The sequence below is a fragment of the Adhaeribacter arboris genome, from assembly GCF_003023845.1.
GTDB lineage: Bacteria > Bacteroidota > Bacteroidia > Cytophagales > Hymenobacteraceae > Adhaeribacter > Adhaeribacter arboris.
Window position 1 is genome coordinate 6,968,943 of sequence record NZ_PYFT01000001.1, and the last position, 57,671, is coordinate 7,026,613.

The 57,671-nt window shown below is 42.6% G+C and carries 45 protein-coding genes; 17 read left to right on the plus strand and 28 right to left on the minus strand.

The window, feature by feature from the left end; translation table 11 throughout:
- Positions 1–134: 134 nt before the first annotated feature.
- From AHMF7605_RS28165 to hemF, 3 genes are all read right to left on the minus strand, one after another.
- The gene (locus tag AHMF7605_RS28165) at positions 135–2,324 is read right to left on the minus strand and encodes a TonB-dependent receptor (protein WP_199200323.1); all 2,190 of its coding nucleotides are present in this window, start codon (positions 2,322–2,324) and stop codon (positions 135–137) included.
- Positions 2,325–2,452: 128 nt separating this feature from the next.
- A complete protein-coding gene (locus AHMF7605_RS28170; protein ID WP_106933244.1) occupies positions 2,453–3,028 on the minus strand; it encodes a phosphatase PAP2 family protein in 576 nt (191 codons plus the stop codon).
- 314 nt (positions 3,029–3,342) lie between these two features.
- Positions 3,343–4,242, minus strand: a complete 900-nt coding sequence (gene hemF, locus AHMF7605_RS28175) for an oxygen-dependent coproporphyrinogen oxidase (protein ID WP_106933658.1) — start codon at positions 4,240–4,242, stop codon at positions 3,343–3,345.
- A 358-nt stretch (positions 4,243–4,600) separates the two neighbouring features.
- Between hemF and AHMF7605_RS28180 the strand changes: the two genes are divergently transcribed.
- Positions 4,601–6,652, plus strand: coding sequence for an alpha-ketoacid dehydrogenase subunit alpha/beta (locus AHMF7605_RS28180; RefSeq protein ID WP_233219282.1), 2,052 nt, complete (start codon positions 4,601–4,603; stop codon positions 6,650–6,652).
- Between the two features lie 484 nt (positions 6,653–7,136).
- Here AHMF7605_RS28180 and AHMF7605_RS28185 read toward each other — a convergent pair whose 3' ends face one another.
- Together AHMF7605_RS28185 and tamL are read right to left on the minus strand one after the other, a co-directional pair.
- Positions 7,137–16,460, minus strand: a complete 9,324-nt coding sequence (locus AHMF7605_RS28185; protein ID WP_158267643.1) for a cadherin domain-containing protein — start codon at positions 16,458–16,460, stop codon at positions 7,137–7,139.
- Positions 16,461–17,184: 724 nt separating this feature from the next.
- The gene (gene tamL, locus AHMF7605_RS28195) at positions 17,185–19,638 is read right to left on the minus strand and encodes a translocation and assembly module lipoprotein TamL (protein ID WP_106933247.1); all 2,454 of its coding nucleotides are present in this window, start codon (positions 19,636–19,638) and stop codon (positions 17,185–17,187) included.
- A gap of 15 nt (positions 19,639–19,653) precedes the next feature.
- Between tamL and AHMF7605_RS28200 the strand changes: the two genes are divergently transcribed.
- Positions 19,654–20,397 carry a TrmH family RNA methyltransferase gene (locus AHMF7605_RS28200; RefSeq protein WP_106933248.1) on the plus strand — a complete coding sequence of 248 codons (744 nt, stop codon included), beginning with the start codon at positions 19,654–19,656 and terminating at the stop codon, positions 20,395–20,397.
- 316 nt (positions 20,398–20,713) lie between these two features.
- On the opposite strand, the gene AHMF7605_RS28205 is transcribed toward AHMF7605_RS28200, so the two are convergent.
- The 3 genes from AHMF7605_RS28205 to AHMF7605_RS28215 are packed head-to-tail and all read right to left on the minus strand — an operon-like array spanning position 20,714 to position 23,256.
- Positions 20,714–21,856 (minus strand): outer membrane beta-barrel protein, encoded by a 1,143-nt coding sequence (locus tag AHMF7605_RS28205; RefSeq protein WP_106933249.1) that lies wholly within the window; start codon positions 21,854–21,856, stop codon positions 20,714–20,716.
- Positions 21,857–21,868: 12 nt separating this feature from the next.
- On the minus strand, positions 21,869–22,708 hold the full coding sequence (locus AHMF7605_RS28210; RefSeq protein WP_106933250.1) for a hypothetical protein: 840 nt from the start codon (positions 22,706–22,708) through the stop codon (positions 21,869–21,871).
- A 14-nt stretch (positions 22,709–22,722) separates the two neighbouring features.
- Positions 22,723–23,256 (minus strand): RNA polymerase sigma factor, encoded by a 534-nt coding sequence (locus AHMF7605_RS28215; RefSeq protein WP_106933251.1) that lies wholly within the window; start codon positions 23,254–23,256, stop codon positions 22,723–22,725.
- Between the two features lie 274 nt (positions 23,257–23,530).
- On the opposite strand from AHMF7605_RS28215, the gene AHMF7605_RS28220 reads away from it, so the two are divergent.
- Positions 23,531–24,043, plus strand: a complete 513-nt coding sequence (locus AHMF7605_RS28220) for a hypothetical protein (protein WP_146153692.1) — start codon at positions 23,531–23,533, stop codon at positions 24,041–24,043.
- A gap of 144 nt (positions 24,044–24,187) precedes the next feature.
- Here AHMF7605_RS28220 and AHMF7605_RS28225 read toward each other — a convergent pair whose 3' ends face one another.
- Both AHMF7605_RS28225 and AHMF7605_RS28230 read right to left on the minus strand, forming a co-directional pair.
- Complete coding sequence (locus AHMF7605_RS28225) at positions 24,188–24,547, minus strand: CoA-binding protein (protein WP_106933253.1); 360 nt, start codon at positions 24,545–24,547, stop codon at positions 24,188–24,190.
- 160 nt (positions 24,548–24,707) lie between these two features.
- Positions 24,708–26,285 (minus strand): NAD(P)/FAD-dependent oxidoreductase, encoded by a 1,578-nt coding sequence (locus AHMF7605_RS28230; RefSeq protein WP_106933254.1) that lies wholly within the window; start codon positions 26,283–26,285, stop codon positions 24,708–24,710.
- Positions 26,286–26,505: 220 nt separating this feature from the next.
- On the opposite strand from AHMF7605_RS28230, the gene AHMF7605_RS28235 reads away from it, so the two are divergent.
- The 3 genes from AHMF7605_RS28235 to AHMF7605_RS28245 all read left to right on the plus strand — a co-directional run bounded on the left by AHMF7605_RS28235 (position 26,506) and on the right by AHMF7605_RS28245 (position 28,339).
- Positions 26,506–27,270, plus strand: coding sequence for an oxygenase MpaB family protein (locus tag AHMF7605_RS28235; protein WP_106933255.1), 765 nt, complete (start codon positions 26,506–26,508; stop codon positions 27,268–27,270).
- A 154-nt stretch (positions 27,271–27,424) separates the two neighbouring features.
- Positions 27,425–27,964 (plus strand): peroxiredoxin family protein, encoded by a 540-nt coding sequence (locus tag AHMF7605_RS28240; RefSeq protein ID WP_106933256.1) that lies wholly within the window; start codon positions 27,425–27,427, stop codon positions 27,962–27,964.
- Positions 27,965–28,069: 105 nt separating this feature from the next.
- Positions 28,070–28,339: a UBP-type zinc finger domain-containing protein gene (locus AHMF7605_RS28245; protein WP_106933257.1), complete on the plus strand. Its 270-nt coding sequence runs from the start codon at positions 28,070–28,072 to the stop codon at positions 28,337–28,339.
- 178 nt (positions 28,340–28,517) lie between these two features.
- On the opposite strand, the gene AHMF7605_RS28250 is transcribed toward AHMF7605_RS28245, so the two are convergent.
- Positions 28,518–29,129, minus strand: a complete 612-nt coding sequence (locus AHMF7605_RS28250; protein WP_106933258.1) for a hypothetical protein — start codon at positions 29,127–29,129, stop codon at positions 28,518–28,520.
- Between the two features lie 204 nt (positions 29,130–29,333).
- A complete protein-coding gene (gene serS, locus AHMF7605_RS28255; RefSeq protein ID WP_106933259.1) occupies positions 29,334–30,611 on the minus strand; it encodes a serine--tRNA ligase in 1,278 nt (425 codons plus the stop codon).
- A gap of 280 nt (positions 30,612–30,891) precedes the next feature.
- Between serS and rho the strand changes: the two genes are divergently transcribed.
- Complete coding sequence (rho, locus tag AHMF7605_RS28260; protein ID WP_106933260.1) at positions 30,892–32,904, plus strand: transcription termination factor Rho; 2,013 nt, start codon at positions 30,892–30,894, stop codon at positions 32,902–32,904.
- Between the two features lie 198 nt (positions 32,905–33,102).
- Here rho and AHMF7605_RS28265 read toward each other — a convergent pair whose 3' ends face one another.
- Together AHMF7605_RS28265 and AHMF7605_RS28270 are read right to left on the minus strand one after the other, a co-directional pair.
- The gene (locus tag AHMF7605_RS28265; RefSeq protein WP_106933261.1) at positions 33,103–33,966 is read right to left on the minus strand and encodes a UbiA family prenyltransferase; all 864 of its coding nucleotides are present in this window, start codon (positions 33,964–33,966) and stop codon (positions 33,103–33,105) included.
- A 196-nt stretch (positions 33,967–34,162) separates the two neighbouring features.
- On the minus strand, positions 34,163–34,945 hold the full coding sequence (locus tag AHMF7605_RS28270) for a class I SAM-dependent methyltransferase (protein WP_146153693.1): 783 nt from the start codon (positions 34,943–34,945) through the stop codon (positions 34,163–34,165).
- Between the two features lie 513 nt (positions 34,946–35,458).
- On the opposite strand from AHMF7605_RS28270, the gene AHMF7605_RS28275 reads away from it, so the two are divergent.
- Positions 35,459–35,770 carry a hypothetical protein gene (locus AHMF7605_RS28275; RefSeq protein ID WP_106933263.1) on the plus strand — a complete coding sequence of 104 codons (312 nt, stop codon included), beginning with the start codon at positions 35,459–35,461 and terminating at the stop codon, positions 35,768–35,770.
- Positions 35,771–35,837: 67 nt separating this feature from the next.
- Here AHMF7605_RS28275 and AHMF7605_RS28280 read toward each other — a convergent pair whose 3' ends face one another.
- Both AHMF7605_RS28280 and AHMF7605_RS28285 read right to left on the minus strand, forming a co-directional pair.
- On the minus strand, positions 35,838–36,566 hold the full coding sequence (locus tag AHMF7605_RS28280) for a Dph6-related ATP pyrophosphatase (protein ID WP_106933264.1): 729 nt from the start codon (positions 36,564–36,566) through the stop codon (positions 35,838–35,840).
- A gap of 86 nt (positions 36,567–36,652) precedes the next feature.
- Complete coding sequence (locus AHMF7605_RS28285; RefSeq protein ID WP_106933265.1) at positions 36,653–37,204, minus strand: hypothetical protein; 552 nt, start codon at positions 37,202–37,204, stop codon at positions 36,653–36,655.
- A gap of 252 nt (positions 37,205–37,456) precedes the next feature.
- Between AHMF7605_RS28285 and AHMF7605_RS28290 the strand changes: the two genes are divergently transcribed.
- From AHMF7605_RS28290 to AHMF7605_RS28305, 4 genes are all read left to right on the plus strand, one after another.
- A complete protein-coding gene (locus tag AHMF7605_RS28290; protein ID WP_106933266.1) occupies positions 37,457–37,738 on the plus strand; it encodes an ATP-dependent Clp protease adaptor ClpS in 282 nt (93 codons plus the stop codon).
- 14 nt (positions 37,739–37,752) lie between these two features.
- Positions 37,753–38,361 (plus strand): recombination mediator RecR, encoded by a 609-nt coding sequence (recR, locus tag AHMF7605_RS28295; protein ID WP_106933267.1) that lies wholly within the window; start codon positions 37,753–37,755, stop codon positions 38,359–38,361.
- A 333-nt stretch (positions 38,362–38,694) separates the two neighbouring features.
- Positions 38,695–39,156: a lipocalin-like domain-containing protein gene (locus AHMF7605_RS28300; protein ID WP_106933268.1), complete on the plus strand. Its 462-nt coding sequence runs from the start codon at positions 38,695–38,697 to the stop codon at positions 39,154–39,156.
- A gap of 203 nt (positions 39,157–39,359) precedes the next feature.
- The gene (locus tag AHMF7605_RS28305; RefSeq protein ID WP_199200324.1) at positions 39,360–41,321 is read left to right on the plus strand and encodes a glycosyltransferase family 2 protein; all 1,962 of its coding nucleotides are present in this window, start codon (positions 39,360–39,362) and stop codon (positions 41,319–41,321) included.
- Between the two features lie 102 nt (positions 41,322–41,423).
- Here the strand turns inward: AHMF7605_RS28305 and AHMF7605_RS28310 are convergent, their stop codons facing one another.
- Positions 41,424–41,897 (minus strand): OmpA family protein, encoded by a 474-nt coding sequence (locus tag AHMF7605_RS28310; RefSeq protein ID WP_199200325.1) that lies wholly within the window; start codon positions 41,895–41,897, stop codon positions 41,424–41,426.
- Positions 41,898–42,030: 133 nt separating this feature from the next.
- Entirely contained in the window at positions 42,031–42,747 is a 717-nt protein-coding gene (locus AHMF7605_RS28315; RefSeq protein WP_106925291.1) for an IS1 family transposase, read from the minus strand.
- A 347-nt stretch (positions 42,748–43,094) separates the two neighbouring features.
- Here AHMF7605_RS28315 and AHMF7605_RS28320 point away from each other — a divergent pair, with 347 nt between their 5' ends.
- Both AHMF7605_RS28320 and AHMF7605_RS28325 read left to right on the plus strand, forming a co-directional pair.
- A complete protein-coding gene (locus tag AHMF7605_RS28320) occupies positions 43,095–44,309 on the plus strand; it encodes a pyridoxal phosphate-dependent aminotransferase (RefSeq protein ID WP_394336224.1) in 1,215 nt (404 codons plus the stop codon).
- Entirely contained in the window at positions 44,310–45,338 is a 1,029-nt protein-coding gene (locus tag AHMF7605_RS28325; RefSeq protein WP_106933270.1) for a bifunctional heptose 7-phosphate kinase/heptose 1-phosphate adenyltransferase, read from the plus strand.
- Between the two features lie 12 nt (positions 45,339–45,350).
- On the opposite strand, the gene AHMF7605_RS28330 is transcribed toward AHMF7605_RS28325, so the two are convergent.
- Positions 45,351–45,950: a redoxin domain-containing protein gene (locus AHMF7605_RS28330; protein WP_106933271.1), complete on the minus strand. Its 600-nt coding sequence runs from the start codon at positions 45,948–45,950 to the stop codon at positions 45,351–45,353.
- Positions 45,951–46,099: 149 nt separating this feature from the next.
- Positions 46,100–46,750, minus strand: coding sequence for a 4'-phosphopantetheinyl transferase family protein (locus AHMF7605_RS28335; RefSeq protein WP_106933272.1), 651 nt, complete (start codon positions 46,748–46,750; stop codon positions 46,100–46,102).
- 159 nt (positions 46,751–46,909) lie between these two features.
- On the opposite strand from AHMF7605_RS28335, the gene AHMF7605_RS28340 reads away from it, so the two are divergent.
- The 3 genes from AHMF7605_RS28340 to folB are packed head-to-tail and all read left to right on the plus strand — an operon-like array spanning position 46,910 to position 49,256.
- The gene (locus tag AHMF7605_RS28340; protein WP_106933273.1) at positions 46,910–47,866 is read left to right on the plus strand and encodes a WD40 repeat domain-containing protein; all 957 of its coding nucleotides are present in this window, start codon (positions 46,910–46,912) and stop codon (positions 47,864–47,866) included.
- Positions 47,841–48,881, plus strand: a complete 1,041-nt coding sequence (locus AHMF7605_RS30885) for a DivIVA domain-containing protein (protein ID WP_106933274.1) — start codon at positions 47,841–47,843, stop codon at positions 48,879–48,881. Before AHMF7605_RS28340 ends, AHMF7605_RS30885 begins: the two co-directional genes overlap by 26 nt.
- 15 nt (positions 48,882–48,896) lie before the next feature.
- Positions 48,897–49,256 (plus strand): dihydroneopterin aldolase, encoded by a 360-nt coding sequence (gene folB, locus AHMF7605_RS28350; RefSeq protein ID WP_106933275.1) that lies wholly within the window; start codon positions 48,897–48,899, stop codon positions 49,254–49,256.
- A 550-nt stretch (positions 49,257–49,806) separates the two neighbouring features.
- On the opposite strand, the gene meaB is transcribed toward folB, so the two are convergent.
- The 8 genes from meaB to parS form a co-directional block, all read right to left on the minus strand.
- Entirely contained in the window at positions 49,807–50,793 is a 987-nt protein-coding gene (gene meaB, locus AHMF7605_RS28355; RefSeq protein ID WP_106933276.1) for a methylmalonyl Co-A mutase-associated GTPase MeaB, read from the minus strand.
- A gap of 96 nt (positions 50,794–50,889) precedes the next feature.
- Positions 50,890–52,041, minus strand: coding sequence for a TolB-like translocation protein (locus AHMF7605_RS28360; RefSeq protein ID WP_106933277.1), 1,152 nt, complete (start codon positions 52,039–52,041; stop codon positions 50,890–50,892).
- Positions 52,042–52,483: 442 nt separating this feature from the next.
- A complete protein-coding gene (locus AHMF7605_RS28365; RefSeq protein ID WP_106933278.1) occupies positions 52,484–53,671 on the minus strand; it encodes a glycoside hydrolase family 1 protein in 1,188 nt (395 codons plus the stop codon).
- Between the two features lie 418 nt (positions 53,672–54,089).
- A complete protein-coding gene (locus tag AHMF7605_RS28370; protein ID WP_199200326.1) occupies positions 54,090–54,275 on the minus strand; it encodes a hypothetical protein in 186 nt (61 codons plus the stop codon).
- A 36-nt stretch (positions 54,276–54,311) separates the two neighbouring features.
- Positions 54,312–54,689 (minus strand): PH domain-containing protein, encoded by a 378-nt coding sequence (locus tag AHMF7605_RS28375; RefSeq protein WP_106933279.1) that lies wholly within the window; start codon positions 54,687–54,689, stop codon positions 54,312–54,314.
- 65 nt (positions 54,690–54,754) lie between these two features.
- Entirely contained in the window at positions 54,755–56,182 is a 1,428-nt protein-coding gene (locus AHMF7605_RS28380) for a TlpA family protein disulfide reductase (protein WP_146153694.1), read from the minus strand.
- Positions 56,183–56,694: 512 nt separating this feature from the next.
- A complete protein-coding gene (locus AHMF7605_RS28390; RefSeq protein WP_106933282.1) occupies positions 56,695–57,177 on the minus strand; it encodes an RES family NAD+ phosphorylase in 483 nt (160 codons plus the stop codon).
- Between the two features lie 10 nt (positions 57,178–57,187).
- Complete coding sequence (parS, locus tag AHMF7605_RS28395; protein WP_106933283.1) at positions 57,188–57,604, minus strand: type II RES/Xre toxin-antitoxin system antitoxin; 417 nt, start codon at positions 57,602–57,604, stop codon at positions 57,188–57,190.
- Positions 57,605–57,671 lie beyond the last annotated feature (67 nt).

Sequence of the window (57,671 nt, forward strand, 5' to 3'; positions counted from 1 at the left end):
GAATGGGAAAACGCTTACTTTTTTCGCTTTTACCGATAAGGACCCGTTGTATGGGCTGCCTTCATTATCGATGTAATAGAAAAATGGATTATGCCGGCCGTAAAGGTTGTATACCGCAAAAGTCCAGCTGGATTTTAAACGAGTCTCTTGCTTTTTTGGTAAGTCGCCGATACATCTAAACGGTGGGTGGGCTGCATCCGGAAACCATTTCGGGCGCCGTACTGGTAAATAATGGCGTCTTCTACCACGTAGCGCCGCTCGGGTAAAGTAACTGCTTGGCCGGTTCCCAGAGTAAAGGTACCGCCCCAAGTCCAGGTATCGTTCCATTTGTAAGAAGAAACCAAAGACACATCGTGGCGGCGATCGGAACGAGCCGGAAAAGGACGGCCTTGGTTCAAATCGGGAAAGGTACGGGTAGTTCGGGCGAGCGCATACCCCAACCAACCTTGTAAACGCCCTTGGTTCTTGCGAATAAAAAATTCAACTCCGTAAGACTGACCTTTGCCGGCCACAAATTCATATTCCAGATCTTTATTCATGGGTCCCGGCACGTAGCCCTCGCGGTATTCGAGTTGGTTTTCTAAGGTTTTATAATACACTTCCATGGATGCCTCATACCTATTATTTTTAAAATTGCGGAAGTAACCGGCGGTATATTGCCACGAAAATTGAGGTTTTACCAAAGCGGAACTAGGTACCCAAATATCCACCGGTAAAGCAGTATAAGCGTTGGAAACCAGATGCAGGTATTGCGCGTTACGCGTCACTCCCGCTTTTACCGAAGCAGTAGGAGATACTAGGTACCGGAAGGACAAGCGGGGCTCCAGGGCCAGGTAATCTTTAATTTTCTGACCAGACTTATAAGAAATAGAATCCGTTAATTTACCCTCCTCATCGAAATTGAACTGCGTAAAAGGACCCGTTTGGCGCATGCCGCTGGCGCGAATTCCTATATTTAGCGTAAGTTGATCGGAAAGCACCCAATCGTCGGAGAGGTAAAAGGCTACCTCGTGCGCGTGTTTGCGCTGTACTCGGTCCGTAGAGAAATCCACTCCTTCGTCGGTTTGGGCGGTACCGGTTCGGGGAGTAACCAGGTGTTTGGTGTAGTGTACCCCGTATTGCAAAGTATGGCGCCAACTCGGGTAATAATCAAAATCTACTTTCAAGCCCAAGTCTTCGACGCCCGTATCCAGTTTAGAATCGTAATTATCAAAATGCGAATCAAAAATAAAGCGATAGCGGTTATACATTCCCGATACATTCAGAAACATTTTTTCGGAAAATAAATGATTCCAACGGGCTACGGCTATCTTATTTCCCCAGTCAAAATCAGCTTGAAAGCGGCCATCCGATAAATCAAATGCCCCAACATCCTGACCCAGGTAACCACTTAAATAAAGCCGGTCTTGGCGCGACAGGGTATAATTAACTTTGGCGTTAAGGTCGTAAAAAGAATAAGGTACTCCGCCTTGTGAGCTATTTTTCAGGAATGGATTAGCTAGTACGTCCAGGTAGGTTCGGCGCCCGGAAATCATAAAAGAAGCTTTTTGTTGAGCCAGAGGTCCCTCCACTAAAAAACGGGAGGCAATTAAACCGACACCGCCGGTAGCTTGAATTTTTTCCTGGTTGCCTTCTTTCATGCTGATGTCGAGTACGGAAGCCAAACGCCCGCCGTAACGGGCCGGCATATTGCCTTTTATTACCGTGGTATTCCGGATAGCATCGCCGTTGAAAACCGAGAAAAAATTAAATAAATGGCCCGGGTTGTACACGACAGCCTCATCCAATAAAACTAAATTTTGATCTGCCCCACCGCCTCGTACGTAAAAACCGGTATTTCCTTCGCCGCCCGATTTAATGCCGGGTAATAATTGGATCGTTTTTAAAATATCCGTTTCCCCGAACAACACCGGTAAGGTTTTTACCTGTTCGATGGGCAAAATCACCTGACTCATTTGCGTACTTTTCACCTGCTCATCGGGGCGTTTATCCGTAATAATCACTTCCTGCACCTGCACCGAAGCGGACGAAAGCAGAACATTCTGTTGTAGATTTTGAGTGAGATGAAACGAGATTTCCTGCGCTTGGTAGCCTAAATACTGAGCAATTAAGGTATGATTTCCGGTGGGTAGGGTTAAGGAATAAAACCCGTAATTGTTAGCGGCAACTCCTTGATTTATCTTGTCTTTCACCCGAATTGTGGCCCCGGGCAAACTTTCCCCGGAAACCGCGTCGCGAATGTAACCACTTATTGTAAGTTTTTGCTGCCCGAACAACGGGCCGGCGAGAACAAGAAAAAGGATGAAAAAGAAATATTTATTCAAAGGAAAATTTAAACCATACTTACATCTGATATAAAAACAAATTTAACGGTAGAAAGTTACCGGTTAAAGAGCTAATCTTCTTCCGGCAAGTTTTCACCAAGCATGTTGCTCCCTCAAAAATTAGTACACTAAACTGAAAAATAAGGATAGCGCACCAACAACTTCCGGAATAATAAGCCAAAAATCCAACCTAGTACAATCCCCAAAAAAGCGCCGCCCAAAACATCACCCGGAAAATGTACCCCCAGATAAATGCGGCTATACGATATTAGCGCCGCCCACACAAACACGAAAATCTTAAAATAACGGTAGCGTTCCGGCAGAAGGAAGGCAAAGAGCATAGCAATACCGAAGGAATTAGCCGCATGCGACGATAAAAAACCAAATTTTCCGCCGCATCCCGCTACTAGGTTAATGGTTTCGGATAAGGAAGAATCGTGGCAAGGACGCAATCGGGCAAAATAAGGTTTAATAATCCGGGAAGAAATACCATCGGCAGCAATTAAAGACAAAGCAATAATCATAAACATTAAAATACTTTGTCGGCGAAAACGGAAAATCAAAAAAGCTACCAATAAGGCGTAAAAAGGAATCCAAAATCTCCGGTCGGAAACGGCAATCATAAACGGATCCCAAAACGGGGAATGATACCCATTTATGGCCAAAAACCATTCCCGGTCTAGTTTTTTTAAATTTTCCAGCACGATTAGGTTAGAAAGTTGAAAGGTTAGAAAGTTGTAAAGTTAAAGGTTAGGAAGGTTTGTATAAAATAAATGAGTTTATTGTATTTATGAACAGTCCGATTTGAACCAGTAAAAAGAAATTAAGGCTAGCAAAAGAAGCTTTAATTAAAGCATTTGATATTGGAAGTTTCTTTAATGACACTTTTATCCCGGGTTGAAAACTGTAACCTTTAATGTGAAATTTACTATCCTATATTAACCTGTAACTTTTAAACCTTTCAACCTTCCAACTTTAAAACCTTCCAACTTTTCCACCTTTTCCACCTTCCAACCATCTAACCCACCCGCAGCCAATCCACATTCTTTTTTAAAAATTGCTGCGTTTTTTCTTCTTCGCTGCCTGGTTCCGGTTTAAAGTTGTATTTCCAGGAAGCGTAGGTAGGTAAACTCATCAGAATGGATTCCACCCGGCCACCCGTTTCCAGGCCAAATTTTGTACCCCGGTCGTGCACCAGATTAAATTCGACGTAGCGGCCGCGGCGTAATAATTGCCATTCTTTTTGGCGGTCATTAAAAGGTAAATTTCTGTTTTGATTAACGATGGTGGTATAAGTAGGCGCAAAACTATCGGCCACAGCTTGCACAAAGGCAAATAATTGCTCTAAAGTTAACTCTTCTTCGGAAGGAGTAAGCCGGTCGAAGAAAATACCGCCGATGCCTCTGGTTTCGTGGCGGTGCGGCAAGTAAAAATAATCGTCGGCCCATTGCTTAAACCGGCTGTAATAATTTGGATGGTGTTGGTCACAAACCGCTTTTAATTGTTCGTGAAAATAACGTGCTTGTTTCACGTCCAGGTAAATGGGCGTGAGGTCGATACCGCCCCCGAACCAAGCTTCGCCGGTACCGACTTCCAGGTAACGCACGTTCATGTGGGTAATGGGAATAAGCGGATTTACCGGGTGAAGCACTACCGAAACACCAGTGGCAAAATACCGGGTATCGGGCATTAACAATTTGGCCGCGGCCGTGGCCGGCATATCGCCGGAAACCGCCGAAAAGTTGACGCCGCCTTTTTCGAAAATAGCGCCGTTCTGAATAACCCGGGAGCGGCCGCCGCCACCGGTTTCGTGTTGCCATTCATCTTCCTGAAACGTGGCCCGGCCATCGCATGCTTCTACTGCTGTACACAATCTATCCTGAAAACCGCGAAACCAAGCTTCTATTTCTTTCTTCATATGTAATTTTAAACCAAAGAGATAAAGTAATAACCGTAAATTTTTAAATTCCTCATTCACCTTATTTTAGCGGATGCTGAATTTGTTTATTAAGTAAAGCAAAGAATGAAGTTCCTTGTTTAATGGCTTTAAAAATACTTTATCCATCCGTAAAAATAGATATTATTTGTTTACTTAACGAACCTAATCAGATTTGGTAAACCTTATTTTCCATTTAAGTTCAGCCACAAAAATTTACTACTTGAGGTGTTAGGAAGTAGGATTAGTACCGAAAAATAGGAGGAATAGGAGAGAGGAAGACAGCCACCCGGTGGCTTTTTACGTAAATTTTATTTGCATGTAAAGCACTTACAAATCGTTGGAACCCGATCGCAAAATTCTGCTTCAAGCCTATACCCGGATGCTGACGGCCCGCACTATGGCCGACACTTACGAACAAAACCGGCAAATTTGCCGGTACGTGCATAGTACTTCCCGCGGGCACGAGGCGATTCAGTTAGCTACGGCTTTTCAATTAACTCCCGACGATTACGCTTGTTTGTATTACCGCGACGAGTCAATGTTATTAGGCCTTGGTTTCACGCCCTACGAACTCATGCTGCAGTTACTAGCCAAGGCCGATGATCCTTTTTCGGGGGGACGCATTTACTATGGGCATCCTTCGGTACGCCGGGCAGGGTTTCCTACTATTCCGCACCAAAGTTCGGCCACCGGGATGCAGGCTATTCCGGCAACGGGTATGGCACACGCTATTCGTTTCCTGGAAGCGCAAGGTAAAATTCCGAAGGAGCGCCAAAGTGTGGTATTGTGTTCTTTAGGAGATGGAGCCGTAACCGAAGGGGAAGTATCGGAAGCAATGCAAATAGCTGTGCTCAAGCAATTACCGATTATTTATTTGGTGCAGGATAACGATTGGGGAATATCGGCGAAAGGAACGGAAATGCGGGCCATGGATGCGTATGAATTTGCTTTAGGGTTTAAAGGGTTGGAACGGATGCGCATGGATGGCTCTGATTTTGCGCATGCCTACGCCGGTATGCAACGGGCATTTGGCTATGTACGGCAGGAAAGAAAACCAGTACTAGTGCACGCTAAATGTCCCTTATTGGGCCATCATACCTCGGGGGTGCGGAAAGAATGGTACCGGGGGGAAAGCATGGAACTCGCCCTCAAAGATGACCCGATTCCTAAATTAATGGCCCAGTTACTAGAAGCTGGTGAAAAATTACCGGATCTGGAGCAAATAGAACAAGCAGTATGTCGGCAGGTAGCCGAAGCTTTTGACCAGGCCACTCACGCAGCAGAACCCGACCCAACTACTATTTATCAGCACGATTTTGCTTCAACGCCGGTAACTCAAGAATTAGGGACGCGCCACCCGGTGGGTGCCGTTAAAGTAACCATGGTAGATGCCGCTTTGCACGCCATTGAAGAAATTTTAAAAGATTACCCGGAAGCCTTATTTTACGGCCAAGACGTAGGCAAACAATTAGGCGGCGTTTTTCGGGAGGCGGCATTATTAGCGGCCAAGTACGGCGAAGAGCGCGTTTTTAATACGCCCATTCAGGAGGCTTATATTATTGGTTCCACGGCCGGCATGGCAGCGGTAGGAGCAAAGCCCATCGTTGAAATTCAATTTGCCGATTATATGTGGCCCGGTTTAAACCAACTGGTCGAAGAACTTTCTAAATCCTGTTACCTTACCCAAGGAAAATTTCCGGTACAATGTCTCATTCGAGTTCCCATTGGAGCATATGGGGGAGGAGGACCTTACCATTCGGGCAGCATAGAATCGACCTTGCTTACCATCCGGGGCATAAAGGTAGTATATCCCTCCAACGCGGCCGATATGAAAGGATTAATGAAAGCAGCTTTTCTGGACCCGAATCCGGTAGTATTTCTCGAGCACAAAGGATTGTATTGGTCGAAGCTGCCGGGTACCGAAGAAGCTAAAACCTACGAGCCGGATGCAAATTACGTACTGCCCTTAGGTCAGCCTTGTCAGGTTTTACAAGCCGGCGTAAATAAAATAAAACAGGGCGAAAGTTTGGTTTTGATTACTTATGGTATGGGCGTTTACTGGGCCAAGCAAGCCGCCAAACATTTTAAAGAACAAGTAGAAATCATTGATTTGCGTACTTTATACCCTCTAAACGAAGAATTCTTAGAGACGGTAATTAAACAACACGGAAAGGCTTTACTGCTTACCGAAGAACCTTTACTGAATTCTTTTATAGAATCCTTGGCGGGTCGTTTAGCGCAACGTTGTTTTCGCTATTTAGATGCCCCCCTATTTACCTTAGGCGCGGAGAATGTACCGGCCGTACCTTTAAATGTTAACCTGGAAAATAGAATGTTACCTAATGCAGAGAAGGTAGCCGCAGCCATAAACCGCCTGCTGCATTATTAATCAAGCTTTTTTGTTGATGAATTAACATAAATTTAAATTTTGCACCACCATTTTTTAATTGATTTCCTGGAAAATATCTAACCAAAATAAATATTTGCCTATTTAGCTATCAGGTGAACAGGATAATGAATACCCACTAGTAGGTACGAGTTAGTATAGCAATATCTAATACCAAATTGAAATAAATAAGACGTGTTAACTGGCTTAATTAGAATTGGTTAACTAAGAAAAAACAACACCCGTTTGGCTATGGAAGGCCTTCTAAGGTTCCGGTGTGTAGTATTCCGACGAAGGAGGAAAGGAAGCTTAGATCCGCCCGAAAGAGCCAATCGAGGCCCGCCGGCCAGGAGGCAAACTCAGACTGTTCAAACCGCATCAGCGCCAATGCCTGGAGACGGGCACCGGCTCCCAAAACAAACAGATAATATTACTTTTACTAAAACGTCTCAATTTATTATTACATAATTTGATTTTAGGGCATATATCAATACTTCACCACCCGTTGAACACCATTAATGTGATGGCCTTTTACTTGAATGATGTAAGTTGCGCTCCGCAACTCGGTTAAATCTAAATCGAAAGTATTGTTGCCTACCACCGTAGTTGCGTTTTTAACTTGAATAACCTGCCCGGAAACATTGGTAATAATTAATTGTACTTTCTCCGCTACCAAAGCCGACACTTCTAAAGTTAAATTACCTGCTGTTGGGTTCGGGAAGGTCCGGAATGGCGAATTGTTATTGCCTTCGCGTGTAACCGCAATTACTTGGCTGGTTCGGCTATTACCGTTGGCATCTACCATTTTTAACCGGTAGTAACTAGTGCCGTTTAAAGGATTTTTATCGGGGAAAGCATAGGTGCTTAATTGCTGCGTAGTGCCCGCACCTTTAACTTTACCAATCGCTTCGAAAGTAATGCCGTTGCGGCTTCTTTCTACGATAAAGTATTCATTTTTCACTTCCGAAGCCGTTTCCCAGTTAAGCCGCACTTCGTATTTTTCGGGTCGTGCCGCAAACGCAAGCAATTCTACGGGTAAAGGTACTAAAATAGCGTTTTGGCGGAAGGCGTAATTAACAGTAGGCTCCGTTCCGAAAGTGGTAAAGTCAAATAAATCTACCCAGCCGTCGTTATCCGAATCGTGGTAATAGCTTAAACCGTATTCTAAATAATTTAACCGCCCATCTTCATCATCGTCTTCCAGCCAGTCCGGAATTTTATCATTATCCGCATCAGCTAAATTATTGTAATAACCAGCTGCCGCCGCATTGCCGGCTGCCTGAGCATTAACTTTAAACTGGTCGGCCAGATTCTTTAATTCTGTCAGAGAGTAACCGGCTGTCTGCGCCGGGGTAGAATTATCGTATGCTTCAATGGCATCCCCATAAGCATCATCATCGCTGTTTTGGTCTAAATAATCCGGGTAAGAATCTACATCGGTATTCACGGGGTACAAGGCGGAGCCCGCCGTGGAGCAACCACAGGTTACGTCATAATTATCGTCAATGCCATCTTTATCGGTATCTGTACCTTTCGGAATAATCAAAGGATTACCGGGTGTAGCCTGGGCCTCCAGGTAATCCCGCAATCCATCGTTATCGGAATCAATATCTAAGAAGTTGTATAATCCATCGCCGTCAAAATCGTTCAAACTGCCCGGAGTAGTAGTGGTAGAGCTGCTTGGGATACCATTCGTGCCTACCGGACTAGTTAACCGGCCGGTGTTAGCGCTATAGTTTGTGGTAGGGAATAATCCAAAGGGAGCTTGTTCTACTACATCCGTAATGCCATCTCCGTCCGAATCTAAATCAAAAGCGTTAATAATACCGTCCCCATCTTTATCGAATATTCTGTTAACGCCGGTTACATTATTATAATTGCCACTCGGGTAACTCGGGTCACGATAGTTGGGAATGCTATTGTTATCGTCATCCGCCGAAGGATTTAAGCCGTTGGATTCCAAAGTATCTGGTATACCATCGTTATCATCATCCAGGTCATTGATATCGGCTACACCATCCGCATCCTGGTCTTCCGCTTTAATAGGAATGGTAAATACCGCCGGCGAGGCATCATCCGCATTTTCATTATCTCTTACAATGTATTTAAAAGTAACATTACCCGCATTATTGAAAGCCGGATCAAATTTAATCTGATTTTTATTCGTGGACCAGGTGTAGTTTGTAGTAGTATTTGCCGGCGTATTGTTAACGTACAAAATTCCCTGCGCGGCGCTCGGCAAGGCACTAAACCGGAAGGTATTAATGGAAATATCGTCGGTGCCGTTTAATACATCCAGTAAAGTTACTCCGGCGGTATTAGCTAAAATTACACTGTTGGTTTGATCTATAGCAACTGGTTCGCCGTTTATTGGAATAGTAAAATTTGCCGTATTGCTGGTTGCTCCGGAATTGTCTTTCACAGAATACTGGATAACGATATCCGCCAAATTATTTATCACCGGATCAAAGGTAACAGTTGGGAAAACACTAGCGGTATAGTCTGAATTTGCAATTGCCAAAACACCATTAACCCGAAGAGTGCCCTGGGTAGTAGGATCAGGAACATTATTAAATCGGAAGGAAGTAATTGTACCATCTGCATCCGTAACCGTTGGTATTCCTAATAAGGTAGCATTAGCTGTATTCAATAAGGTAGCATTCGTATAGTTAGCTACTACGGGAGCATCATTTACTGGGGTTACGTTAATAATGAATGTTCTGCCGGTAATAGTACCACCCGCATTATCGGTAACAGAAAAACCAAAGTTCCCGGTAAGGGTTTCTGAACCATTATGCGTATACTTGATAAAACCACTATTAATATCGGCTTGCGTGAAAGTAGTATTTAAGCCTCGGGCTTCTCCGGCATCCACGATGTTATTATTGTTGAAATCGCGGAACAAGGTACCGTTTAAAGCCGCAGTAGTTACGGTATACGTAATCGCCGTTGGGGCTTGCTCGGCATCGGTATATTGTAAGAGCGTATTGGTAATGGTACCTGTAGCGGCCTCGTTAACGGTTAAAGGAGAATTCACAACTTGTACCGGAAGGTCATTAACCGGAGTAACCGTTATATTGTATAACTGATTATTTACTATTCCACCGGCGCCGTCCGAAACCGAGAAGTTAAATTTATCCGAAGTAGTTTCCGAACCATTATGCGCATAACGGACGCGACTGTTATTAATATCATCCTGCGTGAAAGTACCATTTAAAGCTACTGTTTCACCGGCATCAATTGTGTTATTCCCATTAACATCCCGGAACAAGGTGCCATTTAAAACCGCAGTAGTAACCGTGTAGATAACCGCCGCCGGTGCCTGCTCCGCATCCGTGAACTGCAACAGAGTGGTAGCTATAGTACCGGTAGTACCTTCGTTTACGGTTAAGGGGGAGTTATTTACCAGTACAGGGGGTTCGTTGGCGTTAGTAACATCTACGGTAAGGGCTTGCTCGTCGAACAAAGCGCCAGTACCATTATCCGTAGCCCGAACGGTTACCAGGTAAGAATTATTGCCATCTACATCGGTGGGTAATTCAAAGTTAGGAGCCGTAACAAAGGCTAAAACTCCGGTCGTCTGATTTATCGTGAATTTGCCGGCATCCGTTCCTCCCGCAATGGAGTAAGTAAGGGTAGTATTAGCATCTGCATCGGTGGCTATAACGGTAGTTACGGTGGTAGTATTTTCGGCTACCGCAATGGAAGCCGTAACTCCGCCACCATTAGAGGTAATAACTGGGGGCTCGTTTACGTTGATTACGTTAATGGTAAATACTTGACTGGCAGTTAAATTACCATCGGAGACCTGTATAGTAATAGTATGAGAAGTAGTTTGTTCAAAATTTAGTAAAGTTCCATTTGCCACAGTTATCACACCAGAAGTAGCATTAATGGCAAAGCGGCCGCCGGCATCATTCGTTAGAGTGTAAGTAAGCGCCGTGCCGGCATCCGGATCAGTAGCTTGAGCCGTAATACCGACCAAAGTACCGTTAACGGCATTCTCAACAACGGTATTCGCGCTAACATCGTTGTCTGTTGGGGCAGTTGGCGGTTCGTTGGCGTTAGTAACATTTACGGTAAGGGCTTGCTCGTCGAACAAAGCGCCAGTACCATTATCCGTAGCCCGAACGGTTACCAGGTAAGAATTATTGCCATCTACATCGGTGGGTAATTCAAAGTTGGGAGCCGTAACAAAGGCTAAAGCTCCGGTCGTTTGGTTAATCGTAAACTTAGCGGCATCCGTTCCTCCCACAATGGAGTACGTAATTGCGTTAGCGTCCTCATCTGCCGTTACAAGGGTGGTTACCGCGGTGGTATTCTCCGCCACCGAAATTACAGCGTTAGCACCTCCGCCATTAGAGGTAATAACGGGTGCCTCATTTACATTGGTAATGGTAACCGTTAGGGCTTGCTCATCATACAATGGACCAGGATCCAGGCCGTTATCAGTGGCTCTTACCGTTACCTCATACGTATTATTACCATCCAAATCGGAAGGATTTTCAAAGTTAGGAGCAGTAATAAAAGTTAACACACCGGTATTTTGATCAATGCTGAATTTTGCCTGATCGGCTCCGCCACTTATACTATATTGTATCACCGTGTTTGCGTTAGGGTCGGTAGTTTCAACGGTAGTAACATTCAAAGTATTTTCTGCAATGGAGATAGCGGCTGTAGCTCCTCCACCATTGGAAGTTATAACCGGAAATTCGTTTACATCGGTAACGGTAATGGTATAAGTTGCCGGAGTATTATCTTCCTGGCTGGTATTATCAATAGCGGTATAATTAAAAGTTACGGTACCGATATAAGTAACTTCCGGGTCGAATGTAAGCTGGGTGGCTTCGGTGGTATTGTAAATGGTGGAGGTGGATGTTACGGCTACATTGTTTACATACAGTACTCCCTGAGCAGAAGTAGGTAAAGAGGTAAAACGGAAACCGATAATTGTGCCATCCGTGCCGTCGTTACCGGTTAGATTAGGGATGCTAGTAGCGGCGGCGGTGCGGGGTATAGAAGCGGTTTTATTATCGGTATTGGGTCGATTATTGGTAACAGTTATCGTGTAAGTTGCTGGAGAATTATCTTCTGCCCCTAAGTTATCAACGGCAGTATACCTGGCCGTAATAACACCCGCAAAATCTGGGTTAGGATCAAAAGTGATTTGTCCGGCTTCGGTGGTATTGTAGATAGTGGTGGTGTTAGCTTCCAGCCCGTTTACGTATAAAATGCCTTGAGCCGCGGTTGGTAAAACGGTAAACCGGAAACCTTCTACAGTCCCTCCGTTATCCGTTCCTGCTAAGGCAGGGGTAGCCGTAGCGGGAGCCGTGTGCGACATGGTAACGGCTCTATTATTACTAACCGGCAAATTATTTGTAGAATTTATTGTATAGGTCGCCGGCGTTTGATCTTCTTCGTTGGTGTTATCTACAGCGGCATAGGTGAGCACTATTTGGCCAATAAAAGAAATATCCGGATCGAAGGTAATTTGTGTTGCATCGGTTGTATTATATAGTTGATTCACTACTGCCGGAACTCCGTTTACGTACAAAATACCTTGACTAGGAGCAGGGATAGATTTTAAGCGATAGCCGATAATGGTAGCATTCCCATCAGCATCGGTACCGGAAAAAGTGGATGCCGCAGTTGCGCCGGCCGTGTGAGGTACGTTGAACGTTTTATTTGTAGTATTAGGCCGGCTATTCGTAACGGTGATGGTGTAAGCAGCCGGCGTAGGATCTTCGGCGCCGGAACCATCCACAGCCGCGTAGGTAAAATTGATTACCCCGGCAAAGGTAGGATCCGGATCAAACGTTAATTGGGTGGCTTCGGTAGAGTTATAAGTGGTAGCGGTGTTCGCTTCTATTCCATTCACGTATAAAATTCCTTGCGCCGCTGTAGGCAAAGACTTAAATTGGAAGCCGCTTACCGGCCCACTCGCTCCGTCTCTACCACTTAAACTATTTATTGCCGTGGCGGCTGCCGTGTGCGACATAGACGCTGTCTTAGGATCGGTATCGGGCGTGGCATTAGTTACCGCAATAGTAAATATTTGAGTAGCTGATAATCCTCCCGTAGCGGCATCGATGGCCTGTACTGTAATGGTATGTGACGTTGCTGTTTCAAAATCGAGCAAAGTACCGTTAAGTACCGTAACTACTCCGGTTGAGGAATTAATAGCAAACCGGCCGCCGGCGTTGTCGGTTAAGGAGTAAATTATGGTTGCTCCTTCCGGATCTGTAGCTTTAGCGGTAACTCCTACGGTACTTCCATTAGCAGCGCTTTCAGCAATCGTATTAATGGCGGCATTATTATCTATAAAAGCAATAGGCGCTTCGTTTACGTTGGTAACGGCAATGGTAAAGGTTTGGCTTGAGGATAATCCGTTTACTGCATCAATGGCTTGGATGGTAATGGTATGCGAGGTTGTCGTTTCGAAATCGAGCAAAGTACTGTTAAGTACCGTAACTACTCCGGTAGCGGCATCAATCGTAAATCGCCCACCGGCGTTATCCGTCAAGGAGTAAATTATAGTTGCTCCTTCCGGATCGGCAGAGAAGCCGGTAATACCCACAGCTGTACCATTAGCTGCATTTTCGGCCACGGTGTTGGCGGCAGCATTGTTGTCAACGGGAGTGGAAGGAGGTTCGTTTGCGTTGGTTACAGTTACGGCAATTGCTTGTTCATCAAACAAAGTCCCCGTACCATTATCCGTTGCTCTGACAATGACATCATAAATATTATTAGCTCCTACATCGGTGGGTAATTCAAAATTAGGGGCCGTTAAGAAGGTTAAAGCTCCCGTGCTGGTATTGATTTGAAACTTAGCGGCATCCGCTCCGCCGTTAATGCTGTAGGTAATTGTGTTGGCATCCGCATCGGTAGCCGTAACGGTAGTAACTACCGTGGTATTTTCCGCCACGGAAATGGCGGCCGTAGCTCCGCTGCCGTTGGAAGTAATTACCGGGGCATCGTTAGCATTGTTCAGGTTGATAGTAAAAGTTTGGGTAGCAGTTAAAGCACCATCAGAAACCTGAACAATAATCGTGTGCGAGGAATTAGTTTCGTAATCGAGTAAGCTGCCATTTGCAACTCTTACCACGCCGGTAGCCGGGTCAATGGCAAAGCGGCCACCGGCATTATCCGCTAAAGAATAAGTAAGTGTGGTGCTTGCATCCGGATCAGTTGATAAAGCGGTAATACCTACCAATGTGTTATTAACTGCATTCTCCGCTACTGTATTCGCTGCAGGATTGTTGTCCGCCGGAGTGGTAGGTGGTTCGTTTACGTTGGTAACGGCAATGGTAAAGGTTTGGATAGAAGTTTGGGCTCCGGTAGCGGCATCGGCTGCTTGCACAATAATGTTGTGGGAAGTAGCTGCTTCGTAATTAAGCAAGGTTCCATTAGCCACCGTCACCACCCCGGTAGAAGCATTAATGGCAAAACGACCACCAGCATTGTCCGTTAGAGAATAAATAATAGTAGCTCCTTCCGGATCGGTAGAATTGGCAGTAATGCCTACTGCCGTACCATTAACTGCATTTTCGGCAATCGTATTGGGTGCAACCACATTGTCCACCGGGGTAGAAGGTGGTTCGTTCGTGTTGGTTATGGTTACGGCCAAGGCCTGCTCATCCAATAAGGTTCCCGTGCCATTATCCGTTGCTCTAACAATGACGTCGTAGATGTTGTTGCCTCCCGCGTCGGTAGGTACTTCAAAGTTAGGGGCCGTTAAAAAAGTTAAAGCTCCGGTGCTAGTGTTGATTTGAAACTTAGCCGCGTCCGCTCCCCCGTTAATGCTGTAAGAGATCGCATTATTTTCAGGATCAGTGGCTATCACCGTTGTAACAGCCGTAGTATTTTCTGCTATTGAAATGGCGGCACTCGTTCCACCTGAATTAGAAGTAATAACGGGTGGTTGGTTAACCGGATTAAAGGTATACGTAATGGTATTATTGGCTTGATTTGTATCGTACTCATAACTGTTAATAGTAGCCGTATTCGTGTAAAAATTAGCCGCATTAGCCGTGTTGGCTAGTATAGTGGCGGTAATGGTGAGCGTAGCCGTACCGGTGGTAGCGGCAAGCCCACCTACATTCCAGCTGCCGGTTGCAACGTTATAGTTAGGCGAATTACTGCTGATAGTGCCAAAACCGGCCGGTAGCAAATCCGATACTACTACGTTGGTGGCGGCACTGGAGCCTATATTAGCGGCGGTTAAGGTAATGGTTATTTGTTGGCCAACATAGTAAGGGCCGGATGTAGGAGTTTGACTAATAGTAATATCTGTAGAACTAACAGGTAGGTTGGTGGCGGAGATGTTAGTGGTTTGACCGGTAGCCCCCGAAGTGGCCCCATTTGCCGGAAATTCCGTTAAGGAAGGAGAGTTGGTGGTGCCATTTGATGCGCCTAAAACAGAAAAACTCGTAGCTCCCCCGGAATAAGCAATGTATCCGGCCCCGCCGCCGCCGCCCGGTCCCTCTGCTTCAGCGGTCGCTATCAGTTGATTTCCCCCGTTTCCCCCATTAGCTGCTAAACTTACGGTGCTATGGCTATTTGTTTTCACCACTATTGTTCCACCGCCCCCACCACCGCCCGGTGCATCGTTGCCCCCTGCTGATGTATTTGCCGCACTGTTACCGTTAGCTATAATAGAACCACTACCCGTTACCGTATTAGATAGTAATATAACCAAACCACCGCCATTGGCTCCGGAAGTACCTGTATTATTGTTGCTGTCTCCGGCCCCGCCGCCACCGCCCATAAATACCCGGTTTTGGGGCAAATTATCCGTTGTGTTAAACGGACGACCCCCCAAACCGCCTCTTTCCTGGCGGTTATCGCCCCCCCAGGCGGTATTTCCCGGGCCACTAACCAATGCATTGGCATCGTTGGCCGAATAATTATAACCCCCTCGTCCTCCGCCGGAGTTATTGGTTCTAACGTTCCCATTGGCCGCATACCCGGGGTCCAGGACCCAGGCATTTGTTCCGGTACAAGCAGTACACATAATTCCCTGGCCATTCCAAATAGCACCATTATTAGCATTTGCGCCGCCACCGCCGCCGGAGTTGTGCGCGCCGCCGCCGCCGCCGCCATTGGCGGGAGCTCCCCGGCCAAAAATATTTCCACCCGGTAACGTTCCGGTAATAACCAGATTGCCGGTAGTAGTAGAACCAGTAAAGGTAGTAGATCCGGCAATACTTTCGCCTTTGGCCGCTCCGTTCGCATCGGTGGCATAGGCATAATTAGGCAAGGTGGTAGGGTTAATAGAAGCCTGTTCAACAGCTCCTCCCCGAAAACCCTGACCGGAAACATTAATGCTGCCGTTGATGGTAGATGTTCCGGTTACTTCGATAGCTACAATCCCGCCAATGGATCCGTTCCAGGGAGTGGCTACTATTGAAGTTCCTGCATTAACGGTTAAAGAAGAATAGCGCGGAATCCGGACTACTTGCGTACGCGCATTAGTAGTGCTGGTATAATTATAAATAATATTAGAAACAAACGTTAAAATAGAACCATTAACAGCCGTTACCCGCTTAATTTCGTACAACCCAACGTTTCCTAAATCCGTGATAGCTCCGTAGTTTGCCGTAGTAGCATCTGTCTGAATAGTGCCACCTTGCATCTGGATGATCATAACAAAATCGCCGGGGGTAATAGCCGGATTGCCGTTACTCGTGTAAGTGCCTATGGTTAAAGTGTTTACGCCCGCTGTTACATTATTAGGTACCGGGGCATAACCATTCACCACTGTATTTAGAGCGGTTATAGCCCGGGCACCGTCTTTGCCCGTTTGAGACAATGCTTTTTGACTATTAAAGAATAGACATAGTGGTAAACAAAGAAAAAATAAGACGTAAAAATTTTTCATAACCAATAAGAAAAAGCAATATAATCCCTTCAGTCCTTAAAAAGGGCTTTAAAAGATGGTGCAGCGTTGTTTTACTTAGATTAGGGAAATTAGAAAATTTCTAAATTCTTACTATTTGTTTTATTCAACTAAAAAATTTATATATCAAAATGTATAGAAAGAATACATTAGATAAAAACAAAATCCAGAAAGTGCGGTTAAAAAGCCGGGATTTAGGAGAACTTTTACCTGGGCCAGGTTTCATTCGGGTAATCACCGGTTTAGTCTTGTAAGTTAACGAGTTAGAAGCATACTTGTAATCAAAATAACTTTTCATGAAACTTGTAATATAGCGTTGTTGACATTCAAAATGTTACAATCACCGCAGTAAATCTAAAATAACATTATATAGCAATTCTATTTTTTTCGATAAACTGGCTGATTTAAACGTTGAACGACTCCCAAAGAGGTGTTTAAATAAAATTTTATCCTATTCAAGAATAATTCAACTTTTTAAATTAACGTAAATAAATACAAAAAATTATTTTAATATTCCGGTATCAATAATTATAATATAATTTATAAATGAAAACGCTATCACTTACTTATCAGTTAATACGGATTATTCAGATAATTGGATTTACCACGTTTGGTTCAAATATATACATAACATTGATTAAAACGGATAACCAATTCCTAAATTAAAGGTAGTATGCTTGTTGTTGCGGTTAAATATATCTTTCAACGTAAACTGATTTAATACGTACCGGTTTCCCTGCGGAAAGGAGGGGTCCAATACTTTGGTCGAGAAATCGAAACGGGCAATTAAAAAATTAAAATCCAGGCGTAAACCGGTGCCTACGCCTACGGCAAATTCACTTAAAAAATCGCTCCACTCAAATTGCGAATTAGGCCGGTTCTCATCTTTTGAAATCATCCAGGTATTGCCGGCATCAATAAATAAAGCGCCGTTTAAATAGCCTATTATGTTAAACCGGTGTTCCAGATTGGTTTCAATGAGCATTTCGCCGGGCTGCTCGGTGTCGTAGTCTCGTTCTAAAATTTCATTGCCGTTGCTATCGCGCAGAATCTGGTTCGTTTTCGGGTCGCGCTTGGGCCTTTGGGCATAATACGCTCCTGGACCCAAACGCCGGGGCCGCCAGGCCCGGATACTGGAACCGCCGCCCCCAAAAAAGTATTTATCGTAAGGCAAACCAAGCGATTGAAAAGGCTGCACCAAGCCAATGTTTAACCGGTATACTAAAAAAGATTTATTCGTGAATTGAAGGTATTTGCGGTAGTCGCTATTTACCCGGTAAAATTTATACAAGCGCAAATCGCCTAAGTAATTCAGGCGCTCATTGGATTTAAACTGTTCGGCGGCTAAGGCAGTTAAGCCGCCCACTTCGGTAAATAAACGCCAGAACTGACCCGAGTTATTGTTGTGAAAATCGTTATAAAAACGGGTAAAGTTAATGCTGGGCACTACGGCGTTGGTAAAGCTTTGCCCGTAGGTCGTATTTCTGTTTAATAACGAGTCGAAGTCCGGAGATAAACGGGGCGTTTTTATTAAGCTGATATCTACGGGCGTAAAAACGTACTGCAACGTAGGGGAAGGCTGCCAGATGTAATCAAATGTTGTTTCCAGGTTCGTCCGGATGTATTCCCGCCGGTCTACGTACGTGTACGCTACATTTAACCGGCTGCGCGGATTAAACCGGCTAAATTGTTTATTCACCTTAAATGGCACTAAAAACTGCGGGAAGGTAAGGCCAATGTTTCCGCCTAAATCTTTCATGTAAATAGATTCACTAAAGTCCAAACTACTAAACTGACCTTGTAAACCACCTCTTAATCCAATATCTAAAATTTCGGCTCCTCCTAATATGTTCCGTACTTTCAGGCGCAAGTTTACAAAAGGGCCGGGCAAACGAGCCGTATAACTGCCGCCGGCTTCGCTGGTTTCCTGGTATTTTTTAGTGGGAGATACGTTTACAAAAGCATCTAGCAGCGGTGGACCCGTAGAATCGGCTACAACGGCATAATTTACGGAATTAAACCGGAACATGTCCATATTATTTAATTGCCGCTGGGTGAGCTGGGTTAAATCCAGACTATAGCGCTGATGCGGGTAAATAGTTAGCTTAGAGTCGAGCACTTTAGGATTAATCTTATGGCGGTAGGCCAAGTATTTAACATGGTTATACCAGAGAGTATCCCGTTTAAACCCAAATCGCTTTAAACCCGCATCACCAATAAAATTCACATCCCGGATCCGGTATTGTTTGTGAGGTTGGTTATTTTTATTGTTGGCAATAATATAGGTAAAATGCGCCGTATAAGGCGCATAATTGGTATCTACTTTGGCGGTAATGAAAGGCTTCCGAAATTCGTAATATCCTAAATTGCGCAGTAAAATCTCCAGCCGGTTTCTTTCTTGGTCAATAATGCCTTCGTCGTAGTTCTGGCCTATTTTTAATAAAGCCGCTGTTTGCGCGGAGTCTACAATATGAGCAATTACCGGATCGGCAATATCGTAATTAATCAGCGAGAGGCGGGTCGGCTTATCCTCGTTCACCAAAAGAGTAAGATATACCTTTTGGTCTTTAATTTCTTCGTTGTAGGTAACCTGGGAGTGGAAAAAACCTTTGGTGTTCAGGTAGGTTTTTATCTGCCGTAAAGTGGCTTGGGTTTTGGTGGTGTCGTAAATAGTAGGCGGTTCACCTACCGTCATGAGCCAATTGCCTTCTTCTCTTTTCCGGGTCATAACGGCCAAGCGTTGCTCGCGTTTGGCCAGAATATTTGATATTTTTACCGAATCGGTACCGGCCGCCGCAATTTTTGCATCCGTTTGAACCCGGTACTCGTCCATCCACTTTTGAATTTTAACCGGGTTGTAGAATTTCTTGCCAAAATAGTAAAGCGACAAGTAAGGCGTAGTTCCTAAAAACTTACGATTTGGTTTTTGTTTGTATAAGGTGCTAATTTGAGCAGGATCGTTGACTGCTACCCCTTTTAGTTTAATGGCATATAATAAGCTTTGATTTTTCTCTAACCGGTGCGTGGGTACGCACGAAACTGCCAGCCCCCAACAACTGAGAAAAAAAAGTATGTAACCCGTTAACTTCAAATTTATCTTTGCGCTATGTTATCGAAAGCAGCTTTAAAATATATTAATTCTCTGCAAGTAAAAAAATACCGTTATCTGCACCAAGCCTTTCTGGTAGAAGGGGCTAAAAGCGTGCAAGAATTGCTTTTATCAGATTATACCATCGAAAAGCTGTTCGTAACCGAAGAGTTCCTCCGTAAAAGTACCGAATTAAAGTCGAAAAGTTTGGCTTACGAGCTAATAGACGAAAAAGACCTTACCCGAGCCGGCACTTATACCACTAATAACGCTGTCTTAGCTATTGCTAAGATGAAAGCTCCTATTTTTTTTCAACCGGATTTGTCCGTCTTAAGCTTGGCTTTGGATGATATACGGGATCCGGGAAACCTGGGCACCATTATCCGGATGGCGGATTGGTACGGACTAAAGCACATTATTTGCTCGGAAACTTGTGCCGATTTTTATAACCCGAAAGTAATAGCGGCTACGATGGGTTCTTTTACGCGTGTTAATGTATTGTACGTAGACCTGCCGGAATACTTAAAAAAATTACCCGTTGACCTGCCTTTGTACGGTGCCTCGCTACGCGGCCAAAATATTCATCGCTTAACGTTGCAGCCGGGTGGGGTGTTAATTATGGGTAACGAAGCTCATGGTATTCGGCCGGAAGTAGAAAAATATGTAAAGCAGTTAATTAAAATCCCCCGGTTCGGACAGGCTGAATCTTTAAATGTAGCGAATGCCACGGGTATTATTCTGGATAACTTTTTCCGGAATTAACCCCTCCGCCCGAAAGGGCACCTCCCCTAAAAACAGGAGAGGCCGGTATTGCTGCGTAGCAAACTAATTATACTAATATGAATTAAAAACGTACTTTTCTTTCCTGAATATATCTTTGTGAGATGTTTTTTTAAACCCATTATAAAATTGACGCATTAAGTAAACTTAAATGAAAAGCTAGCTACCCAGCTATACCGACCTCTCCTGTTTTTAGGGGAGATGCCCTTTCGGGCGGAGGGATCAACTATTTTTAAAATAATAAAGGAGATTCTTTCACAGAATCTCCTTTTCAAATAAACGACTCAAACTTAATCCTTTAAATCCGGAAGCCGAAGCTAATTACGTTCATTTTTGGCCCGCGATTATCTTTGAACAAATCGTTTAGGTTGTATTTGGCAAATAAGTTAATCCACTTGTATCCAATCATAAAGTTGACACCGTATTGCATATCTTCCAGGTTGTAATTGCCCCGTTCTTTGTCTTTGTAGGTATTGCCTTCGCTCTGGTATTTTATTTTAGTGTGCGAACCTAAACGGTAACCCACAAAGCCCCCGCCGCCAATTTTAAAGGATTCTTTGCCGTTTTTGTCTTTAAAATTTAATTCTATAATCACCGGTAAATTTAAAGACGAAGTAGTTAATTTGCTTTTCTCCAACGATAGGGTAGGCTCGTTGTAAAAAGTAGTAACATCATTCTCGTCGGCAATTCTCCGATTTTTATTTAGCATGTAATTATTAAAAGCAAGCTCTAAACCGGTACGCAGGTGTAAGGGACTTTTAACGCCACCAATACGAGTAGTAATGTACTGGTTTAAACTAATGTAACGAGAACCAATAGGCTTTAAATCGTACAAGCTGTTATTCGTTTCCGGCACGTTTACAAAGGTGTTCAAGCCTAAGTCGAGGGTACTGAAAAAATGGTGTCTCCGGTTCATTCTCCGTTCCATTTTTTCTTTCCGAAGGCTATCGTTGCGGGCATCAATGTTCACGTGCACGGAGCCATGGTGCTCATTGTCCTCTTCATCTTCTTCTTCGTAGTCTACTTCCACTTTAACTACATCGCCGGCGCGCGCCGACCAGGATTGCTTGTTGCCATTGTTGCCGGACGACATCCGGATTTTAATTTGTTCCGGGGCCTGCGGATTATTCATATCCTTAGCCGGGTAAAAAGTCATGCTTATCTCCGCCGAACCATTAGGGCTCGACTTACTCATGCTCTCCACTTGCTGCACGTATTTATTTAACAAAACCATTAAAGAGTCCAGGCTGTAATTCTGGAAATTCTTAAGCTGGCCGGTATTTTTTACCTGCAAAGTTAAAGAAGCGCCATCCGCTAAGTTTATTTGAATGGTATCCGACAGCGGATTTAAAAGTTTGGATTTAATAGCTAAACCGTTCGCCAAGGACATGCCGGTAGCTGCAACCCAAAAAAGGGTAGTAATTAAAAGTATGCGTTTCATAAAAATGTAAGATTAGAGGTTAATAACTTTGGTATATTTTTGTTTAAATAATTTACTTTCTACATCAATGCGGTAATTAGCATTTACTCCCAAATCAGATAATTCTACTTTCTCGCCGTTCTTTAAATTGCGGACTTGTTTGAAAATATTTTTCACCAGGCGGCCTTTCTTCGATATATTTTCTTTAATAACTTCTTCGGTGGTGGCGTATTCTTTCTCACTGGTATAAGCTACCGTAGGAACAGGATCTTTTTTAATAATTACTTCCATTACTCGTTCCTCCGTAGTGGCTGGCGCATCCGGAGTAGTTTGCGCTACCACCGTGTTAACCGGCAACGTTTCCGGAGAAGAATTGGGTTCTTTTCTTGATTTTAAATTCTCCCGGTTTTTTGTTTTAGTGGATGCTACTAAAACTCCCGGTCGTATTTTCTTGCCTTTCTTAGCGGGTTTGCTGGTAGTGGTGTTGGTACTAGCATTAGCATTATTTGTTTCACTAACCTTTTCGCGCGTTATAGTTTCGACAGTTTCCGGCCAGGAAGGTGTTTTAGCGTTTATATCGGCCAATGTGGTTTCCTTAGGAGTTAATTTTAGCGGCTGCGGCCCGCTTATCGGATTTGTGCGAGTCAGATTTCCGTCGGGTTGTATCTTGTCGGTTGGCAGCCAAAAAAACAAAACTCCAGAAACTAAAAGTAAGGTTATGGTGGCCGCCACGGAGTACACCCACATAAGGGAGCGTTTTTGTTGGGGTGGCTCCATTTTACTTTGCAAGCGGGCCCAGGCGTCCGCCGAGGGTACGGGAGCAAACTGCTGAAATTTATCTTTAAAATATTGATCTACTTCTTCTTCCTTCATGATACTTTTTGCTTTTAAAGCGTAATCGATTCTTTGTTTTGCAGACGACGTTGCAGCAACGCGCGGGCCTTACTTAACTGAGATTTAGAGGTTCCTTCCGAAATATTTAATAAATCTCCAATTTCTTTGTGCGAATATCCCTCAATGGCATATAAGTTAAACACCGCCCGGTAACCAGCTGGTAACTCATGCAGCAAGCGTAGCAAATCTTCGGCTGCTAAATCTTGTTCGGCATTGGCCTCGGTGGCTACCTGCAAAATATCTTTTTCAATGGCTAAATGCAGGGGTTCTTTCTTCCGTAAAAATCCAAGAGCCTCGTTTACCATAATGCGTTTCATCCAACCTTCAAAACTTCCTTTACTTTCAAACTGACTAATATGCTGAAACACTTTCACAAATCCCGTTAACATTACTTCTTCGGCATCCAGCTGGTTTTTTAAATAGCGCAAACAAATACCTAACATCACTCCGGCGTACTTTTCATACACGGTTTTATGTGCTTTGGCTTCTCCTTTGTTTAGGCCTTGTATAAGTTCCGCTTCGGTCACGTGGATGATTAAAAGTGTTTCAGATTATTAAATTAGGACTGTTTGTTTAGTAGATGCAAGCAATTTTACATGGGTTGCCTGAAAACCGCAAAAAGAAAGGAAATTATTTGTATATTTTTAAAATTAACTGTAAATCAATGAGATAGAATAATTAAGCCAGCGGTTTTTTGTTTTACCCAAGTAAAGATTTTAGATTTTTGCTGAGAAAAAGTTTGTATAAGATTAAGCTACTTGAATAACGCTCATTATTAATTATATGGTTAAATCTACTTTAATGGATAAGTATCTGCCCGATTATGATTTTAATGAAGTACATACCATTATAATAAAGCAACCCGTAGAGAAAGTTTATCCTTTGCTTAAAAGCCAGGATTTTTCGTCGGAAAAAATAATTAAAGCGCTTTTTAAAATCAGAGGTTTGCCGGTAAGTAATTTCACGCTCTCGGGTTTAGTGGAACAAATGAATTTTACCTGGCTCGCAGAACAGGAAAATAAAGAATTATTAATAGCTTACTGGGGTAATGTTAAACCAGAATTTATAGTTAATGCCGAAACTTTCCGCCAGGATAAATCGACCTACAACCGCAAAATTATTTGGAATTTTTTACTGGAATCCCTTACCAATACAAGCTGTAGAGTAACCACCGAAACCAGAATAAAACATTACACCGCCAAAGCCAAAATTATATTTAGTATTTACTGGTTTTTCATCCGCCCATTTAGTGGCCTTATCCGGATTTTGATGCTCCAAAATTTAAAACGTAGGGCGGAAGGAATAAAGGTATAAAGAAGAGAAGAAGCTGCGAGACAATATTTTTGCTAAACTTCGATTGAAAATGTACTGCTTACGATCGGAAAGTGGCAAAAATAAAGCCTGGATCATCTTACGATGCCAGGCTTTTTAAACTTATTCGGAGCAGATTACTACTTTCTAATATTCGCCCACGGCCAACATAACCAAGGTGCAATGGTGTAGCGTTTTAATGTTTTGCTCAGCGGCTTTTTTTTCCAGTTCCGGGTTTTCGGTACCCGGATTAAATATAATACGGTTAGGTTTTAAACTTAAAATGTAATCGTACCACGAAGGTTGATTTTGGGGCCCTACGTATAAAGTTACGGTATCCACATCTTCGACCGGACTTTTTTCGGTATCAATTTTTATTCCGGCTACATCGCCATTCCGAATGCCGACGGGTACTACCTCATGGCCGTATTGTTTTAATTTATGGACGGCCCGGTAAGCAAACCGCGACGGATTATCCGTGGCGCCTAATACAACTGTTTTTTTCATAAGGGTAAAGAATTAATTCCGTTTATGCGAGATAAATCCGGATGCGATTTACTAAATTATTTTTTCTCTTGCTGCTACAATAACGATTAAAGTAAATAAAAACTCTTTAAACCGTGTTATTAACAGGTTTTCTATTTTAAAAGTTATAAAATATTACTCCTTATTCCTGCCGTCGATTTGCTTTAGCGGCAATTTTTTCGGCGCAACGCTCGCCGTCCATCGCCGCGGAAACAATGCCGCCGGCGTAACCAGCGCCTTCGCCGCACGGAAATAAGTTCTTAATTTCTACGTGTTCGAGCGTTTCCCGGTCGCGCGGAATGCGTACCGGAGCAGAAGTACGGCTTTCCACGCCAATAATTTGCGCTTCGTTGCTCAAGTATCCTTTCATTTTACTACCGAAATACGTAAATCCTTCGCGTAAGCGATGAGCCATACTGGCCGGAAACAGCTCCTTCATATCCACGGAAGTTAAGCCAGGTTGGTACGATGTGTCTAGTAAGCGGTTCGAAAGTTTTGAACGGGTAAAATCCTGTAGCAATTGACCGGGGGCTTTTTGGGTGCCGCCGGCAATAGCACAGGCTTTTTGTTCTAAGGCTTGCTGCATCCGTAATCCCGCCAGAGCGCCGTAGGTTTTTACATCCATGTCTTCCGTTTCAATGGCTACTACAATTCCGGAGTTGGCAAATTGCGAGTCACGGCGGCTCGGCGACATGCCGTTTACCACTACTTCGCCGGGAGTCGTAGCCGAAGGCACAATAAAACCACCCGGACACATACAGAATGAAAAAATACCCCGTTGCTTTTTATCGTAAGTAGTCTGATGCACCAGAGCATACGAGGAGGCCGGTAAATACGGTCCGCGCTTATCGCAATGGTATTGGATGGAGTCAATTAAAGATTGCTGATGTTCCACGCGCACGCCCATGGCAAAAGGTTTGGCTTCGATAAAGATATTTTTAGCCGCCAGCAATTCGTAAATATCACGTGCCGAGTGGCCCGTAGCCAAAATTACACTTTCGCCCTCAAACAAATTGCCATTCTGGGTAACGACACCTTTTATCGTGTTCTGCTCAATGATAAAATCCGTAACCCGGGAATCGAAGTGGATTTCACCGCCGGCTTGTAGAATACTTTCCCGGATGTTGGCAATTAAAACCGGCAGTTTATTCGTGCCAATATGCGGATGCGCATCAAACAAAATATCGGGGGTAGCGCCGTGTTGCACTAAAATCTGTAAAACCCGGTACACATCGCCGCGCTTTTTAGAACGGGTATATAACTTACCATCCGAATACGTGCCGGCTCCGCCTTCCCCGAAACAATAATTAGAATCCGGGTTTACCACGTGTTCTTTATTAATTGCCGCTAAATCCCGGCGCCGGGTCCGTACATCTTTTCCGCGCTCTAAAATAACAGGCTTCATTCCTAATTCTATGCAACGCAAGGCCGCAAACAATCCCGCCGGACCAGCGCCCACAATAATAACCGAAGGCGCTTTTTCTACGTTTGGGTAAACAAATTTGGCTTGTAAAATATCGCTGGGTGGGGAATTAAAATACACATCGGCGCGCACCCGTAGCAGTACATTTTTCCCGCGGGCATCAATGGAACGTTTTAGTTTATGGATATAAGAAACAGCATCGGGCTGAGCACCAAGGTGTTTTAAGATGGCGTTTTGCAGTAGCGCCTCGTCGTAGGCTACTTCCGGCGGAAGCACCAATTCTAGTTCTTTTTTCATGAAAACAGGCCAGGTAGTTATCCCGGATTTTAAATTTTACAAGCCTAAAACAATATTTTAACCCGGCAAAGTTCGGATTTTCTTTAGAAGAATTATTATTTTCATGAAAACGGAATGTATAAGGAAGAAATAAAAGCGGGTTTAAATAATCCTTCTACAAGAAATACAAAGTTACGTATTCGGTTCTATACCTATACGGTATTCTCTTCGTTAAATCAGTATGGATCTTTTTGTGGAAAAAAGCTCGGTGGTAAGAAGAATCTGGGGTAACAGCGACACCATTTTATTTATATTTGCCGGATCAGCCGCCGAATTTGCTTTAAATAAAGCGGTAGACTGGTTGTACTTTACGGGACGTTTACCCGCCGACCCGCTAGGCCGGTTATTTTCGACGGTGGCTTACGCGCGGCAAATTGTCTTCTCGGATAGGGGAGGAGCTTACCGGGCCATTGATAAGATGGCGGCCATTCACGCAAAAGTAGAAAAGAACCGGGGAGCCGCTATCCCGGATTGGGCTTATCGCGACGTATTGTTTATGCTCATTGATTATTCCATTCGGGCTTATGAGTTAATGGAAATAAAATTAACGGAGGTAGAGAAAGAAGAAGTTTGCCAAGTGTTTCTGCAAGTTGGCCAGCGCATGGGATTAACGGGACTGCCCACCACTTACCCGCACTGGCGAAGGATGCGGGAACAACATTTGCAACAAGATTTAATGTATAGCCATTTTACCGCTGATTTATATAGGCAATACAAAAAGCATTTAGGCGCTTTCCGGTACGTTTTATTAAAACAAGCGCAACAAATGCTGGTGCCGGACCGAGTAAATAAACTGCTCCGTTTAGGTAAAATATCTTTTATGAAACCAATAGTCTTCGCCTATAAATTGAGTCGTACGTTTAAATTAGATGGATTAGTAAAAAACACTATCTTGCCGACGACCTACAAAGCAGAAATTAAAAATTTAGATAAAATACCGGTTTAATTCAAAAAATTAGCTCCAGTAATGGAGCTTTCATAAATTTAATTTCTTATTTTAAATTAGCCGTTTAGCTGGTATTAATTAAAATTTAAAGTATTTCTGCTATTTATTTATAAGTAGAAAAGTTATTATCAAAACACGTTTACACGCATTTTAAATGAATAAGGGATTATTGATTTCTGTACTACTAGCAGTTATTGTTTTAGGAGCCTGGTTTATTATGCGGTCCGGAGAGCCACAGGTAGAGCAAGATATTTCCAGTACGCAAGCAACTACTTCGGTGGCTAGTTCCCCGCCGGCGCCAGTTAATGATCTACCTAATTTGCCGCTCACCAAACCGGATCAAACAAAATTCAATGCTAAAGATTTAAAAGGGAAAACCGTATTAATATTTTTTGAACCCGATTGTGAGCATTGCCAACGCGAAGCGAATGAAATGCAGAAACATTTGCCCGCTTTTGCCAAATACTCGGTCTACTTTTTTTCTCCGGCCCCTTTTGATCAAATGCAGCAATTTTTTATGAAATATAATTTATCGGGTCCTAATATTTCCTACGCTCAAACTCCCTTTAATATTATTCTGCAGGAATTAGGAGCTATACCGGCGCCTTCGGTTTACATTTATTCGGAGCAAGGAAAACTCATTAAAGCTTTTAAAGGGGAAACCCCCATGGCGAATATTCTGCCCTTGTTATAAAAAAGTAGCACTCTTAGTAACGGATGTTATGCAAGCTTAAGCTTGAGTAACATCCGTTTATAAATGATAATTAGTAAATGATAATTAGTAAATGATAACTGGTAAATGGATCAGAAACTTTGCTCTCATCTTCAAGCTTTAGAAGAGTTAAAACCGGCAGATAAACATTACTGCGAAGAATGCGTAAAAACCAACTCCACCTGGGTACACTTACGCGTTTGCCAGACTTGCGGTAAAGTCCATTGCTGCGACGATTCGCCTAACCAACACGCTACGAAACATTACCACGCTACGCAGCATCCGGTAGTAATTTCTGCTGAACCGGGAGAACATTGGCTATGGTGTTTTCCAGATCAACAGTTTGCTGCGTATTAATTTCTAAGAATAAGATTTGCTGAAAACACCTTAGCAAGTAAAAACTAGGAAAATGTTCTGTGCTAGTTATTTAAAATCTAATAACTTACTGGAAAAAACCGGAATTTATTTAATTGTGGAGTGAATAGAAACCGGATAAAAGTAAACTTCGGCTGTATTTTTTAAGGGAAATTACTAATTAAACCGTTACTTTACCGGCTAAGTAATCCGTTAATTTACCCCATTGGATGGCCTGAAAACCGCCCCAGCCACTTTCCGCAATCAGAGTATTTAAAAAAGCCCGACTGCCTGCCTGATAATCCTGGTTGTTAATCTTTTCGTTTTTACCAATTTGGTACCCGCGCAGTACGGTTCCTTCGCGCTCTACCCGGAAGGTACTACTAGCTTCTTTTACAAAAAAATGTTGCGTTTCGGCTGATTCCGTGTTCGGATTGGGGCAAGGATGAACCGTAAATTGGGCCGAGCTTTCGGTCTCATCCAAAACTTCTATTTCTACCCAATTCTCCACCGTTATTCCCGGCAAAACTATTTGAATAAAATAGCCTTTTTGCGGTTGCTCTGCGGTGGGTTGGCCGTGGGAGTTATGCAAGGTAAAAGTTGAATTAATACCCGGTAGTTTACTCCAACTGTTTACGGCGTACAAACGGGCTTTTCCCGCATTAAATGCATTTTGAGCAGTGGCCTCATCCGCATAAGTTTGTTCACTGCAAAAAGTTTTATCTTTTCCGGCTTCACCCGTCAGAACCTCCCATTCGTGTTTAATCTTATTTAGAAAATTTTCCTCTGCCATGTCCTTAACCGTTTAAAGTAAATGATGGCTTGCTTTACGCAGCCGACAAGTGCCTGGTTTATAATTTAGGGAGTTTATGGCATCCGATATCTAATTTCTTGTAAAAATCTGATTAAAAACTAGAGCCTGCTTTTAGTTGAAAACAGGCTCTAACATTCTTTGATTTACCAAGTACTATTTTAATACTGGTGCCTGTATAATTATCTACAAAGCAATTTTATTGAAACCGCAATAAGGATGTAGGACGGCGGGTAATAAAATCCCTTCGGCCGTTTGGTTATTTTCGAGTAAGGCCGCTACAATGCGGGGCAGGGCCAACGCACTACCGTTTAAAGTATGTAACAATTGCGTTTTACCACCTCCCGGTTTATACCGTAAATTTAAACGGTTGGCTTGGTAGGTTTCAAAATTACTGCAGGAACTTACTTCTAACCAACGGTTTTGCGCCGCTGAAAAAACTTCCATGTCGTAGGTTAAAGCGGAGGTAAAGCCTAAATCGCCGCCGCAAAGGCGAAGCACCCGGTAAGGCAATTCTAATTTCTGAAGCAAACCCTGAATGTATCCACTCATTTCTTCCAGCGCCGCGTAAGATTTATCGGGTTCTTCAATTCGCACAATTTCTACTTTATCAAACTGGTGCAAACGATTTAACCCTCTCACGTCGGCTCCCCAGGAACCGGCCTCGCGACGAAAGCAGGGCGTATAACCCGCATTACGGATAGGCAGCTTATCAAACGAAATAATTTCGTCGCGGTATAAATTGGTAATAGGTACTTCGGCCGTTGGAATCAGGTAGTAGTTATCCTCGGTAGCGTGATACATTTGTCCGTCTTTATCCGGTAGCTGACCGGTGCCATAACCCGAAGCTTCGTTTACCAGAATAGGTGGTTGAATTTCGGTGTAACCCGCTTTTAACGCTTCATCGAGGAAAAAATTAATTAAGGCGCGTTGCAAACGGGCGCCTTGTTTTTTATAAACCGGAAATCCCGCTCCGGTTATTTTGTTACCTAGCTCAAAATCAATTATATCATATTTTTTTATAAGCTCCCAATGAGGTAAAGCATCGGAAGATAAGGCCGGAATTTCTCCGTGTTGGTATACAATTTCGTTATCTTCGGGCGTTTTACCTTCGGGTACGCTGCTATGAGGTAGATTAGGTAACTTTACCAGTGCATTTTGTAAATTTTTTTCAATTTTTAACAACTCTTCTGCCAGATTTTTAGTTGTAAGCTTAAGAGCGGCTGTTTCTGCTTTCAAAGTTTCGGCCTGTTCTCGCTGGCCGCTTTTCATTAGCGTACCAATTTCCCGGGCCAGACTGTTTGCTCGAGCTTGTTCTTCATCGTGCCGGGCCTGTAAGCTTCGGCGTTGGTTGTCCAGATCTAAAATTGTTTGAACTTCCTGAGCGGCGTTTTTATAGTTTTTTTTTGCTAAACCAGCCAGTACTAAATCTGTTTGCTCTCTTAAAACCGATAATTGCAGCATTTTTTTTCGTTTTATATCGGTGTAAAATTATACTTTTTTGAATTAAGCGCGTAGTAAATAAAAATAGATTTCAAAGTACTTGAAAACGTATTAAATAAAATTTACATTAACATTTGGTAATTAATTAACATTGCTATAACATTGCAAGGCTAATTAAAACGAACCTAGTATCCTGGTTCACTCAATCGAATAAAAAATAATCAGGTTTTCCTTAAATCTATCTCCTGTTGCTGCCCGCACCCTGAGAATCATAAAATTTTGTTAAAATTCTTAACCTTATATGTACAATATTGAAGAGTTGAAAGATAGACTTCTTTCAGAGCTAAAAGAGATTGCTGAAGGGCTTGGCGTTACAAGCTTTAACCGATTAAGTAAACAAGACCTCATCTATAAAATTTTAGATCAGCAAGCAATCATCCCTCCCGAAAAACTTCCCAAAAAATATAAAACTCCAGCCCGTACCCAGCCCGTAGCAGTAGAAGAAGCGGTGCCTGCTATTCCTAATCAAGGCCTGATAGATTTTGAGGTGAAGCCTAGCCCGGAACTCACACCGGAACCAGCAGTAGCGTTAGAAGCTGCGCCGGAAGTAACCATTACGGAGCCGGAAACTCCTCGTCGGCAATCTGCCCGCCGGGAACCGCGGGTGCGTACCGCTACTACAACCAGTCCAGGTCCGGAGCGGGTTAATACAAATACTCAGGTAAATCCGGAGGCTCCTGCCCGGGAACCCAGACCAGTTCGCGAAGTAGCTCCCACCCGCGAGGCGCCAGCTAGCAGAGAAATTGCACCTAACCGGGAACGTTCGAATGGGGTGGCTCGCGAAAAACCACTGCCAGCACCCGCCCGCGAAAACCGGGAACCCGTTCGGGAGCAGCCCCGTGAAGAACGCGAAACCGTTACCGTCTTAAGCGAAACCAAAGAACCGGCTACCCTTACCCGGGAACCTATTCCGGCCCCAGTACGGGAGAATCCAGTTCGGGAAAATGGGGAAGTTAGCCCAACCCCGCAAGTTCGCGAATTTCGGGAAGCCCCGCGCGAGCCAGCACCGGTACCTGTCCGGGAAAACCGGGAACCATTGCCACCCCGTGAAAATCGCGACAATAACCAGCAACCCCGCAAACCAAACCCTAATCTTCCATCCGGTAATAATAACATCAACAATAATAACTTTAAAGAATTTGACGGAGTTATTATTAACGAAGGGGTATTAGAGTTAATGCAGGATGGATACGGATTTTTGCGGTCTACGTATTATAATTATTTGGCTAGTCCGGATGATATTTATGTATCGCCCTCGCAAATTAAATTATTCGCTTTAAAAACCGGAGATACCGTTAAAGGACAAATTCGGCCGCCGAAAGAAGGTGAAAAGTACTTTGCTTTGTTAAAAGTGGATTCTATTAATGGCCGCACCACCGAAGAGATCAGAGACCGGATTCCTTTCCAGCATTTAACGCCCTTGTTTCCGGAGGAACGTTTACAACTAACAACCAAAGCTAGCCTGTATTCTACCCGGATTATGGATTTATTTGCCCCGATTGGTAAAGGTCAGCGGGGAATGATTGTGGCACAGCCGAAAACGGGTAAAACAGTATTATTAAAAGAAATTGCTAATGCTATTTCGGAGAATCATCCGGAAGTATATCTGATGATTTTACTCATCGACGAACGTCCGGAAGAAGTAACTGACATGGCTCGTAGTGTAAACGCGGAAGTAATTGCCTCTACTTTTGATGAAACGGCTGAGCGCCACGTTAAAATTTCGAGCATTGTGTTAGATAAAGCCAAACGGATGGTGGAGTGTGGCCACGATGTAGTTATTTTATTAGATTCTATTACTCGTTTAGCCCGGGCGTACAATACCGTAGTGCCTAGTTCCGGTAAAATTTTATCGGGTGGGGTGGATGCCAATGCCTTGCACAAACCCAAACGTTTCTTTGGGGCGGCCCGTAACGTAGAAAATGGGGGTTCTTTAACAATTATTGCTACGGCCTTAATAGACACCGGTTCTAAAATGGACGAAGTTATTTTTGAAGAATTTAAAGGTACCGGTAACATGGAATTGCAACTGGATCGGAAACTGGCCAACAAACGGATTTATCCGGCTATTGATGTGCCCGCTTCGGGTACTCGCCGCGAAGACTTGTTGATGGACAAAGATGAATTAAACCGCGTTTGGATCTTGCGCAAGTTTATGTCGGATATGAACTCCGTGGAAGCTATGGAATTCCTGAAAGACCGCATGAAAGGCACCAAAGACAACGACGAGTTCTTGATTTCTATGAATAGTTAAGTTATTCTTAATTTAAAAGAAAGCCCCGGCAGAGTTATCCGTTGGGGCTTTTTTTATTATTTTAGCGACTAGTTTTTAGTTAAATAGCAGCTTTTATTTAGAAATTTTGAAACGATTATTAAGAATAGTCCTTAATTGATACCCTGCTTATAAAAAACAAAGTAAATAAATCAACCAGCCTGCGGCTTAGCAAGCAAATTACCGGGTAAAATACAGCATTAAAATAAAAGCTAAACTTAAACTTACCGACGAAACCTTGTTCATGCGCATGGTATTTTCAAAATTAGCCGCTCTGGCATCTTTATTTACCTGCCAAAACCAGCTACTAAAAATAAACAAAACCGGGCCGGTACAAAGCAGGAAAATATAAATGTTTATCATCTGGCCGGTAACCAGATAATTCCAGATCAGTAAACTGGCGCCAACCAATAAACTTACCGCGGAAAATAGGAAAGTGCCTTTAATGCCTAAATAAAGACTTAGAGTACGATCGCCGCGTTGGGCATCTTCGTGGTGCTGGTAAACTTGGGTGAGCGGGTAAGAGCCGCACAAAAATAAGGTGCTTACCAGCGCAAAAATTAAATTAGTTCGTTGCATGATTTGGGCCGGAGTGACCTCACAGCCTAATTGAACCACCACAAAAGTGAAAAATCCCTGAAAAATAATTACCACCAAAGTACTGAGGAAAGGATATTTTTTCAGCCGTATTTTATCGTAACTATAAGCTTTAGATACCAGCAGGTAAATAAAAATTCCGGAAGTAAATTCCAGGGAAATAAACAAAAAAGAGCAAAGAATGGCCAGTGAGTCGAACAGCAAAACGAGCCAAAATAATTTTTGAGTAACTTTGGGCGGATGTTTTAGCCCGCCAATACTGCCTTCATCTTTATCGTAATAAGAATTATAACCATTACTGGCGGGGTACACTAATACATGTAAAATAAGAAACACCCATACCGCTTTAACCGGGTTAAAAGAAGTGGAGGCGCTCAAAGCAAACCAGTAAACGGGCATTAAAAACACCGAAAAAGGAATCCGCATTAATTTAAAAGCGTCGGACATTTATTTTGTAGGTTGGAAAGTTAGAAGGTTAAAAGGTTGGAAAGTTTTAAATCTTCATTTTGTAATCGTGCATCCGGGTTTCTAATACTGTCATATCGTTACTAATTTACTTCTAATTGGTTTACCTGCATTATTAAACGGCAAATGCATGTTCTAAAAAATAGTATTTCAACTTTTTAACTTTCCAACCTGTAACCTAAACCGGGTAACCAATAAGGTAAATTACTTTTGAACCACTCCAATGCCGGGCTTTACCCGCTTGCCAGGTATAATTTTCAGCAGAAATATCTTGGGTAATTTTTAAAAGCATGGTCGGAGAATATAAGCGAAGAATGGAAACCATTCCATCCCACATAATACATAAAGGCAAAACCGGGATTAGGTAAGTAAAAAACAAGCGACTAAACCGGAAGGGTTTTATAAAGGGCGTAACTAGTAAAATAATGAAAGGAAATAGGAACAGCACCAAAGCAATCTCCAGCCAACTTTTATTTGCTCCTTCAAATACCCCAATCGGCACCTTTTTACGGGCGGCATCTCGCAGAATGGCAGTGGCTAAACCCGGTTTAAAATGATGAAAAGCCGAAAATATAGTCCGGAAATTAGTAAAAGAACCCGGAACATTAGTAGCATCAATGGGTTCGGCAATATAGGTAATGGCGCCTTTGGTTTGTTTTTGGATTAGCTCGAATGCCGGTTGATTCGGAAATTTATCGGTTAAAGTAATATGAACCCCATAACCCAACCGTTTACTTAATTCTTGCTGAATGCCGGCAATACCCCCACCACCGCCGGAACATAAATCCAGAATGTCGGCTTCCGGGGTGTGCCGCAAAGCTTCTTGCATTAGGGGAATAATAGGTTGGTATATGTTTATCTTACTAATCATAAACCGTAAAAAGTCCATCATGCTCTGCCGCAGAATATCCGGAAACCAGGATAGATCTTCAAATTCAAACAAGTGGTAACGTTTCATCATACAGGCTAAGCAGTGTGTAATCGGTTACAGGTACTCCATTTACCTAGGTTTATAAGTACAAATAAACCTAAATGTTAAAAAGCTTACTCGCAAAATCAGCCCTTAAAAAGCCCTGTCTCTTGGCTAGTAAACTAGGGAGAGAACTTAAAATAGAGCCGGTTTAGTATTTAAGAGCACCATTATTTTTGATTTTTGAACTCCCTGGTATTTGCAAAATCCCCATTAGGGCAGTTTTAGCATAGTAGTTTGCTTTATTAAAAACTACTGTAACATGAATTACAAGCCTTTCATTTAGCTGCTTCACTTTCGGACACTGAATGTTCGTTTTCGTACACAGAAATGCTGATTTGTTTAAGAGTTAATTTGTAAATATTTGGTAATTAATAATTTAAAATTTGTGGCATTGGGCTTGTAAACTGGTTGGCATACCTTAATAAAAAGAACAGTTAACCATCCAGAATTTAGTTAAGGCATTTAAAAAAATTAATTATAACCAAAAACAAATTAAAACTCATGAAAAAAGCATTATTATCACTCGCTATCTTATTCCAGGTTGTTGCTGCTTCTGCCAATGATAAAGGCGGAAAACAAGAACTTACCGTTTACAAGCAACCTTCTAAAGAAACGGAAATATTAAAAGTAGTTTCTGAAACCGACGAAGTAGCCTTGGTGCGTCCGTTTAATAACAAATGGTCGATTGTTACAGTAAATAAAGAAGTGGGCTATATGTCGAGTTATCAGTTGGCGCAATATAATAAGCAGCAACGCGCGGCGGGTATTGCCAAAACTAAAGCTAACCGTGTTAAGCAGAATGGCCGCTCTTAAGCAAAGAAGAATATTATCTAAACTTGTTAACTAAAATTAAACCGACGGAGAAATCTTCGTCGGTTTTTTATTTTAAATCGATAAACCAAAAAGAGCGATCATAAACTGGGCTGGTTGATTCTGTGTTTAATGGATCTTGCGGCGGTTCATAAGTGCGGAGTACAATTTCTCCCTGCGTAAACGGAATGGGGTTTGAAAAAATAGGGCCATCGTACACAAAACTGTGGTATTCGCCATTTTCGCCGCACGGGTCTACTCCGGCCGGTAAATTCTTTAAGAAATAATCATCTATTTCTATCCCGGCGTAAGTTTCGGGAAAATACTTGGCATTGAGGCATACCAAAATTGCTTTAAATTTTAGATTAATAAATTGCTGTAATAAGGTTGAAGTTGGTATTTTCCATAGCGGAAATATTGCTTGTAAACCCATTTGTTGCATGTGTTGCTCCCGATACGCGCGTAAATCATCCAAAAATATATCGCCATAAACGGCTACGGAAACTCCCATTTCTTTTAACGGATAAAAGGCCGTTGCCATTACATTCTCGTACTCCGCCATACTTGGGTTTTCGGGTACCCATACCTGAATCAAGGGCAGTTGCAAAGCTTGGGCTTGTTGTAACAGCAAAGAAGTGCGTACCCCGTGCATGGATACCCGGTTAAATTGTAGGTTAATGGTAGTGAGCAGGTGCGTAACCTGGTAGCTCGGGTCCTGTAGCACTTGGTATAAAGCCAAGGCCGAATCTTTACCGCCGCTCCACACAAATACCGCTTTCTTTTTTAAAGAACTATTCATAAGAGCAGTTAGGTCAATTAGTTTCGAACCAAGTTACCTGAAAATGCTCTGCTTTTAAAGTTTTTTAATAGCCAAACTTAGGAACATTAAGCTATTTCAAATTCGCGGGGCAGAGCAAAACTTAAGTAATGGTTCTTATTACGACCATGTAAATGAGCCAGAAACTCGTCGAGGGGCACTTTATACTCCAGGTGATAATCTTCGTGCAGATTTTTTCGGATAAGCTGCGCGGTGCGAACCGTTAAACGGGCCGTAGAAACAAAAAAGCTGCGGTACGCACTTTCGAACTGGCCGGTAAAATTATCGAAAATAAGTTGGAGTAAATAAATATGCAATTCCACTTCACCTTTTGCGTCTTTCGTGATTCGCTTGTAACGGGCAATTTCTTTATTTGCTTTCCGCAGCGACTTGGCAAGGCTTTTCGCAAAACTGCGGCCGGAAGTAGTATGCATTAAATCGTGGATTTTTTCGGAAGTTTCTTCGAGTAAGCGTTCCAGGGTAACTTCCTCCAAGAGCTCAAAAACCAGCATATCGTAGAGTTCCGCATCGCGCCGAACGGCCCGCAATAGCAAGGTTTCTTTCTCTTTTTCAGTTAATTCTTTTAAAGCTTTTTTAAAACTAGCAGAAGGCGCAGGCATGGATAAAGAACAATATATAATAAGTTAATTCGGAATGGATTTTAGTTTTTTCTTGTTCTATAGTTGTATTTATTAAGACAATTTCCCGGGCTGGAAAAGTTCTTTGCGTGTAAATTGGTTTGTTTTTAATATTTTTGATTTTTAGAAATCCAAAAAGTTAAAATGCAGGTATATACCAAATTGTAAGAGTAGTTTGGTAAATGATACGGGTCATTACTGAAACAATTTAGCTGAATTTCGTAAATTTGTGTTATGTCTACTGCCACTGAAATATTACACGACGAAGACGTACTGCTGCTCGAAGAGCATATAGACCTGCGTAATTTAGTTGTTTATAACGACGACGTAAACACGTTTGAGCACGTAATTGAAACGCTTATTCAAGTTTGTAATCATTCGCAAGAGCAGGCCGAACAATGCACCTATCTCATTCATTATAAAGGTAAATGTACCGTAAAAGTGGGTGCTTTTGAAGAATTAGAAGGTATGTGTACCGCCATCCACGACCGGGGCATTTCTGCCGACATTGTTTAATCTGATATTTCTGAATGAATTTTCCTTCAAAACTAATTGAAAGTGCCGTTGATGAGTTAGCAAAATTACCTGGTATTGGCCGCAAGACCGCCTTGCGCCTGGTGCTGCATTTACTTAAATCCGAAGCGGAAGAAACTACCGATTTGGCCAATGCGCTTACCAAAATGCGGAACGATATTACGTATTGCCAGTATTGCCATAATATTTCGGATACGGAGGTTTGCAGTATTTGTGCTAATCCGCTCCGCGACCAAACCGCTCTTTGCGTGGTAAGCGATATCCGCGATGTCATTGCCATTGAAAATACGGCGCAGTATAAAGGTTTGTACCACGTGCTGGGCGGCGTTATTTCCCCTATCGAAGGAATTGGCCCTTCGGATTTAAATATTACCTCTTTGATTGAGCGTATCCCGGGTTCCGAGGTGAAAGAAGTAATTTTGGCAATTAGCCCTACTATGGAAGGTGATACTACCTCGTTTTACATTACCCGCAAACTGCGCGAATTAGGGATAAAAATAACTACCATTGCCCGCGGCGTACCCGTGGGTGGCGAACTGGAATATACCGATGAAATAACGCTGGGCCGTAGTATTGTGGAGCGAACCAGTTATAACAAATTGTAAGATATATTTAAAACATTGAAAAAGGCTATTGAATGTTCAATAGCCTTTTTTGTTGGTACTTGGTCCGAAGAATAAAGTTATTCGGTAAAAAAATTGTCTACTGGCATCTTCGTTTAATCCTTTGAGTTTTTAATTCATTCCTGCTGATTATCTAAGGTAAAAAACTTGATTTTGGCCTTCCAATCACCTTAAAATACTGAAAAATCGGTATTTTCTTCCTTTTCTTATCGGCCTACCTTTATTCTATAATTAGTAGCAATTGTTTCCTTTGAACGGGAGCAAACAATTCTTTTATAGTTCAAACGCAATTACCAACCTTAACTTTTAAAACTTATGAAAAATGTAAAATCTTTTCCTTTCCTGTTTATTCTTCTGTTCCTGTTTATTGGTTGCGACAAAGATGACGATGATTCTAAAACGGAAACGAAAGCCGATCTTATTGCCGATAAGAACTGGGTACTAACCGGGCATACTTTTCAGGAAAATAATGGCCCCGTAGAAGATGAATTTGTAAATTATGAGGTTTGCGAAAAAGATGATATTTACAGATTTGCCAAAAACGGAACCTACGAAGTTAATGCCGGTGCAACCAAATGTGCTTCTACGGACCCGCAAATATATGATCAGGGAACCTGGAGTATAACCGGTGATAATTTAATGATAAATGAAGCCGGAAGTTCTTCCGGAGACAGTTTTACAATTGTGGAATTAACTAAATCTAAGCTGGTGCTATCCTCCACTGAATCCTATCAAGGCACTACCGATATAGAAGTGGTTACCTTTTCCAAGCAATAACTTTAACTAATATCGCTACGAAACCCTTCTTTTTTAACGTAAAAAGGTTTTTTCTAGAGCTTTACTACTTAAAATTTAAGTAAAAACTTCTTTATTTTAAATCGGCTACCTGATTTTAGCAAAAGCTTTTCATTAATTTTCTGGTTCTGGTTACTTATTATTGTAAATTATAGATATTTGTAGAAACCACCACGTGCGTCTGTTTGAAAAAACTGTCTGTTATAATTGTTAATTACAATGTTTGCTATTTTCTGGAGCAGGCGCTGCTTTCCGTCCGGAAGGCCATTTTAAAACTAAATGCTCCCGCCGAAATATTTGTGGTAGATAATAATTCCGGAGATAATTCGGTGGCGATGGTGCAGCGCCGTTTTCCGGAAGTAAAACTAATAGAAAACAAGCAAAATTTAGGTTTCGCGAAAGCTAATAACCAGGCTATCCGGCAAGCCACTGGCGAATATGTATTACTCCTCAATCCGGACACGATAGTAGAAGAAGATACTTTTCTGAAATGCTGCTGCTTCATGGACGAACATCCGGAGGCAGGAGGTCTGGGCGTAAAAATGTTAGATGGTACCGGCACCTATTTACCCGAATCTAAAAGAGGATTACCCACTCCTTGGGTAGGATTTTACAAAATCTTTGGACTGACCCAGCTTTTTCCGAACTCCGAAAAATTTGCCCGCTATTATTTAGGTCATCTCGATAAAAATAAGATTCAGGAAGTAGAAGTTTTGGCGGGCGCTTTCATGTTTCTCCGGCACTCGGTTCTCCAAAAAATAGGTTTGCTCGACGAAGCTTTTTTTATGTACGGCGAAGATATTGACTTATCGTATCGTATTCAGCAGGCGGGTTATAAAAATTTCTACTTGCCGCATACGCGTATTCTGCATTACAAAGGAAAAAGTACCCGGCGCGGCAGCCTCAACTACGTATTTGTTTTTTATAACGCCATGGCTATTTTTTACCGGAAACATTTTTTCGGTCGAATGGCATTCGTGTATTCTTTTATCATTCAGTTCGCCATTGTTCTGCGGGCGGGCATTTCCGTTTTAGTGCGGATCTTTCATACCTTTTTACCTTTCCTCGACGACGCGGCTTTACTTTTTGTCGGTTTGTATGGCTTAAAGATTATTTTAGAACAGCGGACTAGTATTCAATTTCCGGCTTATTTTCCTTCTCAGGTGATTCCTGTTACCGTTATCTTATGGATGGGCGCGATTTATTTTAATAACGGGTACGAAAAGCCTTTTAACCTCGGTCGTTTTATTCGGGGAATAATAGTAGGAACTATTCTGGTGGCAGCTTTGGGCAACTTTTGGCCGGGGGCGAATCTTGCGCAGAACTTTATTTTATGGGGTTCCATTTGGGCGTTATTAGCTCTTGTTGGTAAGCGATTGTTGTACCATTACGGGCAATACCGGAATTTTAGGTTAGGTACTCGTCCGAGGAGGCGCTTGGCTATTATTGGCAGCGAACAGGAAAGTAAACGCGTATTACAATTACTTAAAAAAACGGGAGCAGCTACTAAAATTGTTGGTTTTGCCAGCCCTTATGTTACTGATAATACGGCTAAAGAATACTTGGGCGAGTTACAGCAGCTAAACGACATTATTCAGGTACATAAATTAAATGAATTAATTTTTTGCGGGAAAGACTTATCCGTTACGCAAATAATAGAGTGGATGGTAGCCATAAACGACGAATCGGTGCAGTACAAAATACTACCCGAAGATAGCGAGTACATTATCGGGAGTAATAATAAAAATACTCCCGGCGATTATTATACCTTGCCCATTGAGCTCAACTTATACAAAAAAGAACAAATCCGGAATAAATTGCTTTTAGATTTTACTTTGGCTTTATCTTTTCTGGTATTATCTCCGGCGCTAATATGGCTGGTACAAAATAAAAGGGGCTTTTTCCGGAATTGCTTGTTGGTTTTAAGTGGTAATTACAATTGGGTAGGCTTGCAAAATACGTTAGATCAACATTATCGTAAAAATAAAGCTATTTTAACGCCTTTAGATCAGTTTGAGACTAGCCCAATCCCCGATGAACATACTATCCGGCAAATGGAAGTGCTATACGCCCAAAAATATAGTATTAAATCAGACCTGGAAATAATTCTGAAAGCATTCCGCCATTTAGGCAGACGAGCCGTTTAATTTAGTTGACTGAAAATGGTCTAACGTAGATAGCCAGAATTTTTATTAAAATAATCCTCTCTTTGATTAAAGATCGTGTAGAATTAAATTTTCAAGTAAAACTTATTCGTTCAGTTTCCTTAATTTAACCTCTACCCGCCGGTTCTTTTGCCGCCCCTCGGCCGTTTTATTAGTGGCAATAGGTACGGTGCTGCCATAGGGAGTCGTTACAATCCGGTTTTCTTCTACTCCCTTGGATACCAAGTATTCTTTTACTTCCATGGCCCGTTTATCGGATAATTTCCAGTTGCCCACGTAGCTGCCAATAGAATCGGCGTGGCCGCGTAAAGATAGGGCATATTTCTCGTTCACAATTGTTCTGGCTAATTGGTCTAAATCGGTATAATACGCATCCCGGATGGCTGCTTGGGCAAAGTCATATTCTAACTTAGTAATTACATCTACTTTTAGTTCCTTGTTTTTTAACTCTTTTAAAGCCATAATCGATTTAATAGCCGGAACAGTGTGGTAAGCATTTACCCCGGTGGCAACTAAGGCGAAGGTAAAAGCCAGAATTCTGAATAATTTTGTTTCCATAAAGTAGCTCGTAAATAAGAATAATTAAAAACTTCATCGAAAAATATTATTTATTCCTTATTTTTTATAATCAAGTACTTACGAAGCATAAATTCAAGTGGATTTTTAAACCAGTAAAAATTTTAGTTGTGGACTACAAAGTATGATGTTTGGCTTTATGTCTATTGCGATAGTCAAACATCAGGTTTAGACTTGCTAAATGGTTTTCCTTCTTTTTGGAGAAGCAGGTTGTTTTTCTGACGAACCGTCTGTTTCTGGCTCTGATGCAAGTATTCACGCCTTCTATGTTTTTAGTGTAAGCTTTTCCTATCGTGTGCTTTGTCGGGGGGATTACCTGAGCAAACGCTTTCCAATGATCAGTACAATATTGTTCTATTTCCACTCCTTTTAGCTTTTTGAGTAGCTGGCGTACTGTTTTAGCGCTTCGGCCGCCACAACTATAAGCCAGTACTTCATCTGTTTGGGGACAGTAAGCATACAACAACCAGTATTTTCCTTTCTTGCGCTTTCCGACAAAGCTCCAGACTTCATCGATCTGTACGGATCTATAATGCTTTTGGGTTGGTTGAATCTTAAGGGCATTCCCCTGTCGGCACAAGTTGCTTAGCACACACTTTCTACTCACTTCCAGCAACTTTTCAATGTCACGAACACCATTATTTCTTTCCAGAAGACGCCGTATCAACCGCTTGGTAGTCGGATCCGCTCCTCTATAGCGATATATTGGCTGAAATTGCTTCTGGCAATTACGACATAGAAGGTTCTGAGAACCATTCTTTTTCTTGCCATTTTTTACTACCTTGCTGCTCTGGCAGTGGGGACAGTTTATTTTGATCTGAACTTCGAACATTCCATCATCTTAAACACTTCACTGCCTCTTTTTATCCCATCATACTTTCTTTACCACTACCAAAATTTTAATACCTATCTGCTTCAGCATTTACCAATTAGAAATAAATAAAAATTATAATTGTTTTGTAGCTCTACTACTTTTAACGCTTAACACTACCGAGTCGGGGTAGAATTAAATAATTTTAAATGAAATCCGGATTTCAGCGGATGGTAGCAAAAGATTATTAAAAAGAAGATGGATCATTTCAAATTATCGAAATTTTTTGTGCCGGCTAATAATTCACAGAAGTAGGGTAAGCAATTCCATTAGAAATCTGTATTTTTGGCCGCATAACATTTAACTTTATGGAAATGACAGAACAAGCAACCAGCTTTTTATCCGATCGCATTACTTCCTTAGCCGAATCGCAAACCATAGCGATGGCCAAGAAGGCGCGCGAACTGGCGGCTCAAGGTTACGATGTAATAAACCTGAGTTTCGGCGAACCCGATTTCCAAACTCCGCAGTACATTAAAGATGCCGCCAAAAAAGCCCTCGACGATGGTTTTACTTTTTATACTCCCGTGGCAGGTTATCTGGATTTGCGGCAAGAAATTGTAAATAAACTAAAACGCGATAATAATCTCGATTATAAACCCGAAAATATTGTGGTATCTACCGGCGCTAAACAATCCATTGCCAACGTGGTAATGAGCTTGGTAAACCCCGGCGACGAAGTTATCATATTTTCGCCGTATTGGGTAAGCTACGAAGAAGTAGTGAAACTTGCCGAAGGTGTTCCGGTGCAAGTAAAAGGTACGATTGATAACGATTTTGTTATTACCCCGCAACAACTCGAAGATGCCATTACCAGCAATACCAAGTTGGTGATGTATTCGTCGCCTTGTAACCCTACCGGCTCCGTTTTCTCGAAAGAAGAGTTGGAAGCTTTTGCCAATATCCTGGCCAAACACCCGCAGATATTTGTAATGGCCGATGAGATTTACGAGTACATTAACTTTACGGGTCAGCATGCCAGTATGGCGCAATTCGATTTTATCAAAGACCGGGTAATTACCGTAAATGGTTTTTCGAAAGGCTACGCCATGACCGGTTGGCGCGTAGGTTATATTGCGGCTAACAAAGAAATTGCGGATGCCTGCGATAAAATGCAAAGCCAGATAACTTCGGGTACTTGCTCCATTGCTCAAAAAGCCGCGGTAGCAGCCTTAAAAGGCGGTCGGGGTTCCGCCGAAGAAATGTCGGCGGCTTATTTAAGGCGGCGCGATTTAGTATTAGGATTAATGAAGGAAATTCCGGGTATCCGGACCTACGTGCCGCAGGGAGCTTTCTATATTTTCCCGGAAATCAGCTCTTATTTCGGTAAGTCTTACAACGGCCAGGTAATTAATAATTCCAATGATTTGAGCATGTTTATTTTGAATGATGCGTACGTGGCCGTGGTTTCCGGCGACGCTTTCGGCGCCGATGAATGCGTACGTTTTTCGTTTGCCGCTGCCGATGATAAACTGGTAGAGGCCATGCGTCGTTTAAAAGAAAGTTTAGCCAAACTCGTTTAAATGTCACTATTTAATAGCTTGGAGGCTATTTTTGATTCTTTTAATCAATTAACGGTGCTGGTAGTCGGCGACGTTATGATTGATTCTTATTTATGGGGCAAGTCCTCGCGCTTATCACCGGAAGCACCCGTTCCGATCGTGAACGTCGTCCGGAAAGAAAAGCGTTTGGGCGGGGCCGCTAACGTAGCGCTCAATGTGCAGGCATTGGGCGCTACGCCTTTATTATGCGCGGTAATCGGCGAAGACTTTGCCGGCGCCGAATTACTGCGTTTAATGGAAGAACAACAATTACCTACCGATGGGATGGTTAAAAGCCCGGACCGGATAACCACCGTGAAGGAACGGATTATGGCGGGTGGTCAGCAACTTTTGCGCATTGACGCGGAAATTGAAACCGAGTTGCTGGAGCATGAATCGGCTTATTTAGTGCAACAATACAGTAAATTATTGCCCTTAGCCGATGTGGTTGTTTTTGAAGACTACGATAAAGGTGTTCTTACCGGCGCCAATATTGCTGCCATGTTAGAATTAGCTAGGCAGCATGATATTCCGACCGTAGTAGATCCGAAAAAGAAAAACTTTTTATCGTACGTAGGCTGTACGCTGTTTAAGCCTAACTTAAAAGAATTAAAAGAAGGTTTAAAAGTTGATTTTGCGGATACCAACCACGTTGCTTTTGAGCAGGCTGCTCTTACTTTGCAAAAAAAGTTAAATACGCCTATCGTTTTAATTACCTTATCCGAACGGGGAGTATTTTATTTGACAGGCCCGGATAAAAAGTACATGGCCGCTCATTTAAGAACTATTTCCGATGTTTCTGGAGCCGGAGATACCGTAATCAGTATTGCGGCCCTTTGTTTAGCGTTGGATTTACCCATAGCTTTTCTGGCCGGTTTATCTAATTTGGGGGGAGGACTAGTGTGCGAACAAATAGGTGTAGTGCCCATTGATAAAGGAAATTTACTGGCTGAAGCGCAACGAACGAATACTTTTCAACTAGTAAATACCTCCCCGGTAATCAAAATCTAATTTATTCAAAATTTAAAAGCGCTTTATCGTACAACCAGTTGCCCGTTTTTGCGTGATGGCGGGTGCCTGGTTTGTTAATATAGCTTCGATCGCTGTTTTTAGGTAAGTTTCCTTCGCATAACTTTCTACTTGTGGATTGTCGTCGATAGCACCTTTGTAGCGGAGCAAAAAATTTCCGTTTTGCGGCTCAATTACAAAAACCTCCGGCGTTTTGGTAGCCCCTAATTGCTGGCTCACTTTCTGGTTGGCATCTGTAACGTAAGGAAAGTTATTACTAATAACACTACTTACTTTATTGGCAGAATTTGGATTCTCAATGGGAGCATTATCGGTACTAATAGCGGGCTTTATAAACAAAAATTTCACGCCTTTCCCGGAATAAACCGAATATAACTCCTGAAGACGATTCGTGTATAAACGGGAGTAAGGGCAATGGTCATTAGTAAATACTACCACAACAGCTTTGTTGGCGGCAAAATCTGCGAGTGCTATGTTTTGCCCGGCCTCGCCTTGTAAAGTAAATGATTCTACCTTTTGGTTCGGGGCGGAAGTTTGGGCACTTACATGTAACGTTGCAATTAACAGCATCCCGATCAAACCTATTTTTTTCATAATTTTTAGCTTTTCCTGATTATATTAAAATCTAGTTCTATTTAAGATATTAGAACTTTCTTGATTATTTGAATATATTATTTTTTTAATATATTTCTGTTTGTGAACTCACTATTTATCAATAAGGATATTCTGTGTTATTAAGCTGGCTAAGGCAAGTATTCGTTTCCGAAGCAATAAGTGAGCACGGTATCATCTTCCACTTCAAAGAAAACTTTGTATTTTTGCAATAGGGTAGGTGTTCGTATAAAAGCCTCTATTTCGCCGAATTTACTCGTATCAAATGGTTGTAAAATCAAATTCTGATTAAAAATAAGGTTTTTTTTCCCGTAAAGTTTGTACAAGGTTTCTTTGGCGCTCCAGGCGATGGTAAGTTTTACTAAATCGTTGCCGATGGCTAACTTTTCCTGCTGGTTTAAAAATTTATCTTGAATACGGCTTACTTTAGATTGTACTCTTTCAATATCTATGCCAACCGAATCGGCCGTAGAAATAAGCACTGCCACATGATCCTTGGTATGCGAAATAGATATGTGGTAAGGACTTTCAACAAAGTAAGGTTGACCCGTATCGTGGTTTAGCAACGAATGAGAAACTGGCGTAAAATGCTGCAACATTTGGTAGGCTACTATCCGGCTGGCTATCCACTCGGCTTTACGTTTTTCGTGCGTTATAGTAGCGGGTATTTCTATTTGAGCTGTTAAATTAGCCTGCGCCTGCAGTTGAACTACGGTTTCGGTTAAGTACCAGCGTCCCAGTAAAGCGCCCGGTTTTATTTTTTTAATCAGTGATAACGGCATGGGTAAGCAAAAGGTAGCAATATAAATTACTTAGGCCAATCTAAAAACAATACACATCCAAAGCCCGGAAGTCTTTTGGGTATTTTTGCACAAAATTACCTTTTCTTAAATAGATTATTGTAAATTAGTGTTGCACCCTAACTTTAAACAGCGCCTTCTATGAATCGTCGCGTCATCCAAGTCCAAAAAAGTGCCACCTTTACCGGTCACCGGGATTGTGTGTACACCTTGGAAAAGTCGGATCGGGAGGAAATATTTTTTTCTGCCTCTGGTGATGGCATGGTAGTCGCCTGGAATCTGGAGAGTTCCGGCAACGGAGAATTAATGGCCCAGGTACCTTCTTCGGTATACGCTTTGCGATACGTGCCGGCAAAAAACTGGTTATTGGTAGGTCATAACCATAATAGTTTGCAGGTTATTCACTTATTTAAAAAAGAAGTTCTTGCCTCGATTTCTTTACCGCCGGTAGCTATTTTTGACATTATCTGGTCCGAGAAAACACAATTAATCTACGTTGGCTTGGGTGATGGTGGGTTGGCAATTATTGACGCGGAAAAGCTTACTTTAAAAAAGATAATCAAGTTATCGCCTAAAAGCGCCCGGTGCCTGGCTTTAAACGAAACTACTCAGGAATTAGCCATTGGTTTTAGCGATCATATTATCCGGGTGTTAGATACGGCAACGTTAAACGTAAAATACGAGCTTAAGGGGCATACTAATTCCGTTTTTACGGTTACGTATTCACCCGACAACCAATTTTTGCTGAGCGGCAGCCGGGATGCTCATCTAAAAGTTTGGCAAGTAAATACCAGTTACGCGGAGCATGCTTCCATTATTGCCCACCTTTATGCTATTAATCATATTTCGTATAGCCCCGAAGGAAAATTTTTTGCTACCTGCAGCATGGACAAATCCATTAAAGTTTGGGATGCCGAAACATTCCGGTTATTAAAAGTTATAGATAAAGTGAGACATGCCGGCCACGGCACTTCCGTTAATAAATTATTATGGTCGGGTTACCGGAACCAGTTAGTTTCGGGCAGCGACGACCGCACCATATCAGTCTGGGATTTAAATTTTAGTTTAACTTATGAAGATTACACCGTTAGAGATTAGACAAAAATCCTTTGAAAAAGCTTTCAGAGGATGTGATAAAGATGAAGTTTCGGCTTTCTTGTTAACGCTATCGCAGGAATGGGAAAAACTGCAGGACGAGAATAAAGAACTCCGGGTAAAACTAGACATTGCCGGTAAAGAAGTGCAAAAAATGCGCGAAGTAGAATCTTCGCTGTACCGCACGCTTAAAACCGCCGAAGATACGGGCAATAACATGCTGGAACAAGCTAATCGTTCGGCGGAATTAAAGTTACGCGAAGCGCAATTACAAGCCGATCAATTATTGAATGATACGCGCTTAAAAGCCCGCAGCATTATTGAAGATGCTTACAAACAGTCGGAGAAAGCGATTGACGAGATGCAGCGCGAAGTAAAGCAACTCGAACAGGAGCACCAGCGCATGGAAAGTTATTTGGAAAATCTGGTTCGGGATTTAAAGAATTTAGCCCAGGATGCTTTAGAGAAAGTAGAAAAATCGAACAAGCGTCCCCGCACATATTTATCGGGCATTTTATCTCAGGCCGCCAACGTAAAAGTAAAACAAGTGGAATTAAGTAAAGAATTAAAAGATGTGTTTACAACTGCCCATGTCGATTCTATTTCGCTAAACGCACCTGTCCTGTCGCAAAAAGCCGAGCAGTTAATCATAGATAAACCCGTAATCGCTCAAAATCCTGCGGTAGAACCTATTCCGGAAACCCCTAGCCAACCGGATCCTAATCCAACTCCGGATGTAACCCCACCGCAACCGGAAATACCGGATCCGAAAACGCCGGTGCCATCGCCCACTGGTCCGGAAATTGAACGGCCCATGCCCGACATCCCCGATACACCATCTCCTGCCCCCGAAATAGAAAGGCCGGTACCGGAAATTGGCCCCATTACCCCGGGCACTCCGGAAATCCAGCCGCCTTTAACGCAACCCGGTGGGCCCACTTTCCACCAACCAAAGCCAGCCGCAAAACCAGTGGCGCAACCAGTGGGTGGCGGTTCTTTTTTTGATGAATTAGATTAAGCCGGCTAACCAGATATGCAAGGACGCATTGCCCTGGAAGGCATGGAATTTTTTGCTTTTCACGGGTATTACGATGAAGAGCAAAAAATCGGAAATAAATACGGGGTAGATTTGTTTATTCATACCGATCTGCAAGCGGCGGCGCAAACGGACGAGTTACCCAAAACGGTAAATTACGAAGTTTTGTACAAGTTGGTGCACGAAGAAATGAAAGTGCCGGCCCGGTTACTGGAACATCTAGGCCACCGGATTATTGACCGCATTTACCATAAGTTTCCGCACTTAAAAAGAGTAAAAGTTAATATTTATAAGTTTAATCCACCCTTGGGCGGTATCTGCCACTTGGCTAAGGTTACTTTAAAAGAAAAGCGATAAAGTCAATTCAATTAAAAATCCTTGTTCCGGCAGTTAAGAAGCGGAACAAGGATTTTTAATTTTTATCAATTTTTAGGAACTGTTAGTCGTATCATTCAAAATCTGGATGAATTATTTATTGTACATCCTCTAGTACCACCCCATTGAATAATCGCTTAGCTGGAATCCCAAATTAAAATAAATAGGACGAATTAACTGGTTATAATTAGAAGCAGATAGCCAAGAATAAACGACAGCAGTTTGGCTAGGGAGGGCCTTCTAAGGTTCCTGTGCCGCAGGCATTCCGACGTGAGGAGGAAAGGAAGCTTAGACCCGCCCGGAAGAGCCAAACGAGGCCTGCCGGCCACGAGGCAAACAGGTTACGGCTCAAAGAAGATAGCACCAATGAATGGAGACTTGAAAAGACTCCAAAGATAAACTGCTCTGAGTACGACTTTTATAGTTCCATCTAGTATAAGTTCTTTCGTTTAATCTACTTTTAAATAGTTGAATAGATTAAATAAATGCGAAAGAATGTAAATAAGCCATGCCCTTCTATTTATATCAAACCTCACTTATAAGCCAGATTCAATAAATCAGCAGCGGCGGCGAAAGCGGATAATTGACCAGATAATACTGCCTGTTCTTTTGCTTTTAGTTGCTTGGCTACATCCGGGTGCGTAAAGAATCTTTCTTCTAAAGTTTGGCGAATGGTTTGGTGGAACCAATACAAATTTTGTTGTTGCCGTTTCTTTTCCCAGTGTTGATTCTGTTTTGTTTTTTGTACGTAGGCTTCAATACTTTCCCATACTTCACCAATACCCGTATTTTCTAAAGCAGAACTTAATTGTACCGGAACTTGCCAGCCGGACGGTGGCACGGGAAATAAATGAAGCGCATTTTGGTACTCGGCTTGTGCCAAGCGGGCTTTTTCCTGATTAGCACCATCGGCTTTGGTTATGACTAAGGCATCGGCCATTTCCATGATGCCTTTTTTTATTCCCTGCAATTCGTCGCCGGCGCCTGCTAAGAGGAGAAGCAAAAAAAAGTCGGTGAGGCTATGAACGGCCGTTTCCGATTGACCTACCCCCACGGTTTCCACGAAAATAATTTCAAAACCCGCTGCTTCGCATAAAATGATACTTTCGCGCGTATAACGGGCTACGCCGCCCAGGGAAGTACCCGCCGGCGATGGTCGGATATAGGCATTCGGTTGGGTGGATAGTACGGGCATCCGGGTTTTATCGCCTAGGATGCTACCACCGGTTCTTTGGCTGGTAGGATCAATCGCTAATACGGCTAATTTTTTTTGATATTGTTTAATAAGGTAGTTGCCTAAAGCTTCGATAAAAGTACTTTTGCCCACTCCGGGAGCGCCGGTTATTCCAATTCTGATTGAGTTTCCGGAGTAAGGTAACAATCGATTAATAACTTGTTGGGCGAGTTCCTGGTCGGCGGGTAATTTGCTTTCCGTTAAGGTAATGGCTCGGCTTAGTACCACCCGATTACCGGCCAAAATCTGATCTACGTACTGATCCACGTAAAAGCGTTTTACCAAAGCTGCCCAGTTAAAAGTTGATAGATTTTAATAATTCGAAAAGAGACCAAATACAGCTTACGGGAAAGCAATATGAAATAGATGCGTTTGAAAAATTTAGCGCAACTGCGTGTATCGAACGTTAAAGAAGTAGCTCTGCACAAAATTTGGTAAACCCAATTCGCTGTGGCTGGTTTTATCCAGCAGCTGACCTTCGTCGACGTAGTTGCAGCCCAAGCCCGGAGCATTTGGATTATTGATAACGCCTAAGGTGGTTTCTTTTTCTTTTGCCAGGTAAATTTTACCGTCAGGCCCTAGTTGTAACGAACCAATTTTATCGGCTTTAGATACGGCAATAAGAGTAGGAGAATCTTCTACGGCTTGCCGGGAACCTAATAAATTAAATTGCCAGATTTGGGGCGCCACGTTGCCAATGCCGTTAGTGGTGCCGTACAGTTTCGTGCCATCCGGCGAAAACTCTATTCCGTACGCTTCGTCGTAATGATCAAAAGAAATAGGATTCGATACTTTTCCGGTAGAAGCATTAAAGTCAAAAACTTCAAATTTGTTGCTGTCGCGCCACAAGGCTAAGGCAATTTTTTTTCCGTCCGGCGATACTTTCATGGCGCCAATAGCTTCTTTGTTTTTCCCTTTGTGGGCAGTGCCGACGTTACTCACTATGGGTTGCCGGCTCACTCCGGCGGCGGTTACTTGGTAGGCGTAAAATCCATCCGAATCCCACTTATGCGTAATTACCCAATAATCCCGGTTGTTGCTGTGTTTAACGGCGGTTAGTTTTTCGGAGACCGGTGAAATTAAGAAGTTGTTTTTTTTGGCAATATCGCCCAGGCCATTCAGCCGCTGCATATCCACCTCGGAATAGCGGAGGCCATATAATTGCGATTGCAAGTCGGCGGTAAAAATATAGTAGATATTCGGGTTAAGCGGACGCGGTACAATTACGGCCGATTGGGTAGAAGAGCGATGCCCCATTAAGCGATTCCCGTTCGGCATTAATTTATGTTCCCGGTTCCAGACGCTTACGCCATTGGTATAAAATAGCAAATTACCGCGTGCATCGCAGATGGTAGCGCAGCCTTCCATGGTGGAAAGCATGCTATTGGCCAAAGGTACGGGTTTGCCACTGGTAAAGTCCAAGCCGGCCCGTTCGCCAAAATACCAGATATTAGCTTCTTTCTGCGCCCAGGCAGTTTTACAAAACCAAAACCAAGAGAAAAACAGGCAAACGCACCAGAACTTTTTAGTCATAATTGGATGAATGCAGAAATGAATGAACCATGTAAATTCGAAAATTTTCTGGTAAAAATAAAATTAATACAACTATAAAACCGGAAAATATACGAAAGAACCAATAGTATTGCTCGGGTTTAATCAAAAAAATATAAATGCGCATTCTGCATTTTAATCAGTAAGGGATTTGCTGGAAACTTCTGCTGCTATAATGTAAGTGGCTCCGACAAAAGTATAATCTATTTAGTAAGTAACGCTATCACTTGTTTCTTAAACATAGCACCAGAGTTAAAAAGAGTTTAAAAATACCTTGTCATTTTAACAGAAAAAAGAAACGTTCACCATTGTATACGGTGATCATCCAACGGCGAGCAATACTGTTATCTTAAAAAAAATAGCTTACAATTTAGGTAGGATATAAGTTTGCAATTTTCTCTTACTTAAATTGTAAACTTACACCCTAACCACGAAAGGGCGTTGTAGTAAATATCTCGTTTGTACTGTTCGATGAAAAAAGTTGCACCGCGCGTTGTATTTCAACCGCATACTCCTTAGCCAAAACCCGCAAGTGGCGCCCCTCTTTTCCCAGACGATAATCCCAGAGGCCGCTGTTGTGCCAATGATCGTCGTTTTCCCAGTCGGAACGATCAATAATCGGATAGATGCAAACGCCCAGAAACGGAATGTCTTGGGCCAGAACTTTTTGTATTTCCTGAATGATCATGCGCATCCAGGCCGGACGGTTGCCACCGTAATGGCTGGTCTCGCTGATGATGATTGGCCGGCGGTAGCGCCCATAAGCCTGTTCAATTAAACAATGCAGGGGCACCCAATCTTCATCCGGTGTTTCTTCGTTCCACGGGATGTAATCGGCGTTATGAAACCATTGGTTTTCGTGGTAGAAATTGCTGCCGATAATATCCAGATATTTTGCCGCGCCCCCCAGTTCCGGATGCAGTACACCCGTGATCATATCATAAACTTCGAATTGGGAGGCGTGATTCGCTTTGGCTGCCTCCCGCAGATCCGGGCGGTCTGGCGGAACAGCCACGTGGATGAGGGGCTCTACGTGCACGAAACGCGCCTCCGGGCTAACTTCCCAGATGGCGTCCATGCCGGCCAGGGCTGCTCGCACCAGTTGCAGCTTCATTTCGTAACCTCGGTTCTTGGCGTAGGGGTAAACGGTGCCCACCTCGCCGCCGACCCAGCAGAAGTACGAGATTTCATTGACGGGCGTGAAAAAAGGCGGTGCGTCACTGTACCGGCGGAGAAAGGTGGCCACTGCTTGACTGAAAGCGGCGAAGCGGGTGACGAATGCGGGGCTAAAAACATCAAGGTCGTCGGGCCAACCGTAATGGCACAAGGTCCAGATAACTTGTATCCCTTGTTTCTGAGCCGCTGCCGCCATTGGTTCCAGGGAGGAAAAATCGTATACGCCCGGTTTTATTTCAATCAGCGGCCAGCGCACACCATCCCGTATTGTTTGGATTCCTTGGCTTTTCAACAACGTATAATCTTGCTCCACTTGAATATCGTGCTGAGTCTGACGAATCATATCTAACCGCCGGCCTTGCCCGTTAACGTGACAGGCAGCCTCAAATCCGCCCATCATAAAGGATTTGAAAATTGTTTTTTTTCTTGCTAACATCGTTTACCCTAAAAATTTTAAAAGGCCTGCTGCGGCAGATGATGCCTCTATCGCCTAGGGAGCAGCAAGGCTGATCGAAAAGCGGTAGCAACCGGCTTACAACTGGCGGTCTGTAATTCACCAAAACTAACTAATAATACCAAGCCTCTCAGCTATGGTAATCCAACCATCGTCCTCCGTTTGTTTAGCTACGACCGATCTTTCTGCCAACACCCCGCGCAGGAATTTTAACCACCAAAAACACACCACGCCTATTTTGATACAAACATGATCGATTTACTTGGTTACAGAGCGTAAATAGTTACAATATTTGCTGGAAATACCTGATACCATTGATTAGTACGATGGTGTATTAGTTCCCCATTTAAGGGCCTAACATAAAGTAATAAAAAATTTCAAACTTATACACTATCGTAATTTAGGTTATTTGCCAAAACAATTTTTCTAAATTCCGGCGTACCTTCTTTTGCTTGGCTAACCAATCGATTGCTGCGTTGCGGTAACCAAGCGGCAGTAACGTTACGCTGCGCAGGCTTTTTTCTTTTAGGTTGACCAGCGCTGGTACATCAGCAGTAGCGGCCACCCTTATTTTTCTATCTTGCATCCGGCTGATATTGTCTTACCTATTCAGCTTAAGGTTTTACTTTAAAATATGCGCGCTCAGCAGTTGGTAAACCAGGTTGATGTTATTGTCCTTGCGAAATTCTTTTTTAATCGGCTCAGATTGGCCCGAAACCCAAATTTTCAGTTCGGCATCTAAATCCAACAGGCCGCCGCTTTCTTTCGAGAACCGCGTAATATACTTATACGGAATAGATAAAAATTCTACCTTGGAACCCGTTAAACCTTGCTTGTCTATGATTATCAGGCGTTTATTAGTAAAAACCAGCATGTCCCGCAGAATTTTAAAAGCTTTTTCCAGCATTTCGCCGTCTACCAATAAAGGCGCAAACTCCGCCTGTACCTTTTCCAGCGGAACCTCACTGGCATTCCCCATTAAACCGTCTAGTATTCCCATAGTTTTGAAGTTTTATTGTGAAAAAGCAATTTAAGGATAACTGTAATATATTGTTATTGATCTGGTTACTTGTTTGTTTTTAGTAGCTTTAGAATATCAGCACGCAATTGGAAATCTTCGGGAGATTTAGCATCCATGGCGGCAACTTTACCAGAAGCATCTACCAGTAGGTAATGCGGCATAGATAATCCCTCCGGTATACCACTAATAAATTCAGTAAGCCTGGATTTACCTTCAATTTTAAAATGTTGTAAACCACTTTTATTCAAACCATAAACGGAAATGGCTTCTTTCCATTTTTGCTTATAATCCGGGAATTCCACAGCAATAAAAACAAAGACAATATTACTGTCTTTAAATTGATTAACTAATTTTATGCTTGGAGCGATTTGAAGTATTTCCGGATCAAACCAGGAGGCCCAAAAATTGACGTACATTACTTTCCCTTTATTTTCTTCTAGTAATTTTTGCCAAGTAATTTGTTTACCCTGGTAAGACTCTAAATAGCTAGCAGCAATAGCCCAATCAGAGACCAATGTTTTAGGGCGATTAGCGATACTATCAAGGTATCGACTATAAGGCTGGTAGGTAATATCGGTACGGTATTGCGCCAGGTATTTTTCCATTCCTAAATTTTTAGGAAGATTTTCCTTTAACAGGGAAAACAACGCGTAATCCCGGACCCGACCGGAAAACTTACTCTTGGCTGTTTGGTATAATACTTCCATTTCCTGGGGCATTTGCAGCGCTTGACGGCTTAAAAACCGGTTGTAAAAAGTAATGCAGTTCCGGTAGTGAGGCGAACAAAATACCAGGGAATCTTGGGTGAAAAAGCCTGTATGATAGAAGTTAGATAAGGTGTCGAGGTAGGTTTTTCGTAAAGGTTGCCGGTTGAATGGAGTCAAGTAATACGGGGCTAGCAAGGCTGTTAAGTAGGTGCTCGTTATTTCGGTTTTAATAAAATTGTAAAAACCAGGTCCTAAGGCCAGCGAATCTTTTACCCGCTCCAACAGCGCCCGGCGCTCATTATATAAATAATTCAGCATTTTGGTGCGCGGCCGGAATATTTTTTCTTCGTTGTGTATTCCGGATAGATCTCCCGCATTCATACCCAGATATTTTTTATTCAGTAAGGAATAAAAGCCAAATTCGCCCGGGCGTGTTAATTTAAAAGTATAATAGGGCTGGTCAGAAGTTACCCTGTTCATAATAACCGTATCGCCGGCTATAACATAAACCGGAATTTGGGCGCCTTTGGTAAACCGTAGCCAAATTGGGTATTTACTTTTAATGCTGGCCGGAAAGTACCGGCCACTAATGGAATCCTTCTTAAAATAAACGTCCTGGTAATCATCAAATTCATCTGAATAATAAGCCATCATCGGATCATGGAGAGAGGGCTCGGCTAGAAGCGTAATGGTTGTCCAGGTAGAAGATTTTTTGTCTGACTGGCAGCTGCAAGTGATAAATAACAGAAGAAGTATCTTTTTCATAAGCTGAATTTTCAGATTTAAAGACCAGTTGAAAGGTATCTTCTAGTAGATTCACCGATGCCGTATTATCCATAAATAGATTTTTATTTATTACCCGTTCTTTTTCACCAGGCAAGAATGTTTTTGATGGCTATTAAACAAAAATCTTTATGGCTTACTTGCCCTATCAATTACCCGGAACGAGTTAAGTTCTTGCAGAAGGATTAGAGAGGAGAGTTAGAGAAAATTTTTATTCTGTTACGGCTTAGGTTTTGGATATTTATGTTTTTTAAATCTGTCGGGTTTGAAGCTACTTAGATAAAGCAGCTGGTTTATACGATTTGGTGCTAGTTAACTAGGGTGTAGCTTACATGCGCCGGTTAAGAAGGTTTTTCTTCTCTTCCTAAAATGAACGGGTTCTATGCTTTTCAGCTTATTCAGAATTCAATAATTTAATCTATTAAATTATATTCTCCGGCAGAATTGAAATTAAGAATTGTAATTAAATGTAATAAGAGAATGCTTTATCTTCATTATCGAAAACTGTTTTTCCTTAATTGCTTGTCCATGGCCACAAAGCGGTAATCGTATACCAACGGCTCCCGGTGTTTAATTTGCACTTGCTTAAAATCTAAATGGCGGGCGTTGATCACGAAATTGTTTTCGGTGGGAACAACGGCCGAAGGTACTTTTAACAATAAGGTTTCGGCGGATTGATACCAGGCCGAACCGAGTGGTTGGGTATCGGCGTAATGGCTGGCTAATTTCCAATCAGGTGGTAAGTCGGAGAGGTTAATAGTGGTAATTGGTAGATCGGGTATGTCCAGAACCATTACTATAAAGCGGGTACCGAGTATTCCTTGTCCCATTTTATGGACCATATTCTCCATAGAAGCTAAGGAGCGACTGGAAGCCGCGTAAATCACGTATTCGCCCTCGTAGTTCCAGCGGCCCGAAAAGCCGGGAGCATACAACTGGTCAGCGAATTTTTCGAAAACAAGGCGGTATACTTCCATGCGGGCGGTTTTAAGCCGCGTAGCCGTGCGCCAACCGGAGAAGTTGTTTTTCTACTTCCATAATGCCCGAAACGGAAGGGAGTAAGGTTAACGGACTTTGATTGTTTAGGCTCGGCGAAGGAATGGCCAACCAATCCATAAATTCGGCGGTGGAGCCAAATAACTCGTCGCCGAGAGCAAATAAGCGGTGTAACTTTAACAATTTTTCGGCGGCATCGCGGGTAAATTTCTTCTGCGATTTCCGGTAATTATCTACCGTTTTCGCATCTATCCCGATTAATTGCGCCAATTCGTTTTTCCGGAACCCAGAATGTTTTAACAAGTTTTCGAAATACCAGGCTTCTATGCCTTCCTGCGCTTTGCTAATTAATGCCAGGTCATCTTTTACCACGTCTAAATTGGCAACTACTTCTACCGGAGCGTTCATAACCTAGTTTCTATATTGTTTAAGTAAATATACGAAAAATTTCGGAATGTAACCGAAAATTTTCCTT

Excerpts from the sequence above, each read along its gene's own strand:
- AHMF7605_RS28340 (WP_106933273.1), top strand. The coding sequence starts at position 46,910 with ATGAATCGTCGCGTCATCCAAGTCCAAAAAAGTGCCACCTTTACCGGT.
- AHMF7605_RS28220 (WP_146153692.1), top strand. The coding sequence starts at position 23,531 with ATGGATAAGTATCTGCCCGATTATGATTTTAATGAAGTACATACCATT.
- AHMF7605_RS28265 (WP_106933261.1), bottom strand. The coding sequence starts at position 33,966 with ATGTCCGACGCTTTTAAATTAATGCGGATTCCTTTTTCGGTGTTTTTA.
- AHMF7605_RS28235 (WP_106933255.1), top strand. The coding sequence starts at position 26,506 with ATGGATCTTTTTGTGGAAAAAAGCTCGGTGGTAAGAAGAATCTGGGGT.
- AHMF7605_RS28210 (WP_106933250.1), bottom strand. The coding sequence starts at position 22,708 with ATGAAGGAAGAAGAAGTAGATCAATATTTTAAAGATAAATTTCAGCAG.
- recR (WP_106933267.1), top strand. The coding sequence starts at position 37,753 with ATGAATTTTCCTTCAAAACTAATTGAAAGTGCCGTTGATGAGTTAGCA.
- AHMF7605_RS28240 (WP_106933256.1), top strand. The coding sequence starts at position 27,425 with ATGAATAAGGGATTATTGATTTCTGTACTACTAGCAGTTATTGTTTTA.
- AHMF7605_RS28245 (WP_106933257.1), top strand. The coding sequence starts at position 28,070 with ATGGATCAGAAACTTTGCTCTCATCTTCAAGCTTTAGAAGAGTTAAAA.
- AHMF7605_RS28285 (WP_106933265.1), bottom strand. The coding sequence starts at position 37,204 with ATGCCTGCGCCTTCTGCTAGTTTTAAAAAAGCTTTAAAAGAATTAACT.
- AHMF7605_RS28335 (WP_106933272.1), bottom strand. The coding sequence starts at position 46,750 with ATGCCGTTATCACTGATTAAAAAAATAAAACCGGGCGCTTTACTGGGA.
- AHMF7605_RS28230 (WP_106933254.1), bottom strand. The coding sequence starts at position 26,285 with ATGAAAAAAGAACTAGAATTGGTGCTTCCGCCGGAAGTAGCCTACGAC.
- AHMF7605_RS28320 (WP_394336224.1), top strand. The coding sequence starts at position 43,095 with ATGGAAATGACAGAACAAGCAACCAGCTTTTTATCCGATCGCATTACT.
- AHMF7605_RS28205 (WP_106933249.1), bottom strand. The coding sequence starts at position 21,856 with ATGAAACGCATACTTTTAATTACTACCCTTTTTTGGGTTGCAGCTACC.
- AHMF7605_RS28225 (WP_106933253.1), bottom strand. The coding sequence starts at position 24,547 with ATGAAAAAAACAGTTGTATTAGGCGCCACGGATAATCCGTCGCGGTTT.
- AHMF7605_RS28315 (WP_106925291.1), bottom strand. The coding sequence starts at position 42,747 with ATGTTCGAAGTTCAGATCAAAATAAACTGTCCCCACTGCCAGAGCAGC.
- AHMF7605_RS30885 (WP_106933274.1), top strand. The coding sequence starts at position 47,841 with ATGAAGATTACACCGTTAGAGATTAGACAAAAATCCTTTGAAAAAGCT.
- AHMF7605_RS28300 (WP_106933268.1), top strand. The coding sequence starts at position 38,695 with ATGAAAAATGTAAAATCTTTTCCTTTCCTGTTTATTCTTCTGTTCCTG.
- AHMF7605_RS28275 (WP_106933263.1), top strand. The coding sequence starts at position 35,459 with ATGAAAAAAGCATTATTATCACTCGCTATCTTATTCCAGGTTGTTGCT.
- AHMF7605_RS28310 (WP_199200325.1), bottom strand. The coding sequence starts at position 41,897 with ATGGAAACAAAATTATTCAGAATTCTGGCTTTTACCTTCGCCTTAGTT.
- AHMF7605_RS28360 (WP_106933277.1), bottom strand. The coding sequence starts at position 52,041 with ATGACTAAAAAGTTCTGGTGCGTTTGCCTGTTTTTCTCTTGGTTTTGG.
- AHMF7605_RS28380 (WP_146153694.1), bottom strand. The coding sequence starts at position 56,182 with ATGAAAAAGATACTTCTTCTGTTATTTATCACTTGCAGCTGCCAGTCA.
- AHMF7605_RS28325 (WP_106933270.1), top strand. The coding sequence starts at position 44,310 with ATGTCACTATTTAATAGCTTGGAGGCTATTTTTGATTCTTTTAATCAA.
- folB (WP_106933275.1), top strand. The coding sequence starts at position 48,897 with ATGCAAGGACGCATTGCCCTGGAAGGCATGGAATTTTTTGCTTTTCAC.
- AHMF7605_RS28280 (WP_106933264.1), bottom strand. The coding sequence starts at position 36,566 with ATGAATAGTTCTTTAAAAAAGAAAGCGGTATTTGTGTGGAGCGGCGGT.
- AHMF7605_RS28290 (WP_106933266.1), top strand. The coding sequence starts at position 37,457 with ATGTCTACTGCCACTGAAATATTACACGACGAAGACGTACTGCTGCTC.
- AHMF7605_RS28370 (WP_199200326.1), bottom strand. The coding sequence starts at position 54,275 with ATGCAAGATAGAAAAATAAGGGTGGCCGCTACTGCTGATGTACCAGCG.
- rho (WP_106933260.1), top strand. The coding sequence starts at position 30,892 with ATGTACAATATTGAAGAGTTGAAAGATAGACTTCTTTCAGAGCTAAAA.
- AHMF7605_RS28390 (WP_106933282.1), bottom strand. The coding sequence starts at position 57,177 with ATGGAAGTATACCGCCTTGTTTTCGAAAAATTCGCTGACCAGTTGTAT.
- AHMF7605_RS28365 (WP_106933278.1), bottom strand. The coding sequence starts at position 53,671 with ATGTTAGCAAGAAAAAAAACAATTTTCAAATCCTTTATGATGGGCGGA.
- AHMF7605_RS28250 (WP_106933258.1), bottom strand. The coding sequence starts at position 29,129 with ATGGCAGAGGAAAATTTTCTAAATAAGATTAAACACGAATGGGAGGTT.
- AHMF7605_RS28200 (WP_106933248.1), top strand. The coding sequence starts at position 19,654 with ATGTTATCGAAAGCAGCTTTAAAATATATTAATTCTCTGCAAGTAAAA.
- AHMF7605_RS28270 (WP_146153693.1), bottom strand. The coding sequence starts at position 34,945 with ATGATGAAACGTTACCACTTGTTTGAATTTGAAGATCTATCCTGGTTT.
- serS (WP_106933259.1), bottom strand. The coding sequence starts at position 30,611 with ATGCTGCAATTATCGGTTTTAAGAGAGCAAACAGATTTAGTACTGGCT.
- AHMF7605_RS28330 (WP_106933271.1), bottom strand. The coding sequence starts at position 45,950 with ATGAAAAAAATAGGTTTGATCGGGATGCTGTTAATTGCAACGTTACAT.
- AHMF7605_RS28375 (WP_106933279.1), bottom strand. The coding sequence starts at position 54,689 with ATGGGAATACTAGACGGTTTAATGGGGAATGCCAGTGAGGTTCCGCTG.
- hemF (WP_106933658.1), bottom strand. The coding sequence starts at position 4,242 with ATGAAGAAAGAAATAGAAGCTTGGTTTCGCGGTTTTCAGGATAGATTG.
- parS (WP_106933283.1), bottom strand. The coding sequence starts at position 57,604 with ATGAACGCTCCGGTAGAAGTAGTTGCCAATTTAGACGTGGTAAAAGAT.